The following is a 56,313-nucleotide window of genomic DNA, read 5'->3' as shown; positions in this document are numbered from 1 at the left end:
AGGGTGACCGCGACGGCGGCGACCCGCCAGTGCCGGACGAGTGCGGCGGCGGCCCGGGCGGTGTCCCTCAGGGAGTTCCCGTTGCGCTCCAGGTCGGCGAAGGCGCGTGCCTCCGACCGGGCCGGGGTGGCCAGCCGGGTGCCCGGCGCCGGCGGTCCGCCGCGCGGATGCGGGTCCCAGACCAGCGGTGGCCGTTCGGCGAGGACGTCCCGTAGGGAGTCCGCCGCGCCCCGCCCGTAGTCGGAGACCAGCACGGCGCAGGCCGAGCGGAGCATCTCGCGCGCCTCGTCCGTGGCTTCGTGGACGCGGCCCGCGCCCCGGTCGAGGCGGACCACCGGGCTGTCCTGCGCCAGGACGCGGGTCTTCTCCGGCAGCGCTCCGGTCAGCGGAAGCTCGATCAGCTTCATCTCGGGCGCGAGGAGTTGACGCAGTTCCTCGCTGGCCGGGTCGTCGCCGAGACCGGTGATCAGGGTGACCTCGCGGCCGTCGCGCGCGGCGAGGTACGCGGTGAGCGCGGCGCCGCCCGGCCGCGTCCGCTGCGCGCAGTCGGCGACGACGGGCACGGGCGCGTCGGGGGCGAGGCGCTCGGCGGTGCCGGTCAGGTCGCGGTCCAGCAGCGCGTCGCCGACCACCACGAGGGGGGTTCTGCCGGGCATGTCAGCTCCCTTTCCGTTCCAGGACGGCGTCGAATGCCGCGCACACCATGTGCACCGCGACCAGGTGGAGTTCCTGGACGGTCGCGGCTGAGCCGGCATTCACGCACAGGGCCTCGTCGCTGCCCGTCAGCAGCGGATTCGGAGCCGGTCCGGTCAGCGCCCACACGTGCAGCCCGGCCGCGCGGCCCGCGTCGGCGGCCGACAGCAGGTTGGCGCCGACGCCACTGGTGGACAGCAGCATCAGCACGTCGCCGGGGCGGCCGTGGGCGCGCACCTGGCGGGCGAAGACCGCGTCGAGGCCGTAGTCGTTGGCGATGGCCGTCGTGCTGGAGGTGTCGGCGTGCAGGGCGATCGCCGAGAAGGCGGGCCGGTCGTCGCGGTAGCGGCCGACGAGTTCGGCGGTCAGGTGCTGGGCCTGGGCCGCGCTGCCGCCGTTGCCCGCCGCGAGCATCCGGCCGCCGCCGCCGAGCACGGCGGCGAGATGCTCGCCCCACCGTTCGGTGATGTGGGCGGAGGCCCTGAACGCTTCGAGGGCGTGGAGGAGTTCGTCGCAGTGCCCGGCGACCGGGGATGCCTCTGTGCTCATCACGCCACCTCCGACGGGGTCTCGTCACATGCCGTGACGCGTTGGTACACCTCTTCGACGCCGTCGGCGACGCGCTGCCAGGTGTAGCGGGCCAGCGCGCGTTCGCGGCCGGCCACGCCCATGCGGCGCCGCAGCCGGTCGTCGGCCAGCAGGGCGCCGACCGTCTCGGCGGTGGCCTCTGGGTCGCCCACCGCCACCAGGCGGCCGGTCACCCCGTCCGCGACGCTGTCCCGGTGGCCGCCGACGTCCGTGGCGACGACGGGCACGCCGCAGGCCATCGCCTCCAGCGGCACGATGCCGAACGGCTCGTACGTGGGTGTGCACAGCACGGCGTCAGCGCTGCCGATCAGCGCGGGCATCCGTGCCGGGTCCGTGGCGCCGAGGAGCCGCACCCGGTCGGCGACGCCGAGCCGGTCGGCCAGGTCCAGCAGTCGCCGGGCCTCCGGTTCGGCGCCCAGCAGTTCGGGCGGGGGCCCGCCGGCCACCACGAGTTCTGTGTCGGGTATCCGGGTGAGGGCGCGGATGGCCTGGTCGTAGCCCTTGCGGCGGACGAGTCGCCCGCAGGCCAGCAGCCGGTGCGGCTCCTGGCGTGCCGGGGTGTCCGCGGCCGGCACTCCGGGCCGGAAGTGGTTCACGTCCACTCCGCACGGCACCACGGACACGCGTCGGGGCGGGATGCCCATGTCGGCCAGTTCGAGCACCTCGTCGGTGCAGGTGGCCAGAACCCGGGCGCAGCCGCGGCCGAGCTGCCGCTCCACGCCCAGGCGTTCGCCAGGACTGGTGTCCTCGTGGCCCTGGTGGCGCCGCTTGACGGTGCCGAGGGCGTGGAAGGTCTGCACGACGGGGAGGCCGTGGGGCCGGGCGCCGGTACGGGCGGCCAGTCCGGACATCCAGAAGTGGGCGTGCACGGCGTCCGGCGGCCCACTCTCCCAGACCCGCGCCAGGTACGCGCCGAAGGCCGGCATGTGAGGGAACAGCTCGTCCTTGGGAATCGGTTTCGGTGGTCCGGCCGGCACGTGCTCCACCATGGCGCCGCCGGGAAGGGCCACGCGGTCGGGCAGTCCGGTGGTGTCGCGCCGGGTGTAGACGGTGACGTCGTGGCCCCGGCGTGCCAGCTCCTCACTGAGCCGGGCCACGTACACGTTCTGACCACCGGCGTCGACTCCGCCGAGCGCCGCGAGCGGGCTGGCGTGTTCGGAGACCATGGCGATCCTCATCGGGCCACCTCCTTCAGCAGCCGCTCCCGGTCGACGCCGGGAGCGGCGGCCGGGTCGCGGACACGGCGTTGATGCCACGGATGCGCATGGAGGGTCGCCCCGTCCCGGTGATGGTGGGGCTCGCCCAAGGGCTTCGCGAGTGCCGTGGATGCTGCAGTATCAAATACTTGGAGACAGCTAGGCAGGAAATGGCATCATTTTACACCTTTCGCTAACTATCGAGCACTTAGGGTCATCACACGCAGAGAGTGCGCGAAGGCTGACTGCCGACACCGAAGAATGCCCGGGCCGCCCGGCTCGTTCGCAGATGGGAGCAGGGGCAGGCCGACAGGGCCCGGGCGTGAGCGTGGGCACGGCACGGCAGGCGCGGCCGTCGCCGCCGCGGCCATAGGTGTTGAAGATGCGGACGACGGCCGCGTCGGTGCGGGCCGACAGCGGAAGCCCGGGCCCTCTCCCCCGCCTGACCTCGGCCACCGGGAGCGGTAACCCTTCCGCCGTGCCGGAGTGGTCCACGGCGCGAACCTGGCTACGCGGATCGAACCCACGGTGCCGGGCATCCGGAGCGGATGGGTGTCTTCCTCGCGCTGGCTTCCGCGGCCTGTTACGGCATCGTCGACTTCGCCGGCGGACTGCTGTCCCGCCGGGTCCACTTTGCCGTGGTCACGTTCCTCGGACAGGCTGGCGGCCTGCTGCTCGCGCTCACGGCTGCTCTCCTCATACCTGCGGAAACAGTCCGGCCCGCGGATGTGATGTGGGGAGCGCTGTCCGGTGCCGGCAGCGCCATGGCTATGCATTTCCTCAATCGCGGGCTGAGCCGTGGCGCCATGAGCGTCGTCATACCCGTGAGCGCTGTCACCGGGGTGGCCCTGTCCGTGCTGTGCGGCGTGGGTCTTCTGGGCGACAGGCCCACTCCACTGGCCTGGCTGGGCATCGGCGTCACGGTGCCCGCACTGTGGCTGGTCGCCTCCGGCGGCACGGGCCACGTGGGCCGGAAACACGCCGGCCAGGTGCCGGTGGACGGCCTGATCGCGAGTCTGGGGGTGGCCGTGCAGTACATCGGACTCGCCCAGGCGGATCCGGCGAGTGGTATCTGGCCGGTGGCCGCCGGTCGCCTCGCCGCGGTCCTCCTTCTACTGCCGAGCACCTGGCGGCACACAGCCGAATTCCGCCGGCCCGCCCGGTTATCGGGCTTGGCAGTACTCATCGGAGCGGGAGCAGCCCTCGGCCTCATCCTCTATCTCTGGGCCACCCAACAGCAGATGCTGGCCATCGCTGTTGTCCTGGCTTCCCTGTACCCGGCAGTCCCGACGGTCCTCGGAATCACGGTGCTGCACGAAAAGGTCACCCGGGCACAGACGATCGGCCTGATGAGCGCGGCCGCCGCCGTCATCTTGCTCAGCCTGGGGTGAGCAGTCGGTTCGTCCAGGGGAACAGGGTGTGCACGTCGCAGCGGGCTTCCCTGGCCTCGGGCCAGGTACTCGGGCAGTGGCCACCAGAAGTCCCGGCCGCCGAGCTGATGTCCTCACGCGTGGAGCGTGAGCGGCCTTCCCTGCGGCCCGTCGGCCCCCTCCAATCGGGTGGCGTGCGCCCTCTGGGGAGTGTTTCGCCGCTCCTGGGTACTCGCCGACCGTTCTGCCCGGGGACAGAGAAGTCGGCGGCTTTGCGGGACGGGCCGTGTGAGGCAGGTGGCGGCGGAGGAGGGGTTTGTGGAGCGGACGCGTTGCGGGCCCGGCCGGGTGGACGACGGGTGAGCGCGGCCCGAAGGAGGCCCGCATCGGCCTCGCAGGCGACGCCTGCGAACACCCGGGTCCGTCGGCCCGGGGAGCGCCTCGCGGATGCCGCGGACAGGCGGCTGCCCGCACTCGACGGCGGCGGGCGGATGTTGCGTAAGGCGTTCCCCGATCACTGGTCGTTCCTCCTGGGCGAGATCGCGCTCTACAGCCTGATCGTCCTGGTGCTCACGGGGGTCTGGCTGACGCTCTTCTTCCACCCGGAGATGAGGGAGGTGGTGTACCAGGGGCGTTACGTGCCACTGCGTGGCGTACGCATGTCGGCGGCCTTCGACTCCACCTTGCAGATCAGCTTCGACGTGCGCGGCGGACTCCTGGTCCGGCAGGCGCACCACTGGGCGGCGCTCGTCTTCGTCGCCGCGATCGGCCTGCATCTGCTGCGAATCTTCTTCACCGGCGCCTTCCGCAGGCCCCGGGAGGTGAACTGGGTCATCGGCGTCACGCTGTTCGTGCTCGCTCTCGCCGAGGGCTTCGCGGGCTACTCGCTTCCCGACGACCTGCTGTCCGGCACAGGGCTGCGCATCGCGCAGGGCATCATGCTGTCGATCCCGGTCGTGGGCACGTACGTGAGCATGTTCGTCTTCGGAGCCGAGTTCCCCGGCGAGGACATCGTCCCGCGGCTGTACAGCATGCATGTCCTGCTGTTGCCCGGAGCGTTGATCGCCCTGGTCACGGTGCATCTGATCCTCGTGTTCCACCTGAAGCACACCCAGTGGCGAGGTCCCGGACGGTCGCACCGCAATGCCGTCGGCAAGCCGCTGTTTCCGCACTTCATGGCCTCCTCCGGTGGCCTGTTCTTCATGGTCTTCGGCGTCCTGGCGCTGCTCGGTGGTCTCGCCCAGATCAACCCGGTGTGGGTGTACGGGCCCTACCGGCCGGATCAGGCGTCGACCGGTTCCCAGCCCGACTGGTACGTCGGTTTCCTGGAGGGCGCGCTGCGTCTCGTGCCCCCGTGGGAGACGACCCTCGCCGGGCACACCCTCATGTGGAACGTGCTGATCCCCGCGGTGGTCCTGCCCGCGCTGCTGTTCTTCGTGCTGTACCTGTACCCCTTCGCCGAGCAGCGGTTGACCGGGGAATGGCACCAGGAGCAGCACCTGTGCGACCGGCCGCGGGAACGCCCCGTCCGTACCGGCCTCGGTGTCGCGGGTATCACCTTCTACGGCATCCTGTTGCTGGCCGGCGGCAACGATGTGGTGGCGCAGACCTTCCGGATCTCGCTCGACGCTCTGACATGGGTGCTGCGTATCGCCCTCGTGGCGGCACCGATCCTCGCCTTCCTCCTTACGCGCCGGTTCTGCCAGGCCCTGCTGGACGCCGAACGCGTTCGTTTCGAGGAGGGGGAGGAGACCGGTGAGGTGCGACAGACCCTGGAAGGCGGATACGAGAGCGGACACCGGCCCGTCGACACATTCAGGCCCGGGGCCCCCAGGACCCCGATCAGCCCTGCCGACGGGCGTACTGGAACACCATCCCCACAACACCCCGAGCCAGCACGCCGAAACCGATGAGGAAGAGCCACAGCCCGTAGACCACCCCCATGGACGAGATCGCGAAGCCGAGCGCGGTGACGAACGGCCAGGGGCTCTTCGGCGGGAAGAAACCCAAAGGCCCGGCGGCGTCGGCCACTTCCGCATCCGTGCGGTCCTGCGGACGCCGCCCATTGCGCCGGTACTGCACGGCGCAGAAGAAGCTCACCACGGCTCCCATCAGGAAAGCGACCACCAGGGCAGCCGTCCCGGCGGGATCGCCCGACCACCAGCCGTAGAGCGCGGCCGCACCCGCGAAGAACGCGGCCACGCCACCAAAGAGGAACGCCTCGACCTTCATCGCACCCCCTCCTCTTTCGCCCGCTGGAGGATGTCGGGATGGTGCAGGTCGAACGCGGGCGACTCCGACCGCACGCGGGGCAGCGCGACGAAGTTGTGGCGCGGCGGCGGACAGGACGTCGCCCACTCCAGCCCGCGTCCGTAACCCCAGGGATCGTCCTCGGTCACCCGTTTCCCGTACCGGGCCGTGTGCCAGACGTTGTAGAGGAACGGCAGTGTGGAGACGCCGAGCAGGAACGCGCCCACGGACGACAAGGTATTGAGGAGCGTGAAGCCGTCCGCCGGAAGGTAGTCGGCGTACCGACGCGGCATGCCTTCCTCGCCGAGCCAGTGCTGCACCAGGAACGTCAGGTGGAAGGCCGGGAACAGCAGCCAGAAGTGCACCTTGCCGAGCCGCTCGTCGAGCATCTTCCCCGTGAACTTGGGCCACCAGAAGTAGAACCCGGCGAACATCGCGAAAACCACGGTGCCGAACAGCACATAGTGCAGGTGCGCCACGATGAAGTACGAGTCGGTGAGGTGGAAGTCGAGCGGCGGCGAGGCGATGAGCACCCCGCTCAGGCCGCCGAGCAGGAACGACACCAGGAAGCCCAGCGCCCACAGCATGGGCGTCTCGAACGAGATCGACCCCTTGACCATTGTGCCGATCCACGCGAAGAACTTGATCCCGGTGGGCACCGCGATCAGAAACGACATCAGGGAGAAGAACGGCAGCAGCACCGCACCGGTGGCGAACATGTGGTGCGCCCACACCACCGACGACAGCATGGTGATCGCGATCGTCGCCCCGATCAGCGGCAGATACCCGAACAGCGGCTTGCGCGAGAACACCGGCAGGATCTCCGAAATGATCCCGAAGAACGGCAGCGCGACGATGTAGACCTCCGGATGGCCGAAGAACCAGAACAGGTGCTGCCACAGCAGAGCGCCCCCGTTCGCCGGGTCGAAGATGTGCGCGCCGAACTTGCGGTCCGCCTCCAGGGCGAGCAGCGCGGCCGTCAGCACCGGGAACGCCGGCAGTACCAGGATCGATGTGAAGAGGATGTTCCACGTGAAGATCGGCATCCGGAACATCGTCATCCCGGGAGCACGCAGACACAGAATGGTCGTGATGAAGTTGACTGCGCCCAGCGTCGTCGACACACCCGTCACCACCAGACCCATCACCCACAGATCGCCGCCCACGCCGGGAGAGTGATACGCGCTGTTCAACGGCGCATAGGCGAACCAGCCGAACGCCGCCGCGCCGCCGGGCACCACGAAGCCCGACACGACCATCAGTCCGCCGAAGAGATACATCCAGTACGACAGAGCGTTCAGGCGGGGGAAGGCGACGTCCGGGGCGCCGATCTGCAGGGGCATCACCGCGTTCGCGAATCCCGCGAACATCGGGGTCGCGAAGAGCAGCATCATGATCGTGCCGTGAATCGTGAAGAGCTGGTTGTAGGTGTGCTCGTTCACGAACTGCAACCCCGGTCGGGCGAGTTCGGCCCGCATCGCCAGCGCCAGCAGACCACCGCACAGGAAGAAGGAGAAAGCTGTGACCATGTAGAGACGGCCGATCTCCTTGTGATCCGTCGTCGTGACCCAGCGCAGCAGGATATGGCCCAGCGAGTTCTGGGAAGCGGTCTGAGACCCGGCTTGGTCGGCACGTTCAGAGAGCTCGGTCATCGTCCTCCTCGACGGGGTCTCTCCGGACCGGAGGCCTCCCAGAGCCATGCCACAGAGCGGGGAGGCGGCATGCGAGTGTCCTTGCAGCGCGCTGGGAAACTCGCCGGACAGCCGTATGCGGGACGCTATCGGCGAGACGCCGGGAAAGCCGGCTGCGCCGCGCCCGCGGTCCGCCGTCAGGAAGACCCGCCCGGGTAAGGCGCACGCTGGAGACGCCTCGGCAAGCAGTGAACACCGGCCGGCTCCGTTCGGTGATCGAGGACGGGTCGACGCCGGTGCGCCGCAGTTCCCGGTCGATCTCGTCTCTGGCGCGGGGTGGCTGAGGGGTAGCCGTGGAAGTCCAGCACGACGGGAGTGTCCTGGCCGACAGGTCGGTGAAGTCCCCCTCGTCGAGGCCGTGCGGATGACGCTCGGTGGTACGAGAGCGCACAGATCTACGACGTTGACCTGTCCTGGTGCTCCGGAACCATCCGGCAGCCTCTGTTTCTCCGAGGCCAGGCCGGGTACCCCGGCTCCACGGCGCCCACGCCCGGCCTTGACGGTCGGCGGCAGTCCGGCTTCTGTGAGGGGAACACCGTGCCCGAAGAGAGTCTCGGCCCGGTCCTGGTGGCCGACGCGGGATCGTCGAGTCTGCACCTGACCGTCTTCGACGACGACCACCACGTCCTCGCCCGGCACGACAGCGACTCGGCGCCCGATGACGACGTGCCCGACATTCTGCGGCAGCTGCTGCGCAAGGCGCCGTCACCCGTGGCCGTGGGCCATCGCGTGGTCCACGGCGGCTCCGCACTGCCCGGCCACGCTCTGGTGAACCACGGCGTCCGTGAACAACTGCGCCAGGTCGCCGACCTGGCGCCGCTGCACGTCCCGCCGGCCCTCACCGTCCTGGACGCCGCCCGGAAACTGCTGCCCGACATCCCCCACGCCGCCTGTTTCGACACCGTCTTCCACGCCCACCTGCCCGCCGCCGCAAGCGAGTACGCGGTGCCCACCGTCTGGCGGGAAGAGTACGGACTGCGCCGCTACGGGTTCCATGGGCTGTCCTACGCCTGGGCGCTCGACCGGACGGCGGAGCTTTTCGGCCGACGCCCCGAACAGCTCCACGTAGTGATCGCCCACCTCGGCGGCGGCTGCTCGGCCTGCGCGGTGCGCGACGGACGCAGTGTGGACACGACGATGGGCTTCACCCCTCTGGAGGGGCTGGTGATGAGTCACCGCAGCGGCAGCGTGGATCCCGGCGCCCTGACGTGGCTGCAGACCCGGCACCACCTCTCCCCCGAGGACATCGACGACGCGCTCAACCACCGGGGCGGCCTGCTCGCCCTCTCCGGTACCTCGGACGACACCCGCGACCTCGTGCGCAGCCGGGCCGCGGGAGACGAACGCGCGGCCCTCGCCCTGGCCGTCTTCGCCCATCACTGCCGCCGCGGCATCGCAGCGATGGCCGCGTCCCTGGACCGCCTCGACGCCGTCGTCTTCACCGGAGAGATCGGCGAGGACCAGCCGGAGGTACGCGAGGAGGTGTGCGGCCGGCTCACCGCCCTCGGGCTGACCGGCGGCCTGCGCATCCCCGACACCGGTCGCCCGGCGGTCGTCAGCGGTCCGGGCGCCGCGGTGCCCGTCGTCGTCGTACCCACCGGAGAAGCCCAGCAAGTCGACTACGAAACACGAGTCCTCCTGCGCAGCCGGTGAGACGCACGTCCCGCGCCTTCCGTTCCGCCTCTTCCGGCCCATGTCTGCCGCCTGGGGCCAAGATCCGACCGGCAGCATGCCGGTGCCGACAGCGAATGGGGCCTGCCGGCCGGAAGCGAGGCTTCGGCCGACGGCGCCGAAGTTGCGGCCGAGGCACAGCAACCCCGCTCCGGGGCGCCGGCGGGCGACCGCGTCGGCGGTGCCGTCGGTGGAGGCGTCGGCGGTGCCGTCGGTGGAGGCGTCGGTGGAGGCGTCGTCGACGAGGATCTCGGGCCGCTCGGGCAGGTCCCGGAGCTGCGCAGGGTGCGCAGCAGGCTGTTTGGGAGGCGTCGTCCGAGCGTGAGTGATCGGTGGCCACGGCTATGGGCACGGGCTTCACGGGGTTGCCCGCACTGTTTGGGCGCCTCGGGGAAGGAAACCCCGGATACCGGGCGGTGACAGCCGCGGTGACGGAGCGGGCGCCGGCGATGCCCGTCCGGAACGCAATCCGGTCCTTGGACGTCGGCATCGCCAGATCCGGTTCTGCTGGACGACCTCCGAGTCCGTCAAGATCGAACGGAGAACGCCATGAAGGCTGTCGTATGGCACGCGGTGGGCGACATACGCCTGGACGATGTGCCCGAGCCGATCATCAAGGATCCCTACGACGCGATCGTGCGCATCACGACCTCTGCCATCTGCGGCACCGATCTGCACTTCGTCCGCGGCACCATGCCCGGCATGCAGGAAGGGCGGATCCTCGGTCACGAGGCCGTCGGCGTCGTGGAGGAGGTGGGGCCCGGCGTGCGCAACCTCCGACCCGGTGACCGTGTGGTGGTGCCGTCCACCGTGGCGTGCGGGACGTGCAGCTACTGCCGAGCGGGCTACTACGCGCAGTGCGACAACGCCAACCCGGGCGGACCGCGCGCAGGCACGGTGTTCTCGGCGGCCCCGAGGCCGCTGGAGGACTGGACGGACTACAGGCCGAGTACGCCCGTATCCCTTACGCCCACGTCGGCCTGGTACCGCTGCCCGACACCGTCGACGACGCCCAGGCGGTTCTGCTCTCGGACATCTATCCCACCGCGTGGTTCGGGGCGAGGCTGGCCGAGGTCGGTGACGGCGACACTGTGGCGATTCTCGGTGCCGGGCCGGTCGGGCAGGCTGCCGTAGCGTGCGCCCGGCTGCAGGGCGCCGGCCGTGTGATCGTCGTCGACGGGGTGGCCGACCGGCTGACACTGGCGCGCGACCAGCATGCCGAAACGGTCGACTTCAACGCAGAGGATCCGATCGAGGCCGTGCTGGAGCTGACCGGCGGCATCGGTGTCGACCGAGTCATCGAAGCCGTGGGCGTGGACGCGCAGCAACCCGCCCATGGTCCGGCCGCCGATGCGCTTCGGGAACGGGCCGAGCAGTTCGACCACGAACGCCAAGAGGCGGCCCCGGAGCAGAACCCGGACGGGCGGACGTGGGTGCCGGGCGACGCTCCGACGCTGGCGGCCCGGTGGGCTGTGCAGATGGCGGCGAAGGCCGGCACGGTCGGCACCGTCGGCGTCTATCCGCCACAGGTGGAGCACTACCCGTTCGGTGAGGCGTTCATGAAGAACCTCACCCTCAAGCTGGGCAACTGCAACCACCGCCGCTACCTGCCCGGCCTGGTGTCGATGGTCGGGTCGGGCCGGCTCGACCCGAGCCCGCTGATCACCCGCTGGGAGGGCACGACGGACGCCGTCGACGCCTATCGCACCTTCGACCGGCGGGAGACGGGCTGGACGAAGGTGGCGCTCGGTATGGCGGACGACGGATCGGTCGCCCCGGGCCTCGGCGAGGTGGCCGGTACCGGCGCAGCCACCACCGCGGGCACACAGGGACCGGTGGCAACGGACAAGGAAGGCCGGTGACCGGCGGTGACCGCGAAAGCAGAACAGCGGCGGCGCCCCGTCCGCCGCCTGCGGCTCTCCCTGATCGGCACCGGAGTGCTCCCACCGGGTACCTGAGATCTCGTTTTCCGGTACGGCGATGGCGATACCTGAAAGGCACTCATCGTGAGCCAGGAGGACGTATGAACGGGACAGAACGACAGACGGTCGTGGTGACCGGGGCCAGCGCCGGAATCGGACGGGCGACAGCCCGGATGTTCGCCGCCCGCGGAGCCCGGGTGGCACTGCTCGCCCGCGGCAGGGCGGGGCTCGAAGCGGCGGCGACCGAGGTACGGGACGCGGGTGGGCAGGCGTTGCCCCTCGTCACCGACATGGCGGAACCGGACCAGGTCGAGGAGGCGGCCCGCCGCGTCGAGGAGGAGCTGGGCCCCGTCGACATCTGGGTGAACAACGCCTTCACCGCCGCCTTCGGCAAGTTCATGGACGTGACACCGGAGGAGTTCCTCCAGGCGACCAGGTCGACCTACCTGGGCTATGTGCACGGCACCCGGGCCGCCCTCACGCGCATGCTGCCCCGCGACCGGGGCGCCATCGTGCAGGTCGGATCCGCTCTCGCCTACCGGGGCATCCCACTGCAGAGCGCCTACTGCGGCGCCAAACACGCGATCCAGGGCTTCACCGAGTCGGTGCGCTGCGAACTCCTGCACGACGAGTCCGGGGTCCGGATCACGATGGTCCAGATGCCCGCCGTCAACACCCCGCAGTTCACCTGGCTCCGCACGCATCTGCCCCGGCACGCCCAGCCCGTGCCCCCGATCTACCAGCCGGAGATCGCCGCTCGCGCCGTGCTGCGCGCCGCCGACCACCCTCAGCGGCGCGAGTACTGGGTCGGCGCCTCGACCGTGGCGACGCTGCTGGCGAACGCCGTCGTACCGGGACTGCTGGACCGCTACCTCGCACGCACCGGATTCGACGCACAGCAGACCGGCGCCTTTCCACCGACCACGGGGAACGGCAATCTCTTCGAGCCGGCGGACGAGAAGGAGGATCACGGCACGCACGGCGTCTTCGACGACCGGGCGCACGCCTCCAGCCCGCAATTGTGGGCCGGCCGTCACCACGTCGGCCGGGCCGTCGCCGCCGCGGGAGTCGTCGGTGCGGGCTACGCCGTACTGCGCCGATCCTCCAGGCACTGATTTCCGGCCGCCCTTCGGGGCGCCGAGCGCGCCGGCCGATCGCCGGGTAGGGCACTTGGGCGCGGCGAGCGCGCCTCGGCCCTCCCCTGCTGCCGCCTGGGCGGGGCGCCGTGGTGTCGGCGGAACAGCCGGCAACGCCGTGCCGGTTGCGCTTCCGACAGCAGTGGGCGGGCAGTGGCGCTCACCGTCCGGGACGCGGCTGCTGCCTGTGCGTCCAAGGAGGCCGTACGGCTCCGCACGTGCGCTGAACGCTCTGCCCGGTTTGCGTGCGCGTGGCCAGGGATACACGGTCGGAGCATTCCGGTCGTCGCAGGAGAGAGGAACGCCCCATGGGCCATGGCGGAGATGTCATCGCGGAACTGACCACCGATCACCGCGAGGTCGAGGAGCTGTTCGGGCGGATCGAGGCGCTGCCCGCCGGGGACAAGCAGCGCAGGACATACGCCGATCAGGCCGTGATCGAGCTGGTGAGGCACTCGGTCGCCGAGGAGGCGTACCTCTACCCGGCCGTCCGCGCGTTCCTGCCCGACGGCGACACGATCGCCGACAGGGAGATCGAGGACCACGCCGAGGCCGAGCGGACCATGAAGGAACTCGAGGGCGTCGACGCCGACGAACCGGAATTCGACCGGCTCATCGGCGAGTTGATGACAGAGATCCGCTCGCATGTCCGCGACGAGGAGGACAATCTCTTCCCCCAGCTGCGGGCGACGGCCTCCGAGGACGAGCTGATGAAGCTGGGCGACAAGGTCCGCCAAGCGAAGAAGACCGCTCCGACCCGGCCGCATCCGTCGGCCCCGGACACCCCGCCCGCCAACAAGCTGCTGGCGCCCGGCGCGGGCCTCGTGGACCGCGTCAGGGACGCCTTGACGGGACGCGGCAAGGACTGACGGGGCAAGGCGCCCGAGTCGGGCGCGGACGCCGACGCGACGCATCAGTGGCTCCATAGCGGAAGGTTGTTCATGGACCCGGTGGATCTCCCCCTGCCGGTCGTCCGCCGCCCGCCGGCCCGCGACGACGCCGACATCGACGTGGACGCACTCGAACGGGACCTGCGCGCCCGGGTGGACGGCGAGGTCCGTTTCGACAGGGGGACGCGTGCGGCGTATTCGACGGACGGCTCGAACTACCGACAGGTGCCGATCGGGGTCGTCGTCCCGCGGACGGTGGAGGCGGCCGCGGAGGCACTGACGGTGTGCCGGGAGTACGGGGCGCCGGTGCTGTCCCGGGGCGGAGGCACCAGTCTGGCCGGTGAGTGCTGCAACACGGCGGTGGTCCTGGACTGGACGAAGTACTGCGACCGACTGCTGTCCGTGGACCCGGAGAACCGGCGCTGCACGGTCGAGCCGGGCATCGTCCTGGACGACCTGAACCGGCAGCTGGCCGAGTACGGCCTCCAGTACGGTCCCAAGCCGGCCACCCACCCCAACTGCACCATCGGCGGGATGATCGGCAACAACTCGTGCGGGTCGACGGCCCAGGCGTACGGCAAGGTCGTCGACAACCTGCACCGTCTGGAGGTCCTCACCTACGACGGCGTCCGGATGTGGGTGGGGCGGACCGATGACACCGAGCTGGAACGGCTCACCGCGTCCGAGGGGCGGGAGGCGGAGCTGTACCGGGGCCTGGTCGCTCTGCGCGATACATACGCGGACCTCGTGCGGGAGCGTTACCCCGACATCCCGCGGCGGGTCTCCGGCTACAACCTCGACTCGCTGCTGCCCGAACACGGCTTCGACGTCGCTGGTCTGCTGACCGGTTCGGAATCCACCCTGGTCACCGTCCTGCACGCGGAACTGGAACTCGTGCCCGTACCGAAGCACTCCGCCCTGGTCGTGCTGGGCTACCCGGACATCTGCCAGGCCGCCGACCATGTGCCGGCCGTCCTGGAGCACAAGCCGGCCGCCCTGGAAGGCGTGGACCACCAGCTGATCCACTTCCAGGAGGAGAAGCACCTCAATCCCGAGGCCTTGCGTGAGCTGCCCGAAGGCCGGGCCTACCTGATGGTGGAGCTCACCGGTGACACACGCGAGGAAGCGGACGCCAGGGCTCAGGAGCTCATCGACGCCAAGCCCGACGACGTCGACCACACCTGGTACGACGACGAGAAGCACGTGCACGAACTGTGGCTGGTGCGCGAGTCCGGCCTGGGCGCCACCGCACACGTCCCGGGAAAGCCCGACACCTGGGAGGGCTGGGAGGACTCGGCGGTTCCGGTGGACCGCCTCGGCGACTACCTGCGCGATCTGAAGCGGCTCTACGAGGAGTTCGACTACGGACACCCGTCGGTGTACGGGCATTTCGGTCACGGCTGCGTCCACACCCGCATCCCCTTCGGCCTCGAGTCGGAGGAGGGCGTCGCCCGGATGCGGGCGTTCGTCGAACGGGCCGCCGACCTGGTCGTCTCCTACGGCGGATCGCTGTCCGGCGAGCACGGCGACGGCCAGTCGCGGGGCGAGCTGCTGGTGAAGATGTTCGGACCCGAACTGATCGAGGCGTTCGAACGCCTGAAGGGGCTCTTCGACCCCGGCAACCGCATGAACCCCGGCAAGATCGTCCTGCCCTACCGCCTGGACGAGAACCTGCGCCTGGGCCCGGACTACCTCCCGTGGGAGCCGGACACCGTCTTCTCCTTCCCCCACGACGACGGCAAGTTCAGCCGCGCCGCCGCACGGTGCGTCGGGGTGGGCAAGTGCCGCTCCTCGGAGGGCGGGGTGATGTGCCCCAGCTACCGCGCCACCCGCGAGGAGGAGCACTCCACCCGGGGGCGGGCGCGACTGCTGTTCGAGATGGTCCGGGGCGGCGGCGACACGCCGGTCACGGACGGCTGGCGGTCGAAGGAGGTGCACGACGCGCTCGACCTGTGCCTGGCCTGCAAGGGGTGCCGGACGGACTGCCCGGTCAACGTCGACATGGCCACCTACAAGGCCGAGTTCCTGCACCACCACTACGCGGGCCGGTTGCGGCCTCTCGCGCACTATTCGATGGGCTGGCTGCCGGCGGTGGCCCGGGTGATGGCACTCGCGCCCCGCACCGTCAACGCGCTGGCTTCCGTGCCGTGGCTGGCGAGCGTGGCCAAGACGCTCGGTGGTGTCGCGGCCGAGCGGGACCTGCCCGTCTTCGCCGAGCAGCGGTTCACCGACTGGTGGCGCGAGCGGGGCGGTCCGCGCGGCGAAGGGCGCCGTGGAGAGGTCGTCGTGTGGCCCGACACCTTCACCGACCACGTCCACCCCGCGATCGGCAAGGCCGCCGTGGAGGTCCTGGAAGCGGCGGGCTTCACGGTCAAAGTGCCGAAGGCGGCGGTGTGCTGCGGACTGACCTGGATCTCCACCGGGCAACTGGGCATCGCCCAGCGGGTCCTCGGCCACACGATCGACGTCCTGCGCGAAGACCTGCGCCGGGGCACACCCGTGGTCGGCCTCGAACCGAGCTGTACGGCCGTCTTCCGCGCGGACGCGGCCGAACTGCTGCCCAAGGACCCGGACGTGGCGCGCCTGCGCGAGCAGACCCGCACCCTGGCGGAACTCCTCGTCGAACGCGCCGATGACTGGCAGCCGCCGCGTGTCGACGCCCGCGCGGTGGTCCAGCGGCACTGCCACCAGTACGCGATCATGGGCTTCGACGCCGACCGGAAGATCCTCGAACGTGCCGGGGTCGACGCCGACGTACTGGACGCCGGCTGCTGCGGACTGGCCGGAAACTTCGGCTTCGAGAAGGGCCACTACGAAGTTTCGATGGCCTGCGCCGAGGCCGGGCTTTTGCCCGCCGTGCGGGAGGCGGACGACGCGACACTGGTTCTCGCGGACGGCTTCAGCTGCCGCACACAGGTCGACCAGGCCGACACCGGACGCACCCCCTTGCACCTGGCGGACGTACTGGCGGCGGCCCTCCGTGGCCGGGATGCCACGCCGGAACGCCCCTCGTCGCCGGGGCTGCGCGCCCTGCTGCCCCTGGGAGCGGTCGGCGCGGCCGCTGCGACGCTGGCCGTGCTGGTCGGGGCCCGGCGCTCCCGTCTCGTGCGCAGCGGAAGCGATGTGGCCCGTCGTTGAACCGGGTCGCGGCGAGCCGCTGACGGAGGGACCGGCTGAGCGAGCGCACCCGCGCCCGGGCCTGGCCGTCGGACGGTTTCACCGCCCTGCGGAAGTGACCGAGCCGCAGGCGTCGCCGAAGCGTGCCGAGCACTCCAGCAGCAGGGCGTGGACGAAGCCCTGCGGAAGGTTGCCGCGCAGTTGGCGCTGCGCGACGTCGTACTCCTCGGCGAACAGCCCCGCGGGCCCGCATGCCGAACGGGTGCGTTCGAACCACCGCACCGCCTCGGTCTCCAAGCCTTGCGCATGAGCGGCCAGCGCCATCGTGAAGCCGCACAGCAAGAACGCGCCCTCCGCGTCCCCCAGCGGCTCATCCCCGTGCCGGAACCGGTAGACGTAACCGTCCTCTGCCAGCCTGCGCACCACCTGGGAGCGGGTGAGCGCGAAGCTTCGGTCGTCGCGCGGCACGGCTCCGCGGGCCAGCGGCAGCAGAAGGGCCGCTTCGGGACCTGGGTCGTCTGCGGCGCGCTGCCAGTGGCCGTCGGGGTGCAGCCTCGACGACCGTGGCGGTGGCGGCCGACCCGTAGGTCCAGCCGATGCCGGTCACTCCCGCGGCGGCGGCCTCGACCAGGACGAGGGTCGTGGAGTCCCAGGTGAGCGTCGCGTCACCGCTCGGCAGATCCGTGGGGACGCGGTAGACGAAGGCGGACAGGTGTTCCACGGCGGGTCCGTCGGGGAACACCTGAGCCCGTGGTGCCGGGTGGGTCACTTGTTCTCTTCGGTGCCGTCGTGGGGTCCGGCGCCCCGGCGGTCGTCGCGGTGCCTGGTGCCGGGCAGCATCTCCTGGACCTTGGCCTTGAGTCCCTGCTTCACCATGGAAGCCCGGTCGCTGTCGCCGTGCAGGATCGCGGAGGCCGCGGCCTCGATCTGGTCCAGGGAGGCGTGCGGAGGGATCGGCGGGACGGCCGGGTCGGTGCGGAAGTCGATGACGAAGGGACGGTCGGCGGTGAGTGCCCGGTCCCAGGCGGCCTCGACGTGCTCGGGCTTTTCCACCCGTACCCCGTCCAGGCCGATACGCTGGGCGATCTCGGCGTAGGGCAGGTCCGGGATGTGTTGCGACTCCTCGAACTGCGGGGCGCCGGACATGGCCCGCATCTCCCAGGTGACCTGGTTGAGATCCCGGTTGTTCAGCACGGCCACCACCAGCCGCGGGTCGGACCACTCATGGTGGTACTTCGCCGCGGTGACCATCTCCATCATCCCGTTCATCTGCATCGCCCCGTCACCGACCAGGGCGATCGCCGGCCGGTCCGGATGGGCGAACTTCGCGCCGATGGCGTACGGCACACCGGGGCCCATGGTCGCCAGCGTGCCCGACAGCGAGCCCCGCATCCGTCCGCGCAGCCGCAGATGACGGGCGTACCAGTTGGCCGCCGAACCGGAGTCGGCGCTCACGATGACGTCGTCGGGCAGCCTGGCGTCCAGGGCGTGCACGACGTACTCGGGATTGACCGGGTCGGCGTCCACCGCGGCCCGCCGCTGCATGACCTCCCACCAGCGCGAGACGTTGTTCTCGACCTTCTCCCGCCAGGCACGGTCGTCCTTGCGGCGCAGGAGCGGCAGCAGCCGCAGCAGTGTCTCGCGGGCGTCGCCGACCAGATTCACCTCGAACGGGTAGCGCAGGCCGACCATGTGCGGGTCGATGTCGATCTGCACCGCCCGTGCCTGGTCCAGCTCCGGCATGAACTGCGTGTACGGGAAGCTGGAGCCGATCATGAGCAGGGTGTCGCACCCCCGCATCAGCTCGTAGGAGGGGCGGGTGCCCAGCAGGCCGATGGAACCGGTGACATAGGGCAGGTCGTCGGGCAGCACGTCCTTGCCCAGCAGCGCCTTGGCCACTCCGGCGCCCAGCAGGTCCGCCACCTGCTCGACCTCGGCCCGCGCCCCCCGGGCGCCCTGACCGATCAGCACCGCGACCTTCTCGCCGGCGTTCAGCACCTCGGCGGCCCGCTCCACGTCCTCGCCCGCCGGCACCGGCGCGTACCGGCTCAGGCCAAGACTGGAGGGCACCATCTTGAACGCGTGAGCCGGCGCACTGTACTCCAGCTCCTGCACGTCCGCGGGCAGGATGACCGCGGTGACCGTGCGCCTGGCGTACGCGGTGCGCATCGCCCGGTCGATGAGGTTCGGCAGCTGCTCGGGCACCGTCGCCGTCTCGCAGAACTCCGAGGCGACGTCCTTGTACAGACTCTGCAGATCCACCTCCTGCTGGTACGAACCGCCCATGGCGCTGCGATTGGTCTGCCCGAGCAGCGCCACGACCGGGACGTGGTCGAGCTTGGCGTCGTACAGCCCGTTCAGCAGATGGATCGCCCCTGGCCCCGACGTCGCCGCGCACACCCCCACCTTCCCGGAGAACTTGGCGTAGCCCACCGCCTGGAAGGCGGACATCTCCTCGTGCCGCGCCTGCACGAACTTCGGCCTGTTCCCCGCCCGCCCCCACGCCGCCAGCAGCCCGTTGATGCCGTCGCCCGCATAGGCGAAGACATGATCCACGCCCCACTCACGCAGCCGCTGGAGGATGTAGTCGGACACCTTCGTGCTGGCCATGAACGCTCCCTTTCCGGTCCTGCGTACTGTGCGACTGTCCTCGGTGCCCCTGCCCGGGCCGGTCACAGAGGGCGGTAGGCGGGACATTTCCTGGGTAACCGCGCAGGTCTGCGGGAAACGCCACACTCGAGACGTTGCTCTCTCGGCTCATGGCAAGCACGCTGTCCGCCCCCACCGGGGCCGACCCCGCCATGGACGCCATCGGTGTGAGGGGTACCCGCGCTCCGCGCGGGGCAGCCGGCCAGCGGCCATTGGTGTGGTCATGGGTGACACCACGTGGTCGACCGCGTGCGCATCGCCGCCGCGCAGAAAACCCGTCCCGCACGTTCTCCAACTGGTCGGCATCGACGCCCTGATCACCCGCCGCCCCGCCCTCGAGCAGGCACTCGAACCCTGACCGCCCTACCCGGGCCGGCCCGGGGCATCCTCCTGGCGCGAGTACCGCTGCACGGCCGCGTCCAGCTCCTCGCCCACCGGCTCCGGCAGCGGCTCTTGTCCCAGCGCCCACCCGACCACCGCTTTTGCCACCGTGTGCAGCTTGATGTTGGTGTGCTGGGAGACCTCGCGCAGCACCTCGAACCCGGCGCCCGGCGCAATCCCGTGGACCGCGATGAGGATACCGATGGCCTGGTCGACGACCGCGTGGGAGCCGACCGCCTGCCGCAGCTGAGCGATCTCCTGTTGCAGCTGTTCCAGCGTGGCCCCCCACATGCCGTCGGGCAGGCACCGCTGGTCGCGGGAAGTCGTCATCACCAGTCTCCATAAAGGAGCGGGTATCACGTACGCCTGCCCCCAACCACCGTTGTAAGAAACCCAGGTGCGATGTGGAGATCACATAGAACCGGGATTCTTCGCCGTCAGGCCGGCGAAGAGCCCGAGAGGCTGACTGCCCGTCCCTTACCCGGTCGAGTCGCCCTCGCGTGGGCACCCATACCTGTCTCCCGCCCGGTGGCCATCGCAAGGCGGGCGCTGATGCCGTTGAAGGCAGGTGCCGATTGCCGCTGTGGGAATACGTACACGGCATCAGCCCGCATAAGAAGGTGTGGCATTCACCCTTCGCGCACGAAAGACGAAATGAGCCGTCCACTGATGACGTCCGCCGTCCCGCAGCACGCCCACGTCAGGACGCGATGGCCGATACCGTCACGGCGGCCGCGGCCGGGACGTCGTGGGAAGGGCCGCCGGCCTGGGGAGGCAGACACTGCTCTTCCCCACCCCTCGGGTCGTCGGCTTGACGACGATCGCGTTGAACAGGATCGCGGGGACGGCTGACCTCCCCGGGACCCGCGGTATCCGAGGCGAAGTCAGATTTCTCCGGCCCCTGGCGGTCGCCATCCCGCAAGAGCCACCATCGGACGCACTGGTCGGAGGGGCGTCAGACCGCTGGCTCGGGAAGTTCGCCGGGCCGGACGGGCACGATCTCGACGCGAGTGCAGCCGGTCTCCTTCAGCGCCTTCCGGCGGCGCTTTGCGGCGGGTTTGTCGTACCTGCCGGCGGATGCCTGCGGGACGCCGTCGCGGTCGGTCCAGACCAGAGCGTAGTGGTGCGTCGCGGTAGTCATAGAGTCATCCTCCCTGGCAGTACCAGTCCGTCAGCGCGTCGTACGGGCCGTTCATCGTCCGTTCGATCCAGCAGCTTCACACGGGTCGGCGAATCACGAAAGAGCACCCCTGTATCCGCCCGGCGCGCCGACGCGCCCCGTAAGGCGGGGTGATGCAGGGCGATGGCGCGTTCGCCAAACGGGATCGACAACCCCCGGGCCGCCCGAAATCCGGCGCCCACAAGCTGAGCTGCGTGGGCCGCCGTCCGCCCATGCCGCGATCATCCGCTGGGTGCTCGTCCGGGGCTGATCAGGCACGGTTCCCCTTGCTGCTGCGATCGCCGCTCGGCGCCCTGCGGTGAGTTGCACTCGTTCAGCTCGCCGCAGTCCATTGGTGACGTGTTGTGGGAGGGTGGAGGTGATGGACCAGCCTGGTTCCGTCGCTCTGAGGCTTCGTTGACCCGTCGCCCTTCGTTGGGCGGGCCGGGGCATGCGGCTCGTGCCTGCGCGGCTTTGAACGCCGGACTCGTGCACGGCCTCCCGGCCGTGTTTCCGGACTTCCTGGCCGACGGCCAGGGCATCCAGGGCTGTCGCCCCAGCGTGGGGAGGCCCGATGAAGCCGTACGCCGTTCACCTCCAGCTCCACGGCACGCTTGCCGTGGTGACTCTCTGTGTTTCGAGACCCAATGCGGTGCGTCGTCATTCTCCTCAGCTTGCCGATGCGCTCGCAGCGCTTCCGGAGCGGACTCTCGTTCTCGTTCTCGATCTCGACCATGCCGACGGGCTGGCAGCCGACGCGCTGGTGGCGGTGCGGGACTGGGCCCGTGCACATGCTGTGTTCCTTGCCGTTCTGGATTCTCTGGCCCGGCCGGGCGCCTTCTCGCTCTGTGCCGTGGCGGCGGAAGCGGACCACGGGCCGGAGGCGGGTCTGCGGGCGTTCCGGCGCGGCATGGAAGAGCGAGAGATCCTGCAGTGGGCTCTGGGCATACGACATGCCCGCCATGACGCCCATCCCTGCGCGGGCCTGTGACTGCCGGTGCTCTGTGAAGGCCCGCGAGCAGCCGGGTGCCGTTTGCGGGCATGGGCAGGACACCGTGGTGAGAGGATGGGGAGATGAGCTGTCTCGGGAGGTGAAGCGCGGTGGATCCTGTTCCTCCTGATGACGGACAGTCCTGGCCCAGTGCGGCCGAGACCCGGACCCCTTCGGAGGCGCTCTCGGGTGCGGTGACGGGTGTGGAGGGCCGGGAAGTGCCCGCTGTGCTGGGCCGAGCCTGCATCGACGCGCTGGACATCACCGGCGCTTCCGTCTCCCTCGCCGGGGCGGGCGACGCCCAGGCGCTGTGGTGGTCCTCCGACGAACGGGCCGGTCAGCTGGCAGAGGCCCAGTACACGCTGGCTGACGGCCCGTGCCGCACGGCGTTCGAGCAGGCGGCACCGGCGCTGGCCTCGGACCTCACCGAAGGTCGGGATGCCCTGCGGTGGCCGGTCTTCGCCCAACAGGCCGTCGCGCTCGGGGTGAAGGCCGTGTTCTGCCTGCCCCTGGGCGCAAACGGACTCGCCATCGGAACCCTCGACCTCTACCGAGACACCCCTGGCCCCCTGTCGCAGCGGGATCTGTCCTTCGCGTTCCCCGCAGCGGAAGCGATCACCACAGCGCTGCTCGCGCTCCATGCCCAGGTGGGCGCGCACCACGGCTGGCCTGGGGAATGGCTGGACACCATGGAGACCGACCACGAGGAGGTCCACCACGCAACTGGAATGATCATGGTGCATCTCGGGAGTAGTCCAGAGGATGCGCTGGCCCGCCTGAGGGCCCACGCCTTCGGACACGGACAGACCGTGACCGAGACTGCTCGCGACGTCATCGCCGGGAGGATCAGGTTCCATGATTAGGCCCCGCCGGACGGCAGGACCGGAGCTGGGAAAGGTTGACACCGGCATGAACCGCGAACAGCAACTCAACGAGGCGTTCGTGAGCCTCACGGACCTCACCGCCGACGACGTCGACCCCTTGGTCCTGCTCCGCCGCCTGGTGGACCACAGCGTCCGGCTCACCAGCGTCGACGCGGCCGGCGTGATGCTCGCCAACGCGCACGGCCAGCTCCGCCCCTTCTGCGCGACCTCGGACCTGGTAGCGGTCACCGAGATGTTCCAGGGCCAGATCGCACAGGGACCGTGCATCGACGCCTACACCACGTGCGCACCGGTCCACGCCGACGATCTCGCCGACTACACGCAACGTTGGCCGGCCTTCATCCCCTTGGCCACGGCCGCCGGATTCCATGGCGCCCACGCGCTGCCCCTGCGCGTCCGCGACCAGCAGGTCGGAGCCCTCAATCTGCTCGCACACGCACCCACTTCCCTCACCGACTCCGACAGCCGGCTCCTGCAAGCCCTGGCGGACGTCGCCACCACCGCGGTGATCACCTGGACCGCCGGCCCGCTGCGCCCCCTCGACATCGTCACCCGCACCCAGGCCGCCCTCTCCAAAAAGGCCGTCCTGGACATCGCGTCAGGCATGCTCGCCGCCACCGCCGACATCACCCCGGTCCAAGCGGTCACGCACCTGATTCGTTACGCGGCCGTCCTCGGCGAACGCCCCACCGAGATCGCCGAACAGCTCGTACGGCGCGCCATCACCCCGCTAACCGTCTTGCAGAACGCTTCCTGAGGCGGGCCTGCCCGCCGGGTCAGGCCCGCCCGGGAGCGCGTCGCCTTGACCCGTGCCAGCGGTGCCGGTCGTCCAGAGACGGCGGATTCCGCCGGCATCCGGAGCGGCTGTGACGCAGAAGGCCACCAACGGGGCGGAAGATCAGTAGCTTCCTGGTACGGCGCCGACGGCCTTCACCGGTCCCCGTGAGGTGGAGAAGTCCGCCCTCTGCGGGGTCCTGTTCGCCGTCCCCGCCCCCACTCACCGGGCGCTCAGCTCTTCTTGGCGGCGAGCGCGCGCTGCAGCTGCTGCTTGTTCATGTTCGAACGTCCGTCGATGCCGCGCTGCTTGGCCTCGTTGTACAGCTGGTCGTAGGTCGGGCCCTGTGGGCCTTTGCCCGATCGCTGACCGCCGCGCTTGCCGGAGGACATGTCCTTCGTCGAACTGCGGCTGGAGGACTCCGACTCACGTCTGTGATCAACCGCCGGCCGATGCGGCACCTGGCACCCGGCACCCGGGCCTCCGGCTCCCGGCTCCCGGCTCCCGGCTCCCGGCTCCCGGCTCCCGGCTCCCGGCTCCCGGCTCCCGGCTCCCGGCTCCCGGCAGAGACCATCCTGATGGCCCGCTGTACATCCCAGTCTCTCTTCGGCTTTCGACAGCATAGTGTCGGATATGTGAGTGATGACAGCAATGGTGCACCTGGGGACGAGGCATCCTTGGACCAGGTGCTCAGTGGCACGGTGCAACGTACGGGGGCTCTGGCAGCGGGCGTGTACTTGCTGCCGCCGGCCGAGTCGGTGTTGTGCCTGACGGCGGTGTGCGGGATCCCGGTGGTGGTGGCGGCGCCGTGGCGGCGGGTGGCGGTATCGGCTGCGGGCCCGCTGTCGGAAGCGGTGCGGGAGGACCGCCTCGTGTGGGTGGGCCGGCAGGAGGACATGGCCCGCCTGTATCCGAGCGCCGCAGCCGGGCTGCCCTACCAGTTCGCCCTGGCCTTCGCCCCCCTGCACGGTGCCCGCCGGTGGGGGGTACTGGTGCTGGCGTGGCCCAAGAACCACCCGCCCTCGCTGACCCGTCGAGAACGCGGGCACATCCTGTCCAGCGCAAGCCGCATCACCCAAGTGCTGGACCAAGCGCCTGCCCCCTGGCCCATTCCCGATCAGCCGCGTGCCGTGCCCCTGCGCCGGCCTGACCCGGACCCGGCACAGACCGGGCTCGCCGCCGCCGACCTGCTCCAGCGGATGCCTGTCGGCGCCATCGGCTTCGACCTGCAAGGCCGCATCACCTACCTCAACGACGCCGCCGCCCGGCTGCTCGGCCGCAGGTCGGACCGCCTCCTGGGCACCTTGCCGTGGCAGTCCGTGCCCTGGCTCGACGACCCGGTCCACGAAGACCACTACCGCACCGCGGTCTTCACCCGCGAACCCGTCGCCTACACCGCGCTGAGCCCGCCCGACCACTGGCTCGACATCCGGCTCTACCCCGACGACAGCGGCATCAGCGCCCTCATCTCCCCCCACTTCGACCATGAGTCGGCGGACGCACCGCCGCCCCGCGTCACCCCGGCCCTGGGCGCCTCACCCGAGGGAGCCGGCACGGGGCGGATCCACCAACTGATCCACCTGGCGGCCGCCCTGAGCCAGACCGTCACCGTGACCGACGTCATCAACTTGGTGGCCGACCAGATCCTGCCCGCCTTCAGCGCCCAGGGCATGGTCATCTCCGCCGCCGACGCCGGGCGCCTGAGGATCACCGGGCACCGGGGCTACGACCCGCGCAACATCGCCCGCCTGGACGGCCTCCCCCTGGACACCGGTCTCACCCCTGTCGGCCATGTCCTGCAAAGCGGCATCCCGGCCTTCTTCGCCGACCCCTTCGAAATGGCCCGCGCCCACCCGCGGGCATCGGAGCTCAGCGGCAAACAGGCCTGGGCGTTCCTGCCCCTGCTGGTCGCCGACCGCCGCGTCGGATGCTGCATCCTGTCCTACGACCGCCCGCACCCCTTCAGCGCGAGCGACCGCGCCGTCCTCGTGTCACTGGCCGGGCTCATCGCCCAGGCCATGGACCGCGCGCTCCTGTACGACGCCAAGCACGACCTCGCCCATGGTCTGCAGCAGACCCTCCTGCCGGTGACCCTCCCCCAGGTACCCGGCCTTGCCGTCGCCGCCCGCTACCTGCCGACCGCCCATGGCATGGACATCGGTGGCGACTTCTACGACCTGATCCGCCTCAGCGACAGCACCGCCGCCGCCGTCATCGGGGACGTACAAGGACACAACATCAACGCCGCAGCCCTCATGGGCCAGGTCCGCACAGCCGTCCACGCCACCGCCGGTGCGGCCCCCGGCGAAGTCCTGGCCCGCACCAACCGCGTCCTGATGGATCTCGAAACCGACCTGTTCGTCTCCTGCCTCTACATCCACATCGACCTCTCCGAGCGACGCCTGCACCTGGCCAGCGCAGGACATCCGCCCCCGCTTCTGCGCAGTCCCGCGCCCACACCGCACACCATCGCGCTCGAGGTGGAACCAGGCCCCCTGCTCGGCATCGGCATGGGAACCGAGGACGACTACCCGGTCACCACCGCTCCCATGCCCGCGGGATCACTCCTCGCCCTCTACACCGACGGCCTCGTAGAAACCCCCGACACCGACATCACCGACTCCATCACGGCCCTCGCCGACCACCTCACCAGCAACGGCGACCAGTCCCTCGACGACCTGGCCGACAGCCTCCTCCACCACGCCGGCCTCCACCACACCCGCACCGACGACATCGCCCTGCTCCTCTTGCGCGTCCGGTAGGCGACCGCCGAGGAGCCCCTCGCCCTGCGGCGGGATGGTTGTGCCCTTCAGTCATGACGGGTCTTCGTTCTCCCGATGCTCATGGCACACCCGGCCGTACGGAAGAACCTCATCGAGCAGTACGAGACCCTGCGCGTCCTGCACGCCAAGAACGGCAGCGAGGAGGCCCGCCGGCGGATGGACGACGTCGCCTACACCCTGCATCAGTGGGTGCGGCGGGGTGGCGGAGGGGCTGGACGACGTACGCGATACGGCGGCCGTGTTCGACATCCACAGCGGAGCGGGTCGGCTGCCGGTTCGGGCCCTGACCATCGTGCCGGTCGTCGGCCCGGCGCAGAGGAACCCGGTCACGGTCCGCGCCGCGATATGGCCCTTCGCCGGTGCGCGTGCGATGTCCTGACTGCTACCAGGTGTCGCCGAAGGTCCGTCGGTAGGCGCCAGGTGTGGTGCCGAGATGCGCCCGGAAACGGCGGCGCAGGTTGACCGCTGAGGCGAGTCCGACCCGGGTGGCGATGCGTCGCTATCTCGGCCGGCCGCGGGAGACGGCCCGGGTCGTCGTCGACGGCTGGTTGCACACGGGCGATGTGGGCCACCTCGACGCCGAGGGTTACCTGACCCTGGTGGGGCGCTCGAAGGACATGATCATCCGAGGTGGGGAGAACATCTACCCCAAGGAGATCGAGGACGTGCTGGCGGGCGATCCGTCCGTGCTCGAGGCCGCCGTGATCGGCGTACCGGACGACAAGTGGGGAGAGGTGGTCGTCGCCTACGTCCAGCCACGACCGGGCGTGGCCGTCGATCCGAAGACGCTCGAAGCGCTCTGCGCGCGCAGCCTCACCGGCTACAAGCGTCCGACCGCGTTCTTCGTGGTGGAAGCCATCGCGAAGAACGCGGTCGGGAAGATCGACAAGGCCTCGTTGAGGGCGGCTCATGCGACGGCCTCTGCCGGTTCCTGATCAACCCGGATGACGCCACGGCCGCGTCGAAAACCGGCCCGTAGCCCCTCGCCACTCACAGGAAGTCCAGTCCCGCGCCAGGCGCGGGACCGGGGTGGAGAGCGACGCGTCCCCTGGTCAGGCGCCGGTCGGGCACAACCCTCTGACTGTGTGGGCGTGAGGAGGCGGGCAGTCGGGAGGTCTCTGACATCATGGGGCCCGGACGCGTGACCACCGGGAGGCGCCATGACACGGGGACCAGGGCGAGGCGGGATTTCCACCGCGCCGCGCAGCATGGACGTGGCCCGGCTGGCAGGCGTCTCGCAGAAGACCGTGTCCAGGGTCTTCAACAACGAGGCCTACGTCTCCACGGACGTGCGCAGACGCGTTCTCGCAGCCGCCGAGGAACTCGGCTACCGGCGCAACAACGCGGCTCGCGCCCTGGCCTCGGGCCGCACACGTTCCATCGGCGTGGTGACGCTGGGTACCGCCCTGTACGGACCCGCGTCGTTGCTCATGGGCGTCGAGCGAGCCGTCCGGGACACGGGATACGCGCTTCGTGTGGTCAACACCGTGGAAGGCGACCCGACGGGCATCGCCGGAGCCGTGGACTCGCTCCTGGACCAGGGTGTGGACGGCATCGTCATCTCCGAGCCCATCGACGAGAGCGGGAACGGGGGCGGGCCGGAAGTCTCCGTGCACGTCGACGTGCCGGTCCTCGTCTGCGGCGCGCCACCGCCGTTCGCCGCGCCCAACGTGCTGGCTGCGGGGGTCGGCGCCGACCTGATGGCGCGCACGGTCACCGAGCACCTGCTCGACCTGGGACATCTCACCGTCCATCACCTCGCCGGTCCGCAGCGGTGGTACGCCGCCCGGGACCGTCTCGACGGATGGCGGGCGGCGCTGGCGGCTCACGACCGGGGCGAGCCACCGCTGGTCGAGGGCGACTGGTCGGCCGCCTCCGGCTACGCCGCGGGCCGTGAACTGGCCTCCGACCCCGACGTGACAGCGGTCTTCGCAGCAAACGACGACATGGCCATCGGCCTGATCCGCGCACTGACGGAGGCCGGCCGACGCGTTCCGGACGACGTGAGCGTCGTGGGTTTCGACGACATTCCGGTCGCCGCCTATGTGACACCTCCCCTGACGACGGTGCGCCAGCCGTTCGACGCGGTGGCCCAGGACGGCCTCAAACGTCTCGTGCACGCCATCGAGAACCCGCAAGCCGACCCCCTGGCGGCGAGTGAACCTCCGGTCGACCTGATCGTCCGCGCCTCGACCGCGCCTCCGCCGAGAGGCTTTGGCGCTTCCGCTCACCGCTGATCGGCATCGGTCTCGGCCTGAGCAGCGGAACTCCTGACCAGGCGCGTGATCGAGGCGAGTACTCCCGGCGAGCCCGGCCGGCCGGCGGGAGCCGTCGCGTCTGTCCGGGCAGGTTCCGTGTCACCCGGAGGCGGCCATCCCGGGGTTGCCGTAGTAGGCGTCCGGGCCGTGTTTGCGGGTGTAGTGCCGGTCCAGCAGGTGCCGCGGTGGCGGCCCCGTGGGGGCCAGGGCCAGCGTTCGGATGGCGATGTCGGCGACGGCTTCACAGATGATGGCGCGTTCGAGGGATTGGCGGGCGGTGCTCCCCCAGGTGAAGGGGCCATGGTTGGCGACGAGGGCGGCGGGGACCTCGACGGCCCTCTGGTCGTCGCCCTCCAGCATGTCCACGATGACGCGCCCGGTGTTGTACTCGTAGTCCTTGGCGCATTGCTCGACGGTGAGGTCGGGGGTGCAGGGGACGGGGCCGTTGAAGGTGTCGGCATGGGTGGTGCCCAGGACGGGTATCTCCCGGCGTGCTTGGGCGAACGCGACGGCATGGGTGGAGTGGGTGTGGGCGACCCCGCCGATGGACGGGAACGCGAGGTACAGACAGCGGTGGGTCTCGGTGTCGGTGGAGGGACGCAGGTCTCCGTCGACGACGGCGCCGTCCGCCAGGCGCACGGTCACCAGGTGGTCGAGGCTGAGGTCCTCGTAGGGGACTCCGGAGGGCTTGATGACGAAGACCCCCGCCTCCCGGTCTGTCCCGCTCACGTTGCCCCAGGTCAGGGTGGCGAGGCCGACCCGGGGGATGGCCAGGTTGGCGTCCAGTACCTCTTGGCGCAGGCCCTCGCGGACAGCGACAGTCATCGATCGTCTCCTTGAGCGTGGTTCATGGCTGTCACAGGGCCTGGGCGAGGCGGTGGTAGGCGGCGTTCCAGCGGATCTCCTTGGCGAACTGTCCGGACGAGGTGTTCTCGTCGATGGTGAGCAGTTCGACGCCGGTCATCGCCGCGTAGTCGGTCAGCGTCTCCATGTCGACGGCGGAGCTGAGGACGGTGTGGTGCGGGGCACCGGCGAGCAGCCAGCTCTCGGCGGACTCGGCCAGGGAGGGGTGGGGCTCCCATACGGCTCGGGCCACGGGCAGGCGGCGCAGGGGTTCGCTGGGCGCGACGACGTCGACGGTGTTGGCGGTCAGGCGGAAGCGGTCGCCGAGGTCGGAGAGGCCGACGACCACCGCGGGACCGGGGGCCGCGTTGAAGACCAGGCGGACGGGGTCTTCGCGGCCGCCGATGGACAGGGGGTGGATCTCGCAGCTGGGGCGGTCGGCGGCCACCGAGGGGCAGACCTCCAGCATGTGGGCGCCGAGGATGCGGGGGGTGCCCGGGCCGAGGTGGTAGGTGTAGTCCTCCATGAAGGTGGTGCCACCGGGCTGCCCGACGGCCATGACCTTCATCGTGCGCAGCAGGGCCGAGGTTTTCCAGTCGCCCTCGCCGCCGAAGCCGTAGCCGTCGGCCATCAGCCGCTGAACGGCCAGGCCGGGCAGTTGGCGAAGTCCGCCCAGGTCCTCGAAGTTGGTGGTGAAGGCGGTGAAGCCGCCCTCGGTGAGGAAGGAACGCAGGCCCAGTTCCAGGCGGGCCGCGTACAGGAGGGAGTCGTGGTGTATCGCGCCGGGCCGCAGCGCCGGGACCACGTCGTACAGCTCGCTGTAGGCGGCTGCGAGTTCGACGGCCTCCTTGTCCTCGACGGCGTCCACGACTGCGACCAGGTCGTTGACTCCGTAGGTGTTCACGGAGTAGCCGAACCGCAGCTGGGCCTCGACCTTGTCGCCCTCGGTCACGGCGACGTCGCGCATGTTGTCGCCGAACCGCGCCAGGCGCAGGGTACGTGAGGCGTGGCGGCCGGCCGCGGCCCGGGACCAGGCCGCGACGCGCCCGATGACCCGCGGGTCGGTGGCGTGACCGGCCACGATCTTGCGCTGAACGCCGAGCCGCGCCTCGATGTGTGCGAACTCGCGGTCACCGTGGGCGGCCTGGTTGAGGTTCATGAAATGCATGTCGATGCTCGACCAGGGCAGCGACAGGTTGTACTGGGTGTGCAGATGGAGCACCGGGCGGTCCAGCGTGCTGAGCCCGGCGATCCACATCTTCGCCGGGGAGAAGGTGTGCATCCACACGATCACCCCCACACATGCGTCGGACGCGGTGGCCTCCAGGCACAGCCGCCGGATCGACTCAGCGTCGGTGAGGACCGGCTTCCACACGACCCGCAGGGGAATCTGCGGGGCGGCGTCGAGGCGGTCGGCGATCTGCTGGGACTGCTGGGCGACCTGCTGGAGGGTGTCCTCGCCGTACATGGCTTGGCTGCCGGTGAGAAACCAGATCTCCTGGCCGGCGTGGGTGGTGGCTGGTGTCGTCATGACAGGGTTCCTTTTCGGGCTTGGGTGCGCGTGCATCGCTCAGGCGGACGCTTCTGCGCGGATGCGGCGCAGGCGGTGCATGACCTCGTTGGCCCCCCGGCCGAAGTAGTCGTGCAGGAGCCGGTACTCGGCGTAGAGGCGGTCGTAGGCCGCGGCGCGTTCGGGGTCCGGCAGGTAGGCCCCGCGGTGGACCTGGCCCATGGCGTGGGCCGCGGCCCGGATGTCGGGGTACGCTCCGGCGGCGACCGCGGCGTGCATCGCGGCGCCGAGTGCGGGGCCCTGCGCGGAGCCGATGACTCCGAGCGGGCGGCGGGTGACGTCGGCGTAGATCTGCATCAGCAGCGCGTTCTTGGTCAGGCCTCCGGCGATGATGAGTTCCGCCACCGGCACGTCGGATGCCTCGAAGGCGTCGATGATGGTGCGGGTGCCGAAGGCGGTGGCCTCCAGCAGCGCGCGGTAGATGTCTTCGGGCCGGGTGGAGAGGGTCAGTCCGACCAGCACCCCGCTGAGGTCGTGGTCGACCAGGACGGAGCGGTTGCCGCTGTGCCAGTCCAGGGCGATCAGACCGTGCTCGCCGACCTGCTGTTCGGCCGCGAGGACGGTCAGGTGTTCGTGCGCGTCGCGTCCCAGGGCTGCGGCCTCGTCGGCGTACGACGCGGGGACGTTGTTGCGCACGAACCAGCCGAAGATGTCGCCGACACCGCTCTGCCCGGCCTCGTATCCCCACAGGCCCGGCAGGATGCCGCCGTCCACGACCCCGCACATGCCCGGCACCGTGGCCTGCTGGTCGGAGCTCATCACATGGCAGGTCGAGGTGCCCATGATGGCGACCATCTGTCCCGGGTCCACGGCTCCCGCCGCGGGCGCCGTCACATGGGCGTCGACATTGCCCACGCACACGGTGATGCCCTCGGGCAGCCCCGTCCAGGCTGCGGCCTCGGCCGTCAACGTCCCGGCCTGCGCGCCCAGTTCGCCGATCGGCTGGTCCAGCTTGTCGCTCACGAAGCCGGCGAAGTCCGGATTCAGCGCCGCGAGGTAGTCGCGGGAGGGGTAGGCGCCGTCCTGGAGCTGGCCCTTGTAACCGGCGGTGCAGGCGTTGCGGACGTAGGTGCCGCACAGCCTCCAGACGATCCAGTCCGCGGCCTCCACCCACCGCTCGGTCCGGCGGTAGACCTCCGGATCCTCCTCCAAGACCTGTAGCGCCTTGGCGAACTCCCACTCCGACGAGATCTTCCCGCCGTACCGCGTCAGCCACCCTTCCTTCCGCTCGGCGGCGAGCGCGTTGATGCGGTCGGCGTGGCTCTGTGCGGCGTGGTGGCGCCACAGCTTCGGGTAGGCATGCGGGCGGCCGACGAGGTCGGGCAGTTCGCACAGGGGTGTGGCGTCGGCGAGGACCGGCAGGACCGTGCAGGCGGTGAAGTCCGTGCCGACACCGATCACCTGCTCCGGCCGCACTCCGGCACGGGACAGCGCCTGCGGCACGGCGTGGCGCAGGACGTCGAGGTAGTCCGACGGCACCTGCAGGGCCCAGTCGGGCGGCAGCCTGGTGCCGTCGGGCAGTTCCCGGTCCAGGACCGCGTGGGCGTAGGGGTGCTCCGCGGTACCCAGCTCCGCTCCGTCCCGGACGCGGACCACCACGGCCCGCCCGGACAGCGTGCCGAAGTCGACTCCGACGACACAGGATTCGAGGATTGCACGGTCATCGCGCTCTGTGTTCACAACCAGCCATCCTTGTTGATGAGGAGAACGTGCTGACGGACCATCGGGACTCGATGTTCGATGTGTCGGCCCGCGTTCGATCACGCGAATGAAGGTGAGGGGCCTGGCATGGGATGCCAGACCCCGGTAGCAGGGTGTCTACTGGACGAGTTCCCAGTCCTGTGAGCCGTCCGTGAGCGCGGTCTGCAGGGTCAGCTGCGCCCCGGCAGTCGCACCGGTCAGGTAGAGGCTGGTGTTCTTGACGGACTGGAGCTTGTAGAACCCGTCGGCGGTCTTGACGAGGTTCCAGCTGCCGGTGTCGCTGTTGTCGACCCACTGGCCGATCTTCTGTCCGGCCGTGGCGTTGCCGGTCCAGATGGCCGCCGCGCGGCCGCCCGACTTGTTCAGCAGGCTCACGCCGCTCGTCGGCTCGGTGGTCACGTGCCAGTACTGGGTGTCCGCGTTGCCCGCCGAGCCCGGGGCCTCGAGCCGGACGTCGGGCACGTCTCCATTGCCGATGTTCGCGTCGTTGGTCTTGTTCCCGGTGCCGATCACTTGGTCGGTCTTGCGGTTGACCACCTGGTAGTAGGCACCGTCCGAGTGGCCGAGGTCGACCTCGGCGTAGGCGATCGTGGAGGTGCCCTGGTTGTTGAGGATCGCGATACGGCCGGTGCCGTCGACGTACTGGAGGTTGCGGCTGTAACCCGCCGGTGAGGTCGTCTGGTACTCCTTCCATGTGCTGTCGCTGCGTCCGCTGTCGTTGACCCAGACGTTGCCGCTGCCGGCCGCGTTGTAGACCAGGCGCCCGCCGGGAAGCCTGATGAGGACCGGGCTGCCGCCCACGGCCAGGGCGTGTGAGCCGGCATCGAGCGGCAGGGTGTTGACGCCCGTACCCGTGGCGGAGCCTGTGTAGAACTTCCTCGGATCGTCGGCGAGCACGTACCTGGTGTTGGCTCCTCCGCCCCAGTACTCGAAGGTCAGCAGCCATTTGCCGTCGGTCGTGCGGACGACGTTCGCCATCCCCGGCCGCCCGCCGCCGATCTCCGTCTTGCCGCCGCCCATGCTCTGGGTCAGTCCCGCGACGTCGACCACGGGGGCGCTCCACGAGGCGCTGCGGCCGTCCCAGGTCTTGTGGGCGAGGATCTGGCCCTGCGAGTCCGTGGCGGTGTCGTTCGCGGGGTCGAGCGTCGGGACGCCGGTGGTCGCGTTGAAGCCGGTGTAGTCGTTCTCGTCGGAGTAGTAGCAGACGAGCTGGCCCTTGTAGACCATCAGGTACGGCTCCCAGATGGGGTCCACCTGGTGGTTGGTGTTCGCGTTGGCGATGTTCTGTCCGACCGCGCCGGCGCTGCCGCCCTGCCAGCCGCCGGTCGCGACGACGTTCTCGACCTTCCACGTCGCACCGTCGTCGGTGCTGGAGTAAAGGGCGATCGCCAGATCCTTGCGGTCGCCGTCGTTGGTCGGCGTCCAGTTCGGGTCGGCCGCCTTGTGCTCCTTGTAGTAGTAGTCGTCGCCGGACACGACGCTCGCGAGCAGCAGCGTGCCCTGCTTCAGGTTCCCGACGTCCTGCGGAAGGACGTACAGGTAGGGGTTGGTCCAGTTGCTGGTGTACTTCGCGTACTGGGGGTCGCTGGAGAGATACGCCGGAGCCTTGACCTCCGACAGGGACTGCCACGTCGTTCCGTGGTCGTCGCTCTTGTAGACCGGGAGGGTCTGCTTGTCGGCGCTCCCGGTCGCCGTCACGACCGTGGACTTCTCGAACGACGCGACCAGACGTCCGCTCGGCAGCTCAGCCGACTTCGGGTAGATCGCGCAGTTGCCCCGGCCCTTGAGGCACGGCTCGCTGCCGAGCTGGTACAGGATCCCGCCCGTCGGGTCGTACGCCTGCGCGTTGACCATGGGTATCGCGAGGATCGCGGATGTCGCGGTGAAGATACCGAAAGCTCGTCCAAGCCTTCTTCGTGGCATTGCCCCTCCTCAGGGGATGGATCAGGAACGGTTGGTTGCTTCGGGGGCCGGCGCGCTGTCGGCGTCGGTGGAGACGAGGACGCGTACGTCCCAGGGGCCGAGGTCCAGCGCCGAGCCCGAGAAGATGGAGGTGCCCGTCAGGGCATCGGAGAGGTCCGCCGGGGCGAGGACGCTCGCGGGCTCCCAGCTCCAGTTGTGGACGATGTGCACGCGGCGGCCGTCGGGTGCGGTGCCGGTCGTCGCGGTGACGGAGGCCGGGAGGTCCCGCCAGGCGTGACGCGCGGGCGGGGTCAGCCACTCGGCCAGCGTCCGGGCGAGGTCGCGGCCCGGCACCGTGCCGACGCAGGTGATGCGGCCCGCGCCGTGGCGCCGCGTGGTGACGGCGGGCCAGCGGCCGAAGTGCGGGTGGTCGTACGTGACGAGGACCTCGGCGTCGGTGACGGTCAGGCCGTCGGCCCAGCGGGTCGCCGTCGCACCCTCGGGGAGGTCGAGCGGGCCCCCGGGCGCCGACCTTACGGGGATTTCCCCGACCAGGTTGCTGAACTCGTCGTACCGGACGCCCGCGACGTCGGTCAGGCGGCCGGGGGCCGCTTCGTGGCGGGCCCGGGCCTCGTGGTCGGCGTAGCCGGTGCGCGGGCCCAGGACGAGGTGGCCGCCGGCCTGGGCGTAGGCCGCGAGCCAGTCGAGCATGGTGTCGGCCGCGAGGTACAGGGCCGGTACCACGAGGACGGGGTGGCGCTGTACGGCTTCTTGGGGTGTCGTTGCCTCTCTGTCGCCGTGCGGGTCGTGCAGCTGGCGGGCGTGGACGATGCGGACCTGGCGGCCGGCGTCGAAGGCGCCGCGGTAGAAGGGGTCGAAGAAGCGGTGGTAGGCGGCCGGGTCGGGTTCGCCGTCCGGCTTGGCCAGTGGGGGGTATTTCTGCATCAGCCACTTGCTCGGCGTCGAGTAGACCATGGTGATGTCGGCGTCCGGTTCGAGTCCGGCGACGAGTTCTCCCGCCGTCTCGAACTCGGCGCCCAGGCGGGCGAGTTCGGCGTAGGCGCGGCCTGGTTGTCCGGTGTGCGGGAGGACGCCGCCCCAGTAGGTCTCGGCGCCGAAGTGCAGGGTGTTCCAGTGCCAGTACTCGATCATGCGGGCGCCGCGGGCGACGAGGGCCCAGGCGGCCTGGCGCCACTGGCCGTCGTAGGCGGGGCGGTTGTCCCACGGGAAGCCGATGGAGTTGGCGTTGGTCTCGGTGACGAGGAAGGGCTCCTGGCGGGAGGAGTACATCCAGTCGGCGCTCTGGTACAGCGCCCACACGCCGGTGCTCTTCCACTTCTGTTCGTGGTCGTCGGGGGTGGGGTCGGGCAGGAGCAGGCCGTCCTGCATGGCGTAGTAGGGGTTGCCGGAGGCGATGTCGAGGCGGTCGGTCAGCTCGTCGTCCTCGACGCCTTGGCGGGTGTAGGAGATGCAGGTGGTGACGAAGTGCCGGGGGTGGGCGTATTCGCGGACGATGTCGGCCTGCCAGCCGATGAACTCGCTGACCTGGCGTGCCTGGAAGGCCCGCCAGGCGACGTCGTACTGGGGCTGTTCGTTGCCGTCCGGCGTCCACAGGTCGGCCCAGGTCGACAGGCGGTGCGACCAGTAGACCAGGCCCCACTCGCGGTTCAGGGTCTCGACGTTCTCGTACTTGTCGCGCAGGTGGTCCACGAAGCGCTGGAAGACACCGTGGTTGTGCAGGAGGTGCAGGCCCGGTTCGTTGTCCACCTGGAAGCCGATCACCGCGGGGTGGTCTGCGTAGCGGGCGACGATCTTGCGGATGACCCGCTCGGCGTGGAAGCGGAAGGCGGGGTGGGTGAAGTCGACCTCCTGGCGGGCGCCCCAGCCGATGCGTTCACCGGTGCGCCGCTCGCCCGTGATCTCCGGGTACTGGCGGGCGAGCCACAGGGGCGCTGCGTACGTCGGGGTGCCCAGCACGACGCGGATGCCGCGCTCGTGGGCGCCGTCCAGGACGGGCTGGAGCCAGTCGAGGTCGAACCGGCCGTTCTGCGGTTCCCAGGTCGACCACACCGACTCACCGACCCGGATCACGCTGACATGCGCGTCGGCCATCAGGTCCAGGTCGGTCTTGAGGCGTTCGTCTGGCTGTATATGAGGGTCGTATGCGGGCGTGTACTCGTGGTAGTACGCGGCGCCGAAGAGGACGCGGGCAGGCAGAGCGGCCATGAAGAAGAACCTCCGAAGGAACAGGGAGTGGGGGATGCGTGCTACTGCTTGACGCCGCCGGCGGCCAGGCCGCTCTGCCAGTACCGCTGGAGCATCAGGAAGGCGACGACGAGCGGGATGATCGAGATGAGGGAGCCGGTCACGACGAGTGCGAGCATGTCGCTGCTCGAGCCGGCCCCGCCGTTCTGTGCCTGCGCGGCCCAGGAGGACAGTCCGACCGTCACGGGGTAGAGGTCGGGGTCGTTGAGCATGATCAGCGGCAGGAAGTAGTTGTTCCAGGTGGCCACCAGGGTGAACAGCAGGACCGTCACCAGACCGGGGCCCAGCAGCCGCAGCACGATCCGGAAGAAGATCCGCGCCTCGCCGGCCCCGTCGATGCGGGCGGCCTCCAGGAGGCTGTCGGGGACGGCGTCCTGGGCGTAGACACGCATGAGGTAGAGGCCGAAGGGGTTGACCAGGGAGGGCAGGATGATCGCCCAGGGGGTGTTGACCAGGCCCGCCTTGGCGAAGAGCAGGTAGGTGGGGATGGCCAGCGCGGTGGTGGGGACCATGACGGCGCCGAGCACCAGGTTGAAGGCGGCCCGCTCGCCGCGGAAGCGGAACTTCGCGAAGCCGTACCCGCCCGCGGCCGCCAGCAGCGCGGCCCCGACCGCGCTGACACCCGCGTAGAGCACGGTGTTGACCAGCCAGCGCAGGAAGACCCCGTCGTCCTGGGCGAAGGTCTCCTTGACGTTCGTCAGCAGCTGCGGGGCGTGCGAGAACCACAGGCCGAAAGTGTTGAACAAATCCTGGGTGCTCTTCGTCGAGGCGATCAGCAGCCAGCACAGGGGCAGCAGAAAATAGGCCAGAGCGGCCAGCATGGCGATGGTCAGCGGGGTGCTGCGGCGGGCCGAGGGGGAGCGGCGCCGGGTCGGGGGCGCGGCGGGGGCCGGGTGCGCCGGCGATGCGGCGCTCGCCGTCGAAACGGTGGTCGTCACGAGGTCCTCCTGCGGTTCGCGGTGAGCAGGACGGCGTAGGAGGCGATCACGATGACCAGGCCCAGGAGGAAGGACACCGTGGCCGCGTAGTTGACCTGCTGGCCGGTGAAGGCGAGCGTGTAGGCGTAGAGGTTGGCGGTGTAGGAGCTGCTGATCACGTCCGGGGCGATGCTCATCAGCAGCTTCGGCTCGTTGAACAGCTGGAAGCTGCCGATCACCGAGAACAGCAGGGTGAGCATCAGCGCCGGGCGCAGGGCCGGCAGTTTGATCGACCGGGCGATCCGCCAGGCGCCGGCCCCGTCCATCGCGGCGGCCTCGTACAGCTCCTCGGGAATCGTGCGCAGGGCGGCATACAGGATGATCATGTTGTAGCCGACGAACTCCCAGGTCACGATGTTCGCCAGGCTCCCGAGCATCCAGCCCTCGCTGAGGAAGTCCGGCACCGGCAGGCTCAGGTCCCGGCTGAGCTGCGCGAAGGGACCGAAGTCCGGCCCGTACAGATAGCCCCACATGAGCGCGGCGACCACGCTCGGGACCGCGTACGGGACGAAGATGCCCAGCCGGATCACACGGGCCAGCCGCAGCAGCCCACTGTCCAGAGCCAGCGCGAAGGCCAGCGCCAGCAGCAGCATCACCGGCACCTGGACCACGAAGAACAGCGCGACCCGCCCGATGCCGTGCAGGAACTGCGGATCACCAAGCGCCTGGGCGTAGTTGTCGAGCCCCACGAACGCCGTGCCACCGATCAGACGCTCCTGGAACAGACTCAGATAGGCGGCATACCCGAGCGGCGCGACGAAGAGCAACAGGAACAGCACCATGAACGGCGCGACGAACAGCGGCCCCGCCGACCGGCGGCGGCGCATGCCACCGCGCCGGGGGCCGGTGGGCCCGTCTCGGCGCCGGCCCTTGGGGGAGGCCGCGGTTGTGGCAGTCATCATCGAGCCTTTCTGAGGGGTGGGATGGTGCTTGCGGGTGGCCCCGTGCCGATGCACGGGGCCCGACGAGCCGTCAGGTCGTGTAAACCGTGAAGCCCTGCGTCTTCGCGTACGTGGTGAGCCGCGACTGCCAGGTGCCGAGCGCGCGAACGGTGTCGGACTTGTCGGCGAGGGACTTGCCGACGGTCTCCGTCCAGTCGGTCGCCGCCTGGTCGAGGAACGGCGGCCACTGGAACGTCGTGTTGACCGTGGGGCCGATGTCGGCGAACACCTGGTTGACCTTCTGGCCGCCGTAGAACGGGGATTCCTGGCCGACGAAAGACGCGTCCGCGAGCAGGGCCTTGGTGGCGGGGAAGAAGAACTGCTCGGTGGCGAACATCTTCGCGCTGGCGGGGTCGGTGTTGAGGAACTGCGCGAACATCGCCGCCGCGACGGGGTTCTTGGTGGAGCGGATGACGGCGGTCGTGGACCCGCCCCAGTTGCCGGAACTGGGCTTGGCGGCGTCCCACTGCGGCAGCGGGGCCGCCCGCCACTTGCCCGCGGTGGACTTGGCGGAGCCGGAGAGGAAGACCGGCCCCCAGGCGGCGGTGAGCCAGGTCGCGTACTTGCCCTTGTTGAGCCCGGCGTACCAGGAGTCGGTGAAGTCCGGCTCGACCCCGATGACTCCCTCCTTGGCGAGGGTCCCCCAGTACTCGCCGACCCTCCTGGAAATGGTGTCGTCGACGCTGATGGTGATGTCGCTCTTGCCGGACATCAAGTAGGGCTTCGCGTTCGCCTGCCAGAGCAGTCCGTGCCAGGCCGCGGCCTGGTTCGCGGCGAGGTTCGTGAGGTAGACGTCGGGGTCGGCCTTGTGGAGCTTGCGGGCCGCCGCGGCGAACTCGTCCCAGGTCTTCGGCACGTCGATGCCGTGCTCGTCGAAGATGTCCTGCCGGTACAGCATGCCCATCGGGCCGGTGTCCTGCGGGATCGCCCAGACCTCGCCCTTGCTGCCGCTGACCTGGCTCCAGGTCCAGTCGACGAACCGGTCCTCCAGCGCGGACGCCCCGTACGGTTGCAGGTCGAGCAGGCTGTTGGTGATGGTGAAGGTCGGGATGGCCTGGTACTCGATCTGCACCATGTCCGGTGCGCCGCTGCCTGCCTTCAGGGCCGTACGCAGCTTGGTGTACTGGGGGGTTCCCTGGCCCGCGTTGACCACCTTGATCTTGATGGCCGGGTACTTCGCCTCGAAGAGCGCGACCTCCTTGTCGATGTTCGGGACCCAGGTCCAGAACGTCAGCTCGGTCGGCGTCTTCATCGCCTTGTCGATGTCGGCCTGGCTGACCGACTTGGCGGAGGTGCCGCCGCTCGTGTCGTCTCCGCCGCAGGCGGACAGCGTGGTCGCCAGCGTCAGGGCCCCGGTCGCGGCGAGGAAGCCACGACGGTTCAGGTGGGCCGAGGAGGGGGCTGTGAAGAATCTGGACATGGTGAACTCCGCAGAGGTGCCTAGAGGATCCGCGCGCTGGGCGGCGGCGTGCTGATGGGATGCCAGAGGTGGGTTCAGGCGTGAGGAACGGACCGACGGGGGCGAATGTGCTTCTCGCGGAACGGGGCCGAGCACGTCACGCTCGTTGACCGAAGGGGGGCTCGCGCCGGTGAGGGCATGAGACGGGGCGGAGGCCTGGTCGGTGATCGGCTCAAGGGGAGGCGCCCAGGCCGCGGCGCTGGTGAGTGGATGGTGCGACGACCATGTACAGAGGGGTCGGCTCGCGCCCTCGAGTGCGGGTGTGGAAGCAGGTGGCGTGGTCGACGAACTGCTGGTGGACGCCCTCCCCTCGTGGTCGGGGAACGGGGTTGTCGGGGACTCAGACCGTGGCGCGCCGGGATTCCGGGGTCGTCCGGTACGGCGGGGGTGCGGTCGATGCACGGACGACCAGGTCGACCGGCGGGTCCTGCTCCGGGATCGGGTCCGCGTCCGGGTTCTCGATGGCGTGCACGAGCCGCTTGAGGCCGTCCTGCGCCGTCGCCTCGAACGGCTGTCTCACCGTCGTCAGAGGAGGAGACACGTAGGCGGCGACCGGGACGTCGTCGAGACCGACGACACTGACGTCCTCCGGTATGCGCCGGCCTGCGTCGAGCAGCGCGCGCATCAGACCGATGGCCATGTCGTCGTTGGCGGCGAAGACGGCCGTCACGCTGTCGTCGACGGCCAGCCGGCGACCGGCCGCGTAGCCGGAGGCGGCCGACCAGTCGCCCGCGATGACAGGCGGTTCTCGTCTGCCGTGCGCGGCCAGCGTCGCTCGCCATCCTTCCAGGCGGTCCCTGGCGGCGTACCAGCGTTGGGGACCGGCGAGGTGGTGGACGGTCGTGTGTCCCAGCTCGAGCAGGTGCTCCGTGACGGCTCGCGCCAGGTGGTGGGAGACGAGCCCCGCGGTCACCACCCGGGAGGCGGCGAACGGCGGCGGTGCGCCGAGGATCAGGACCGGCACGTCGACGCGGACGGAGAGGTCCGCACCGTTCTCCTCGTCGATCGGCTCGGAGATGACGATGCCGTCCACACCCTGCTCGAGGAGCGAGTCGACGGCACCGGCAACGCCCGAGGCATCGCCCTCCATCGTGTTGACCACGCGGAGCGCGTAGCCGGTGTCCCGGACGGTGCGCTCGACGCCCATCAGCAGTGACGCGGGACCGTACAGCGCCGTTCCGAGCGTCACCACCCCGATGGACCGGGTCCGCCCCGACGCCAGAGCCCGGGCGGCGTGATTCAGCCGGTAACCGAGTTCTTCGGCGGCTTCCAGGACACGTCGGCGCACGCCGTCGGAGACGTACTGCTCACCGTTCATGACCCGGGATACCGTCTTCTGTGAGACGCCCGCCAGCTGCGCCACATCAAGGCTGCGTGGTGGGGTGCCTGTGCTGCGGCTTGTCAGTCGTGCCATGGGTGTCTCCCGATCTCGGGCAGCCGGCGGCTTGGCTGATTCTCGTCTGACTGCGCTGCCATGACTGCGCAGACATATCTACGCAGTGGAACGAGGCACGTCAAGGGTTCGCACAACATTCCCGGAATCGGGGCGCGCTGTCGGAGCGGGCCGGTCGGCGTGCGACGCTCTGCCGGGTCCAGGGCGTCCGCCGACAGTGCTGAGCGTGCTCGCGAGACCAGTTGCTAGCATCCGGCAGCGTGAACGACAGTGTGTACGTGGGCAACGCGGGCAAGGATGCGCCACTGGACCGGGGATGGCTTCTCGGTCATTTCAAGGACGTCGGCGATCCGCGTCACAGCGACGCCGTAGAGATCAAATGGGGCGTCCACCCCCGCGGTGACGAGCGATCGCAGTGGGTGCGGGGCGAGGAACGCACAGCTCTCCTGGTTCTTGTCAGTGGCCGCTTCCGCGTCGAACTACCCGGCCGCAGCGTACTTCTCGAAGAACAGGGGGATTACGTCGTGTGGGGGCGAGGAGTCGACCACTCGTGGTTCGCGGAGGAAGAGTCGGTGGTACTGACGGTTCGGTGGCCGTCCGTGGCCGGCTATGCGGTGGCCGACAACGGTCAGGAGCGCCTCCACGCCGAGCACGAAGACTGATCGGCGAGTCCCGGAGGTGGGGCGGGTGGGACTCGAACCGCAGCCGGCCAGGCCGATGCGGCGCGGAAAATGTTGGACCGGGCCGAAGTGTCAGGGGCGCAGCTCGTCTGCATTCCCGCCGGTCAGGACGGAGGCGAGCGCGGGATGACCCGTCTGCCGGTCCGCGGCCGGCGCTTCCAGGTAGACCACCGCCCCCATCAACTGGTGGCGGAAGCGGATACGACCGTCCGAGCGTGTGGTGAGCAGGCCCGAGTGCATCGCCTCGCCCCACGCGACCACGTCGAGGCCGAGCACAAGTCCGGCCCGGGCACATGGTGTTCGCGTCGCTACGGTCGTCAGCGGCGATGAGCGGCAGCGCGGTACGGCCGGGTGCGGACAACCTCTGGGTCCGTGCGCGGAAGGCGCGGCGCAGGCGAGGCCCGACAGCGACCTTGATACCGGCAAGAGGGTGCGCCGACATGTCGTCGGTCCCCCCTGGTGATCGCCTTCGACTACCGCGGCGTCGGCGCGTCGGAGGGCAGGCCTGCGGACTCGGTAGCCGCGATGGCGCGTGACGCCATCGACTTCATCCGGGCGCTGGGCTTCGATCAGGTCGATCTCCTGGGCTTCTCCCTGGGCGGCATGGTCGCGCAGGCGATGGCACTGGAGGAGCCGCAACTCTTCCACGAGGAGTTCGTCGCCGAAGCCCTGAGCTTCCTCGAATCCTGAACGCACAGGACATTCACCCGTCCCGAAGCGCCGTCCAGTCGACCCGGCCGCAGACCCGGCCGTTCGCCCTGACCGACCGTCCGGCCGGGCAACTTGCTTGCATCGCCCAGCAGTGGCACCCATCCGCGCAGAGCGCTTGCGGTCACCGACCCACCTCATTAGTATTATGGTCGTACTTCAAAGGCTGAGCCCCGCTTCCGAAGGCTCAGGTCTCTCCCCCGGCCCGACCAGCTGCTCTGCGGCTCACCGGAAACACCGACTTCACCAGGAACTCCCATGGACCTCTCCACCAGCACCGCCCTTGTCACCGGAGCCAACCGAGGCTTCGGCCGCGCACTCGCCGCCGAACTGCTCGCCCGCGGCGCCACCGTCTACGCCGGCGCCCGCAACCCCGCCCAGGTCGACCTGCCCGGCGCCAAGCCGATCGCGCTCGACATCACCGACCCCGCCTCTGTCGCGGCCGCCGCCGCGGCCACCGGCGACGTGACCATCCTGGTCAACAACGCCGGGTCCTCCACCGGTGCCGACCTGCTCACCGACAACCTGGACGACATACGCCTGGAGATGGACACCCACTACTTCGGCACCCTCTCCGTGGTCCGCGCCTTCGCACCCCAGATCGCGGCCAACGGCGGCGGGTCCATCCTGAACATCCTCTCCGGCCTGTCCTGGGTCAGCTTCCCGCGATTCGGTGCCTACTGCGCCGCCAAGTCCGCCGAGTGGTCGCTCACCAACGCCCTGCGCCTGCAACTCGCCGACCAGCACATCCGCGTGGCCGGCCTGCATGTCGGCTACATGGACACCGACATGGTCCGCACCGTCGACGCGGCCAAGTCCGACCCGGCCGACATCGCGCGGATCGGCGTCGACGGCATCGCCGCCGGCGCCTACGAGATCCTCGCGGACGACGCCGCCCGGCAGGCGCAGGCCGCCCTGGCCGGAGGCGTCTCCGTGCTCTACCCGCAGCTCCCCTGAGGGCCGGCCGTCCAGCAATCCGCACCCAGCCCGCCGGATTTTTGGTCGCACGCCATGCCGTCGCCCGCCGGCATCCCCGTCCATCGACCCTTCGCCGAGTACCTCTGCCCAGGGAACGCCATGAAACTGCAACGCAAGCAACCGGTTCGGGGCGGCAGCGCCGTCTGGGCCGTGGTCATCACCAGCGCGGCCGGGTTCATCACCGCGCTCGACAACCTGATCGTCACCACCGCTCTGCCCTCCATCCGCGAGGACCTCGGCGGCGGACTGGAACATCCGCCAGTACCGGCCGCCAGCAGTCGGAGGTCTGCGGCCAGCCGTGGAGCAGAACGAGCAGCGGTCCGGCCCCCGCTCGGACGTAGTGCAGACGGACCCCGTCCACCTGCGTCACCCCGGTCGTCGCTGTCGGCCGTTCCATGAATGCGCCTCCTCGCGTTGTCGTGTCCCTCGCCCTTCCTGAATGCTCAGGTCGGCAGCGTTCGTCCGCCGAGCGAGGCCCGTTGCCAGGTGGGAGTGCGGTCCTTGTCGACCAGGGCCGCGCGGACGCCCTCCAGGAAGTCCGGCGTGCGGATGGTCGTGCGGGTGAGGGCGAGTTCCGCGGCAAGGCACTCGCGCAACGTGTGCTGCCTGCCCCGGGTCAGCAGGGCATGAGTGAGCTCCAGGCTCTGCGGCGAGGCGGACTCCAGGGCGGCCAGCGCGGCTGCCGCCCAGGGGGTGTCGAGGTGGCGCAGGCGCTTCTCGATCTCGCCGAGGGTCGGCGCGCCGAATGCCCGGTCCACGTCCCCGCGTATCCGTGCCAGCCCGCTCTCCGCCACCGGGGAGCGGCCGGCCAGGCGGTTCAGGACCACGTCCACGGGGTCGCCGGGGCTGTCGGCCAGCGCATCCTCGACCGCGTCGAGCCCGTCCGCGGGGACGAAGTGCGTGGCCAGCCCCGTGTACAGGGCGTCGGCCGCGTCGAGCCGGTGCCCGGTCAGGCCCAGGTACATGCCGATCGCGCCGGGCAGCCTCGGCAGAAAGTAGCTGGCCCCGACGTCCGGGAAGAACCCGATCCCTGTCTCGGGCATCGCCAGCACCGCGCGCTCGGTGACGACGCGGAAGCCGCCGTGGACGGACAGGCCGAGACCGCCGCCCATGCACAGACCGTCGATGAGCGACACGACCGGGACGGGATACTCGGCGATCCGGGCGTTGAGCCGGTACTCGCAGGCGAAGAACCGCTCACTGGCCTCGGCATCCCCGGCGAGGCTGTGCTCGCGGATCGTGCGGATGTCTCCACCGGCACAGAACGCCTTCGCGCCGGTACTGGCGAGGACCACCGCGGAAAGCGGTGTGTGCTCCCACTCGGCGAGCACACCGTCGATGGCGACGACCATGCCTGTCGTCAGGGCGTTGAGCGCCTTGGGCCGGTTCAGCAGGATCCGGCCGACGCCCCGGTGGACATCGGCGAGGATTTCGGCCGCAGCGGTGTCAGTCATGGGTCAGCACCTCGTGGTCCGCACGGACCCGACTGTCGTGGCCATCATGGTTCCTGTTCCTTGCTCGCCGGTGTCAGGCGTAGATCTGCGCGTAGAGATCCTGGATCTCGTCCACGGTGGGTACGGCGGGGTTGTTGGCGGGGGATCCGGACGCGAGCGCCTGTTGGGCCATGAGGGGCGCCAGGCGCAGCCACTCGTCCTCATCGATGCCGTGGTCTCTGGGGGTGGGCACCTCAAGATCCTGACACAGGACGCGGAGCGCCTCCACGAACTTCTCGGCGGCGGTGGCATCGCTGTCGTCGTCGGTGGCGGCTCCGAGGGCGCGGGCGCAGTCGGCGTACCGGCTCTCGGCGGCAGGCACGGAGAACGCGGTCACCGCGGGGAAGAGCATCGCGTTCGACAGACCGTGGGCGACGTGGAAGTGAGCGCCGATCGGGCGGCTCATGCCGTGCACCAGCGCCACGCTGGAGTTGGAGAAGGCGATGCCCGCCTGCGTCGCGGCGAGCATCATCGCCTCGCGTGCCTCGATGTCCGCCCCGTCGGCGTAGACGCGGCGAAGGTGGCGGCCGATGGTCCGGATCGCGTTCAGGGCGAGGCCGTCGGAGAACGGGTTGGCCTTGCGGCTCACGTACGCCTCGACGGCATGGGTGAGCGCGTCGACGCCGGTGTCGGCGGTCAGCCGGGGCGGCATCGACAGAGTCAGTTCGAAGTCGACGACGGCGGCGACCGGCAGGAACGCCGGCCCCGGACAGAGCATCTTCTCGTCGGTGGCGCTGTCGGTGATGACGGTGAACTGGGTGGCCTCCGAACCGCTGCCGGCGGTCGTCGGAACCGCGATCACCGGAAGCGCCGGACCGCCCACGGCACCGCCGCCGACGCGCAGGATCCGCGGGCGCTGCTCCACTTCCACTTCGGCGGATCCGTCACCGCCTCCATGCACTCCGACCGCAAGGCCGCCGGCCACATCGCGAAGGCGGCCGGGGCCCGCTCCCTCGTCGTGGACTTCCGCCTGGCGCCCGAGCACCCCTACCCGGCGCAGCTCGACGACGCCGAGACGGCCTACCGGTGGCTGCTCTCGCAGGGCTACGAGCCGCGGAACATCGGCAGCACCGGCCACTCGATCGGCGGAACCCTCGCGGTGATGCTCCCGCTGCGTCTGCTCGCCAAGGGCGAGGCGACCCCGGGCGCGATCGTCAGCGTCTCACCGTGGACCGACCTCACCATCCAGAACGCGTCGGTGGACGCGAACGAGGACAACGACAAGATGCTCAGCAGGAGCACCCTCGAGCTGTTCCGAGGGGCCTGGCTGCAGGACCCCCGAGTGGACTTCGCCGACCCGCGGATCAGCCTCGCGAACGCCGACCTGACCGGCCTGCCGCCCACGACCGTCCACTACGGCGAGTACGAGACCCTCGCCGACGACGGCGCCCAGCTCGGCCGCCGCCTCGCGGACTTCAAGGTCACCACCGAGGTCCACCCGATGCCCGAAGGTCAGCACTCGTTCGTCCTGGGCGCGGGACGCGTACCCGAGGTGGACCGGGCGATCCGGCAGATGGGCCAATGGCTCCGTAAGCACCTCGGCGCGTGAACAGAAGCCACAGCTGACGGCGGGGTCTGTCGGCCCGGCCGCCGCACCACCGCGATGCCGGTGACCGGTCCGCCGGACTCAGGCATCCTGCTCGACCAGGTCGGACGGGCATACGGTACTGGTGTCCGACACCGTTCCGCACGCAGCCCCACCACCGTCCCTCGATGCCACAAAGGAGTGCGCGATGGGAACGTACGACGATGTGTTCCGCGCCAGTACCGAGGACCCGGAGCGCTTCTGGCTGAAGGCGGCGGAGGGCATCGACTGGGATGTCGCTCCGCACCGCGCCCTGGACCGCTCGGGCGCACCGTTCTACCGCTGGTTTCCCGACGGACGGCTCAACGTGTGTTTCAACGCGCTCGACCGCCACGTGGAAGCCGGGCGGGGCGAACAGCCCGCGCTCGTCCATGACTCCCCCGTGACCGACACCCACCGCACCTACACCTACGCGCAGCTGAGGAACGAGGTGTCGGCCTTCGCCGGAGCGCTCGTCCAGCTCGGCGTGGGGCACGGCGACCGGGTCGTGATCTACATGCCGATGGTTCCCGAGGCCGCGATCGCGATGCTGGCCTGCGCACGCATCGGCGCGGTCCACTCGGTCGTCTTCGGCGGGTTCGCCCCGCGCGAACTCGCCCTCCGCATCGACGACGCCGCTCCCAAGGTGATCGTCTCCGCCTCCTGCGGCATCGAGGGCAAGCGTGTCATCGCCTACAAGCCGCTGCTCGACCGGGCGATCGAACTCGCGGGCCACAAGCCGCAGAAGCGGGTCATCCTGCAACGCCCGCAGGCAGTGGCCGAGTTGGGGCCCGACGATCTCGACTGGGCCGACGTGGTCGCCGCCGCACCACCGGCCGACTGCGTTCCCGTCGCCGCCACCGACCCTCTCTACATCCTCTACACGTCCGGAACTACCGGAAAACCCAAGGGAGTCGTACGCGACTGCGGCGGCCACGCGGTCGCCCTGCACTGGTCGATGGGCGCCGTGTACGACGTGGGACCGGGCGAGACGATGTTCACCGGCTCCGACGTCGGCTGGGTCGTCGGGCACTCGTACATCGTCTACGCGCCCCTGCTGGCCGGCGCGACGACGGTCCTGTACGAGGGCAAGCCGGTCGGCACCCCGGACGCGGGCCAGTTCTGGCGGGTCGCCGCCGACTACCGGGTCAAGACCATGTTCACCGCCCCCACCGCCTTCCGGGCGATCAGGAAGGAGGATCCGAAGGGAACACTCACCGCGGGTTACGATCTCTCCCACCTGCGCTATCTCTTCCTGGCCGGTGAGCGCCTCGACCCCGAGACGTATCACTGGGCGAGCGACCTGCTGGGCGTCCCGGTGATCGACCACTGGTGGCAGACCGAGACCGGCTGGCCCATCGTCGCCAACCCCGTCGGCATCGAAGCCGCTCCCCTCAAGCCCGGCTCCCCCACCCGCCCGCTCCCGGGCTGGGACGTCCGCGTCCTCGACCCCTCGGGCGAGCCCGTACCCGCGGGCGTCGACGGCGCGATCGTGGTGAAGCTCCCCCTGCCGCCCGGCGCGCTCCTCACCCTCTGGAAGGACGACGACCGCTTCGTCGCCTCCTACCTCTCCGCCTACGACGGCTACTACCTCACCGGCGACAGCGGCCACATCGACGACGACGGCTACGTCTTCGTCATGGGCCGCACCGACGACGTCATCAACGTGGCCGGTCACCGGCTGTCCACCGGCAGCATGGAAGAGGCCCTGGCCGCCCACCCCGACGTCGCCGAATGCGCCGTCATCGGCGTAGCCGACGAACTCAAGGGCCAGATCCCGCGCGGCTTCGTCGTCCTGAAAGCCGGCACCGACCGCGAAGCAGGCGAGGTCGAGGCCGAACTCGTCCAGCTCGTACGGACACGCATCGGCGCCGTCGCCTCACTCAAGGACGTCACGGTCGTGGCCGCCCTGCCCAAGACCCGCTCGGGAAAGATCCTGCGCAAGACCATGCGCGGCATCGCCGACGGCCACGACGAACCCATCCCCTCGACCGTGGACGACCCAGGCGTCATCGAGACGCTGCGCCCTGTACTCCGCCGTACCGGTCACACCCCGTGACCGACAGCCCCTCCGGCCGACGGAGGACGAGCGCGTCCGTCGGACTCCGCACGGCACGGCCCGTCGGCCGGGGAGCGGGAGCGGGGAGCGGGGGCGGTCCGCCCAGGCCCAGGGGTGGGCCTGCCGACAAGTCCGGGAAGACGACCGCGCGCGGTGTGGAGGCGTCGTCGTCGACGGCAGGGGAGAGGTCGCCACCGCCGTGGCCGAAGAGATCGGCGCGGGCCGCACCGGCATCCGGATCTCCCCCGGCAATCCGTTCCAGATCAACGACCTCGCGGAAAGCGACCCCCGACGAGCTCCAATACGCGCCGGCGCACCCCTCGACACCCCGCACTCCGGCGTTCTGCGCCGAGGCTCAAGGGAGTCCGGCATCACCGCACTGACGTCACCGTCCTCGTGGGACAGGGAGAAGGGATGAGAGGTGGATCCGCGCAGGGCAAGGCGATTCACCCGTCGAAGCTGAGGGTCACACCTGCGGGGCGGGCACCGGGAAGAGCATGCAGCTGCTGGTGGCGTGAGCGAGGAGTCGGTCCTTCACGTCGACCAACTGAGCCTGGGCCAGGGCCGTTTGACGCCCCTTGCTGACGACGGTGCCGATGGCGCGCACCGTGCCCGTGTCCGCGGTGATCCGTCGCAGGAACTTCACCGTCAGGTCGAGCGAGGTGTACGCCATGCCCTGCGGAAGGGTGGACTGGACGGCGCAGCCCGCCGCCGAGTCGAGCAGGGTGGCGAAGATGCCGCCGTGCACGCTGCCGATCGGGTTGTAGTGCTCCTCCCCCGGTGTCAGCGAGAAGACCGCCCTGCCGGGCTCCACCTCGTCCAGGGTGAAGTCGATGGCGTAGTTGATGGGCGGCCCCGGCAGCCGTCCCTCCTGCAGCTCGCGCAGGAAGTCGATGCCGGCCATGCGTCCGGCGGCTTCCGCCAGGATCGCGGGATCTTCCCATTGATACGTACGTGTTCGTCCCACGAGCGAGCACCTTCCCTCTGACTTTTACGAGTGAAGCTAGCTTCTGCCTCCGCTGACTGTCAATGGCGAAGCCAGGCGCTTACGATGGCGGGATGGAGTGGCTTGAGGCGAGCACGGAGAACTGCCCCGTCCAACGCACGCTCGACGTGATCGGAGAGAAATGGACACTGCTGATCCTGCGTGACGCCGTCAACGGAGTCCGCCGCTTCGACGACTTCCACCGCCACATCGGCCTGTCGGAAGCCGTCCTCAGCGACCGCCTCCGCAAACTGACCGCGGCCGGCGTCCTCAAGACCGTCCCCTACCAGGAGCCCGGCGCCCGCTCCCGCAACGAATACCGCCTGACCCGCAAGGGCTGGGACCTGTGGCCCGTCCTGATGGCCCTCACCCAGTGGGGCGAGGCACACACCCTTGGCCCCGAGGGCCCCCTCCTGGACGTCCGCCACACCGACTGCGACGCCCCCGTCCGCGTCGTCGTCCAGTGCTCCACGGAACACACCCCCCTCACCCCCCGTGAAGTCACCGCCCGGCTCGGAACAGGCGCCCGCCCCCGGACATGAGCCATCGTCCTCACGATCGCAGGCCGGGCGGCCATGGAACATCGCCTCTCCAGCAGGGCTGCCCTCGCCTCGGCTCGACCGCATCACGATCGGGCCGCAGGCGGAGAAGGCGCCGACCAACTGCAGGCACAGAACGCGAGCATCGTCGCGCAGGCGGCACCCGGCCGAGCCGGACTCGAGCAGACGCCGACCGGCGACTCGCCGACGAGCTCCTCAAGCAGGGCGTCCACAACGCGCTCGCACTCCTGGGCGTCGAGCGTGAGCACCTCCAAGTTCTCGCTTTCACGAGGCTTGGCCCCTCCCCCACCACACGGAAAGATGTCAGCGCCTGGACCCGCGACAGTGCAACCCCGTAAGGCTCTGCTGGCCGAGCCAAGGACCGGGCGCTTCTCCCTGAATGAGCAACCCCCGTCCAAGTGCGGACGGGGGTACGGAGACGACCAGGGCAATCCGGTATCCGGTCTCCAGCGGTTCCATGACCTGGGCCATGGCGCCGGCATGAGTGCGGCACAGCACCGCATCGGGCCGAGCGGACAGGGCGCGCCGTTGCTACACCCGGCGAACAATCAGGTCGGCACCTGACTCGTTGATGTGGCGGCGAGGTCACTCCTGCGCCGACGCCGTCTTGAGGCGCCGCAACGCCCGCGTGAATGCGTCGGTCTGTTCCCCCAGGGCTCCGAAGAACCCGGCGTCGCATGCCTCGACCGCGACCACGGCGCGGTTCGCCAACACGCGCCCCTCCTGTGTCACAGCGAGCGCCCGTGCCCGGCCGTCCTCCGGGTGCGGGCGACGCTCGACCAAGCCACGGCCTTCCAGGACACGCAGAACCTGGGACGTCATCATGGGGTCCGACGCGGCGTGGTCGGCGAGCGCCTTTTGCGTCACCGGCCCCTCGGATCCCAGCCAGGTCAGGGCCGCGAGGAGCACGAATTGGACGTGGGTGAGCCCGTAGGGCTTGAGGGTGAGGCGGATGGCCGCCTGCCATCGGTTGGTGACCTGCCACAGGAGCAGGCCAGGGCTCTCCTCGGCGTGGGTGAACCCGGTGTCCAGCTCGCGCGGGGTCATGAAGCGACCATGGCCGAACGGATCTGACGGAAATCATCTTCGGTCAACTCGACCAGTCCGCGCCGCAGTTGGTGGCCCCAGTTCGCCATGGAGGTCAGGGCCAGGGAGCCGCCGAACCGGCGGACGGGCACTTCCGCCGCATGCTCCACATAACGGGCCCGTCGGCGCCACGGCTGGAAGCCGCCTTCGTCGGCCTGCCAGATCTCGCCATCGGTGATCTCGCCGATCGCGGTGAACGCCTGGAGCGACTCACCGTCTCGCAGGCTCGTGCGCGGCGAATAGTAGATCAGCCAGTCGCCGGGGCTCAGTCGGTCCAGACCAGGGCGCTTGCCGTGGCCCAGTTGGACTATGCCCGCCTTCGTGCCGCGGTGCACGTGGTCGCGGCTGACGACGCCCAGCCAGTACTTCACGCGAGGCTCCTCGTGGAGGAAGCCTCGGTCACAGCCCTCAGGCTCTCCAGGTCTTGCTGCAACGTGGCCTTGATGCCCTTGCCGAGGATCAGATTCCAGAGGTGGGACAGCGGCCCGGCCAAGGTGACGGTGACCTGAACCTTCGTGCCGCCGTCCGGGGTTCCCTCCACGAAGTGGCTGAACGTCATACGTGCTCCGACGAGCCTGGAGACGTCCACGAATCGGTCGTCCGCGAGCTCGGCGATGACGAACTTCGTCTTGGGGCCACCCTTGGGCTTCAGGACTCCGGTCGAACCGGCCTTGAAGGGGCCGTCGAGGCGGACCCACTCAGTGTCAGCGTTCCATTCCGGCCAGGTCGCCATGTCGGCCCAGCGGGCAAAGAAGGCGGAAGGGGCAGCGGTCGAAGCGATCTGGGCGGTACCGATGGTCATCATGCAAGTAGTATGCGCGCTTATTAATTGGGCGTCAATCCTGTTGAGACATGGCTGCGACTGCCGCCCCAGCCCGATTGATCTTCCCGGTGGCATGGCCGCCGAAATGGGCGGATACACACAACAGTGAGGCCGTCGCTGACCCACAGATCCGGCGACGGGGAGGCGGCTACGCCGACCCTGGATTCGCCCAGTCGGCTGATTCCCGTGGCTTTCACGCCCGGGCCGGGCTGGAGGGTGAAGGCTCCCAGGTGAACCTCCGCACGTCGGCGTCGGCGGTGTCGGCGGTTCCCCCGCAGGCTCCAAGATTGCGAACCCGCGGGATGGATCCCCGATCCGGCCTCGGACCTCAGCCCAAACCCTGATCATCCGAAGGGCAACCTCGGTGGCCCGTCCGGGCGGCAGACCACCGCGAACGACCTCGACCCCGATGGCGCAGAATTGCGATCATGACATCGCCATGAGCCACTCGTCACATGATCAGACATGCGATGCGTACGTTCTGCGCCGCCGCCCTCGTGGCCGCTCCCCTCGCGCTGACCGCCACGCCTGCACAAGCCCTGACGTCATGTACGGTCAACGGCCGTCCCGTGTCCGGTACGACCGTCAGCGGTACTGCCGGCTCCGACAACATCAGCTGCGGCGCCCTCGCCGTGGGCGATAGCGTCAACGGCTTGGGTGGGAGCGACTACATCGTCATCAGGGGCATCGTTGCCGGCACCGTCGACGGCGGCGCCGGTGGCGACTCCATCACGGCCAACGCCGGCACCACGGCGACCGGCAGGATCCTCGGCAGCGCCGACGGCGACTTCATCGCCGTCGGCCCGAACGCCGGCACTGTCGACGGCGGACTCGGGTCGGACTTCTGCCGAGTCGCTTCCGGTAACGCCCCCATCAACTGCTGACCGGCAGCGTCTGTGAGATGAGCGCGGCGACGCCGCTCGCCGGTGATCCGCTTCCCGCCACGTCAACCCGGCGGTCCGGTCAGATCTGGTTCGTCCCGCCGTCGACGCGGAGATCGGCGCCGTAGACGAAGCTCGGTTTCCTGTCGGCCGGTGATGAACACGTGCGCCGGCGACGACTCAAGAGGGTTGCTGCGAGTCGCGGTACGCGCTCCACCGCCCGTCCGAGCCGACGAATATTCAGCTACCCAGCGGTGAGCTTCTGCTTCCAGACCCGTCCCGCGAGGCGCTTGATCCGCAGGCTCGGCAGCAGGCGACGGGCGCCTCCTTGGTGAGGAAGTGCATCATGTCGATCAGCATGCGTCGAGCGTCCGAAATCGGGACGGCCAGCTCATCCCGCTGGTTGTAGTGGGCGTGCAGGCGAATCCGATCGTCGGAGTTGCGCTCAGCACGACGTAGCGAGGAAAACTCGGCCCGATGTGTGACCAGGCACCGGGTGTCATCTGTGACCAGGCTCTGTGTGTCATCGCGGACGGGCTCGAGGCAATCCGTTCGCGTGGCGTCTTCCCGGCCCCCTACGGTCTGCGCATGACCAGGACCACGCCGGCCAGACCGGTATCAGTGGAGGCCCTCTTCCCTCAACTGGCCGCCCACCGGGGCCGGACGACCCGGCTGCACCCCAGGCCGGGCCGGCCCGGCATGCGCGACAGCCATGTCGGCGGGCCGATCCTGTGGCCGCAGGACGAACCGTGGCCGGTCTGCCGCGAACCGCACCAGCGCGAGACCGAGGGGTACGCGCCGGACGAGGTCCGCAGCGCCCGCGCCGCAGGCGCGTGGCCGCGGAGCCGCCCGTGGCCCGGCGCCGGAACGCCTGGGCACGACGGACCGGTGCCGTTCGTGGGACTCGCCCAGCTCTTCCGGCGGGATGTCCCGGGCCTGGCTGCCGGACCTGACGGCGCGGACCTGGTGCAGCTCTTTCGCTGCCCGTTCACCCACGGTCCCTACCTGGAGCGCCGCTACTGCCTGCGGTGGCGACGGGCCGAGGAGACAGAGCGCGCACAACGCTTCCTCGCCGCCCCGCCCGAGGTACCCCTGCGATGGGAGCACGAACTCCCTGAGCCGTGTGTCCTGCACCCGGAAGAGGTGGACACCTATCCCTGGGCGGAGGACGACACGCTGCCGGCCCCGCTGATCGCCCTCATCGACGCCTGGGACGACGCCCAGGCGGCCGAACACGGCACCGACGCCCCCAGCTACCAGGCCGACCTTTCAATCCCGCCCGGATGGCGGGTCGGTGGCTTTCCCGGCTGGGCGTCGACGGGCCCGATGGCCATCGGCTGCGCGTCCTGCGCCACCCCGATGCGGCTGCTGCTGACCGCCGGGAGCGACGAGATGGATGCCGCCTCGCACAGCTGGATGCCGCTGGAGGACCGCGACCCGTCCCTGCAAGGGAAGGCCTCGATCAAGCACGGTCCGTCCCTTGCCCAACCCACTCGGCTGCGCTTCGGCCGGGACCGGGACCTGCACGTTTTCACCTGCCCGGCCGACCCCGCGCACCCGCCCCAATGGGTGCTCTCCTAGGGCGCTTCAAGAGGAGAATCCGCGCGGTGTTCATGTCGGCACGCGTGACGAGGGCTGACTGTCCAAGGAGGAGCAGATGGTCGACCGGCCACGCCGGCACTGGAGAATCACCGTCGCCTGGACGAAGGTCGGCTTCTGGACCATGACCACGGCGACGAACGCCCGCCTCCGGAGCGTCGGCCGCGGGCAGGGAGCAGGCCGTCAGGTGAGCGCGCACCTCCTTCAGCGGGTGCGGGGCCTCCAGGACACCGCCGATGCGCCGCAACGCGCTCGCCCCCACGCGGGCCGCGGCCAGCCCTAAAATCCCTCGCCCCCCGATCATCAGCTCAACTATGATCATTCCGACTGACCATCAGTAACTGTTTGGGGGAAATATGAACACTTCCATTCGTAAGCGCGCCGTGACAGTCCTTGCCGCTGCCGCTCTCGTGACGGGCACCGCATTGACGATGGGCGCGGGTTCCGCTTCGGCGGCCCCGAGCGCCACGTTCTCTGTCGGTTCGCTGCAGAGCGACGGCTCTCGCACCATCACCATCAAGTCCGGCGGCACCACCGCCGGCACTGTCAAGTGGACGGCCAACGGGGACACGCTGACTGCGGCCGACTCCAAGGCGGACAGCTACGGCATTTCCGGCTACGTGACTGCCGACCCGTATCTCATCGCGGACACGGCGGGGCACGCGTCTCCGTACACGGCCACCGCGCACCGGGATCTGACCGAGGACAAGTCCTACACGTTCTGGGCCTGCATCGGAAGCAACAGTGCAGGGCTGCTCTGCTCCGACGTCTACAAAGTCACTTCGTAAGCACCCCTGACGAAGCGGGCGACCGGAGCATCGTGGGCAGCCCTCACGACTGCTTCAGGGGCGGTGCGAATGCGTGGAGTTCCCGATCGATAACGCCATGCGAATTCCTCGGTCGACCGGGTGACTGGTTGCCCCATTGCGCGGATCCCGGGCCTTCGGCCGGACAGGCGCGCGCCCTGCGCCGATGCGGTGCCGAGAAGAGTCTCGGCACCGCATCCGCCGTTCGATCGCTGTGGCTTGCCACTCCGGGATGACGCTGAACCGCTTGTTCGTGCTGGTGCTGTCGCTCCACTGGCCGAGAGCGGACCCGGTCGTCGGGTCACGGCGCTCGTCGAGGTCGCCGAAGGCTGCCGGCGCGTGGCTGGTTCCGTCCCACAGCTTCCCCGACGCCGTGTCCGCCGGTGCGGACACCAGCCGCAGCCGGACCAGTTGGCCGGCGGCGGTGCGGACCGGGATCAAGAGCTTCTGGCAGAACACGGCAACTGACCCGAGCTGGTGGGTCGTTCAGGCACTGGCCCGGTCGCGCAGCTGGGAGTGACGCAGCGCTTCGTTGAGGCGTTGGGCTTCTTCGAGCTGGTCTTCGAGGATGATGATGCGGCAGGCGGCCTCGATGGGGGTCCCCTGGTCGACGAGTTCGCGGGCGCGGGCGGCGAT

49 protein-coding genes and 7 pseudogenes (1 of these 56 only partly in view) are annotated in these 56,313 nt (G+C 69.9%); 28 read left to right on the top strand and 28 right to left on the bottom strand.

Annotated elements, in window-relative coordinates:
* The 3 genes in view from rfaE2 to ACIPFH_RS41810 are tightly spaced (at most 1 nt apart) and all read right to left on the bottom strand, a layout consistent with a single transcriptional unit that may run on beyond the window.
* Positions 1-656: the beginning of a D-glycero-beta-D-manno-heptose 1-phosphate adenylyltransferase gene (gene rfaE2 / locus ACIPFH_RS41820; RefSeq protein ID WP_401835152.1), read on the bottom strand. The gene continues 724 nt to the left of window position 1, outside the view; only the first 656 of its 1,380 coding nucleotides appear in the window; its start codon is at positions 654-656; the stop codon falls past the left edge of the window.
* Between the two features lies 1 nt (position 657).
* Entirely contained in the window at positions 658-1,242 is a 585-nt protein-coding gene (locus tag ACIPFH_RS41815) for an SIS domain-containing protein (protein ID WP_401835151.1), read from the bottom strand.
* Positions 1,242-2,459, bottom strand: coding sequence for a glycosyltransferase (locus ACIPFH_RS41810; RefSeq protein ID WP_401835149.1), 1,218 nt, complete (start codon positions 2,457-2,459; stop codon positions 1,242-1,244). The genes ACIPFH_RS41815 and ACIPFH_RS41810 overlap by 1 nt, the downstream gene beginning before the upstream one ends.
* A 566-nt stretch (positions 2,460-3,025) precedes the next feature.
* On the opposite strand from ACIPFH_RS41810, the gene ACIPFH_RS41805 reads away from it, so the two are divergent.
* Both ACIPFH_RS41805 and ACIPFH_RS41800 read left to right on the top strand, forming a co-directional pair.
* Positions 3,026-3,868, top strand: coding sequence for an EamA family transporter (locus ACIPFH_RS41805; protein ID WP_401835147.1), 843 nt, complete (start codon positions 3,026-3,028; stop codon positions 3,866-3,868).
* A 470-nt stretch (positions 3,869-4,338) separates the two neighbouring features.
* On the top strand, positions 4,339-5,760 hold the full coding sequence (locus tag ACIPFH_RS41800; RefSeq protein WP_401835144.1) for a cytochrome bc complex cytochrome b subunit: 1,422 nt from the start codon (positions 4,339-4,341) through the stop codon (positions 5,758-5,760).
* Here the strand turns inward: ACIPFH_RS41800 and ACIPFH_RS41795 are convergent.
* Together ACIPFH_RS41795 and ctaD are read right to left on the bottom strand one after the other, a co-directional pair.
* Positions 5,690-6,079 carry a cytochrome c oxidase subunit 4 gene (locus tag ACIPFH_RS41795; protein ID WP_401835142.1) on the bottom strand — a complete coding sequence of 130 codons (390 nt, stop codon included), beginning with the start codon at positions 6,077-6,079 and terminating at the stop codon, positions 5,690-5,692. The genes ACIPFH_RS41800 and ACIPFH_RS41795 overlap by 71 nt on opposite strands.
* A complete protein-coding gene (gene ctaD, locus ACIPFH_RS41790) occupies positions 6,076-7,749 on the bottom strand; it encodes a cytochrome c oxidase subunit I (protein ID WP_401835141.1) in 1,674 nt (557 codons plus the stop codon). Before ctaD ends, ACIPFH_RS41795 begins: the two co-directional genes overlap by 4 nt.
* A 576-nt stretch (positions 7,750-8,325) precedes the next feature.
* Here ctaD and ACIPFH_RS41785 point away from each other — a divergent pair.
* The 6 genes and pseudogenes from ACIPFH_RS41785 to ACIPFH_RS41760 all read left to right on the top strand — a co-directional run bounded on the left by ACIPFH_RS41785 (position 8,326) and on the right by ACIPFH_RS41760 (position 16,545).
* Positions 8,326-9,441: an acetate/propionate family kinase gene (locus ACIPFH_RS41785; RefSeq protein WP_401835138.1), complete on the top strand. Its 1,116-nt coding sequence runs from the start codon at positions 8,326-8,328 to the stop codon at positions 9,439-9,441.
* A gap of 567 nt (positions 9,442-10,008) precedes the next feature.
* Positions 10,009-10,293: pseudogene (locus ACIPFH_RS41780) on the top strand (alcohol dehydrogenase catalytic domain-containing protein); the annotation flags it as partial.
* Positions 10,294-10,316: 23 nt separating this feature from the next.
* On the top strand, positions 10,317-11,321 hold the full coding sequence (locus tag ACIPFH_RS41775; protein WP_401835135.1) for a zinc-binding dehydrogenase: 1,005 nt from the start codon (positions 10,317-10,319) through the stop codon (positions 11,319-11,321).
* A gap of 161 nt (positions 11,322-11,482) precedes the next feature.
* The gene (locus ACIPFH_RS41770; protein WP_401835133.1) at positions 11,483-12,496 is read left to right on the top strand and encodes an SDR family oxidoreductase; all 1,014 of its coding nucleotides are present in this window, start codon (positions 11,483-11,485) and stop codon (positions 12,494-12,496) included.
* 329 nt (positions 12,497-12,825) lie between these two features.
* Positions 12,826-13,386: a hemerythrin domain-containing protein gene (locus ACIPFH_RS41765; protein WP_401835131.1), complete on the top strand. Its 561-nt coding sequence runs from the start codon at positions 12,826-12,828 to the stop codon at positions 13,384-13,386.
* A gap of 72 nt (positions 13,387-13,458) precedes the next feature.
* Positions 13,459-16,545 (top strand): FAD-binding and (Fe-S)-binding domain-containing protein, encoded by a 3,087-nt coding sequence (locus ACIPFH_RS41760; RefSeq protein ID WP_401835129.1) that lies wholly within the window; start codon positions 13,459-13,461, stop codon positions 16,543-16,545.
* A 78-nt stretch (positions 16,546-16,623) separates the two neighbouring features.
* Here ACIPFH_RS41760 and ACIPFH_RS41755 read toward each other — a convergent pair.
* Both ACIPFH_RS41755 and ACIPFH_RS41750 read right to left on the bottom strand, forming a co-directional pair.
* Positions 16,624-17,076: pseudogene (locus tag ACIPFH_RS41755) on the bottom strand (glycoside hydrolase family 15 protein); the annotation flags it as partial.
* Between the two features lie 213 nt (positions 17,077-17,289).
* Positions 17,290-19,134: a thiamine pyrophosphate-requiring protein gene (locus ACIPFH_RS41750; protein WP_401835126.1), complete on the bottom strand. Its 1,845-nt coding sequence runs from the start codon at positions 19,132-19,134 to the stop codon at positions 17,290-17,292.
* A 262-nt stretch (positions 19,135-19,396) separates the two neighbouring features.
* Here ACIPFH_RS41750 and ACIPFH_RS41745 point away from each other — a divergent pair, with 262 nt between their 5' ends.
* Positions 19,397-19,531, top strand: coding sequence for a hypothetical protein (locus ACIPFH_RS41745; RefSeq protein ID WP_401835123.1), 135 nt, complete (start codon positions 19,397-19,399; stop codon positions 19,529-19,531).
* A 5-nt stretch (positions 19,532-19,536) separates the two neighbouring features.
* On the opposite strand, the gene ACIPFH_RS41740 is transcribed toward ACIPFH_RS41745, so the two are convergent.
* Both ACIPFH_RS41740 and ACIPFH_RS41735 read right to left on the bottom strand, forming a co-directional pair.
* Complete coding sequence (locus tag ACIPFH_RS41740; RefSeq protein WP_401835121.1) at positions 19,537-19,884, bottom strand: ANTAR domain-containing protein; 348 nt, start codon at positions 19,882-19,884, stop codon at positions 19,537-19,539.
* Positions 19,885-20,509: 625 nt separating this feature from the next.
* Positions 20,510-20,695: a hypothetical protein gene (locus ACIPFH_RS41735; protein ID WP_359127454.1), complete on the bottom strand. Its 186-nt coding sequence runs from the start codon at positions 20,693-20,695 to the stop codon at positions 20,510-20,512.
* Positions 20,696-21,287: 592 nt separating this feature from the next.
* Between ACIPFH_RS41735 and ACIPFH_RS41730 the strand changes: the two genes are divergently transcribed.
* The 3 genes from ACIPFH_RS41730 (at position 21,288) to ACIPFH_RS41720 (ending at position 23,345) form a co-directional block, all read left to right on the top strand.
* Positions 21,288-21,704 (top strand): hypothetical protein, encoded by a 417-nt coding sequence (locus ACIPFH_RS41730; RefSeq protein WP_401835118.1) that lies wholly within the window; start codon positions 21,288-21,290, stop codon positions 21,702-21,704.
* A 218-nt stretch (positions 21,705-21,922) separates the two neighbouring features.
* Positions 21,923-22,567 (top strand): GAF and ANTAR domain-containing protein, encoded by a 645-nt coding sequence (locus ACIPFH_RS41725; RefSeq protein WP_401835115.1) that lies wholly within the window; start codon positions 21,923-21,925, stop codon positions 22,565-22,567.
* Positions 22,568-22,613: 46 nt separating this feature from the next.
* Positions 22,614-23,345, top strand: a complete 732-nt coding sequence (locus ACIPFH_RS41720; protein ID WP_401835113.1) for a GAF and ANTAR domain-containing protein — start codon at positions 22,614-22,616, stop codon at positions 23,343-23,345.
* Between the two features lie 251 nt (positions 23,346-23,596).
* Here ACIPFH_RS41720 and ACIPFH_RS41715 read toward each other — a convergent pair.
* Positions 23,597-23,791: pseudogene (locus ACIPFH_RS41715) on the bottom strand (plasmid stabilization protein); the annotation flags it as partial.
* Between the two features lie 150 nt (positions 23,792-23,941).
* On the opposite strand from ACIPFH_RS41715, the gene ACIPFH_RS41710 reads away from it, so the two are divergent.
* From ACIPFH_RS41710 to ACIPFH_RS41700, 3 genes and pseudogenes are all read left to right on the top strand, one after another.
* Positions 23,942-26,125 (top strand): SpoIIE family protein phosphatase, encoded by a 2,184-nt coding sequence (locus ACIPFH_RS41710; RefSeq protein ID WP_401835110.1) that lies wholly within the window; start codon positions 23,942-23,944, stop codon positions 26,123-26,125.
* 75 nt (positions 26,126-26,200) lie between these two features.
* Positions 26,201-26,326: pseudogene (locus ACIPFH_RS41705) on the top strand (DUF5133 domain-containing protein); the annotation flags it as partial.
* 19 nt (positions 26,327-26,345) lie between these two features.
* Positions 26,346-26,525 carry a hypothetical protein gene (locus tag ACIPFH_RS41700; RefSeq protein WP_401835202.1) on the top strand — a complete coding sequence of 60 codons (180 nt, stop codon included), beginning with the start codon at positions 26,346-26,348 and terminating at the stop codon, positions 26,523-26,525.
* 3 nt (positions 26,526-26,528) lie between these two features.
* On the opposite strand, the pseudogene ACIPFH_RS41695 reads toward ACIPFH_RS41700, so the two are convergent.
* Positions 26,529-26,639 (bottom strand): annotated as a pseudogene (locus ACIPFH_RS41695) (AraC family transcriptional regulator); the annotation flags it as partial.
* On the opposite strand from ACIPFH_RS41695, the gene ACIPFH_RS41690 reads away from it, so the two are divergent.
* Positions 26,638-27,081 (top strand): class I adenylate-forming enzyme family protein, encoded by a 444-nt coding sequence (locus ACIPFH_RS41690; RefSeq protein WP_401835108.1) that lies wholly within the window; start codon positions 26,638-26,640, stop codon positions 27,079-27,081. The pseudogene ACIPFH_RS41695 and the gene ACIPFH_RS41690 sit on opposite strands and share 2 nt — an antisense overlap.
* A 273-nt stretch (positions 27,082-27,354) precedes the next feature.
* Entirely contained in the window at positions 27,355-28,383 is a 1,029-nt protein-coding gene (locus ACIPFH_RS41685) for a LacI family DNA-binding transcriptional regulator (protein ID WP_401835199.1), read from the top strand.
* A 120-nt stretch (positions 28,384-28,503) separates the two neighbouring features.
* Here the strand turns inward: ACIPFH_RS41685 and araD are convergent, their stop codons facing one another.
* The 9 genes from araD to ACIPFH_RS41640 all read right to left on the bottom strand — a co-directional run bounded on the left by araD (position 28,504) and on the right by ACIPFH_RS41640 (position 41,476).
* Positions 28,504-29,229, bottom strand: a complete 726-nt coding sequence (gene araD, locus ACIPFH_RS41680; RefSeq protein WP_401835105.1) for an L-ribulose-5-phosphate 4-epimerase AraD — start codon at positions 29,227-29,229, stop codon at positions 28,504-28,506.
* Between the two features lie 31 nt (positions 29,230-29,260).
* Positions 29,261-30,778: an L-arabinose isomerase gene (araA, locus tag ACIPFH_RS41675; RefSeq protein WP_401835103.1), complete on the bottom strand. Its 1,518-nt coding sequence runs from the start codon at positions 30,776-30,778 to the stop codon at positions 29,261-29,263.
* Positions 30,779-30,817: 39 nt separating this feature from the next.
* Positions 30,818-32,497 (bottom strand): ribulokinase, encoded by a 1,680-nt coding sequence (araB, locus tag ACIPFH_RS41670; RefSeq protein ID WP_401835100.1) that lies wholly within the window; start codon positions 32,495-32,497, stop codon positions 30,818-30,820.
* A 138-nt stretch (positions 32,498-32,635) separates the two neighbouring features.
* Positions 32,636-34,441, bottom strand: a complete 1,806-nt coding sequence (locus tag ACIPFH_RS41665) for an RICIN domain-containing protein (protein WP_401835097.1) — start codon at positions 34,439-34,441, stop codon at positions 32,636-32,638.
* Between the two features lie 21 nt (positions 34,442-34,462).
* On the bottom strand, positions 34,463-36,646 hold the full coding sequence (locus ACIPFH_RS41660) for a beta-galactosidase (RefSeq protein ID WP_401835095.1): 2,184 nt from the start codon (positions 36,644-36,646) through the stop codon (positions 34,463-34,465).
* Positions 36,647-36,687: 41 nt separating this feature from the next.
* Complete coding sequence (locus ACIPFH_RS41655) at positions 36,688-37,623, bottom strand: carbohydrate ABC transporter permease (protein ID WP_401835092.1); 936 nt, start codon at positions 37,621-37,623, stop codon at positions 36,688-36,690.
* Positions 37,620-38,564: a carbohydrate ABC transporter permease gene (locus tag ACIPFH_RS41650; protein WP_401835090.1), complete on the bottom strand. Its 945-nt coding sequence runs from the start codon at positions 38,562-38,564 to the stop codon at positions 37,620-37,622. The genes ACIPFH_RS41655 and ACIPFH_RS41650 overlap by 4 nt, the downstream gene beginning before the upstream one ends.
* A gap of 70 nt (positions 38,565-38,634) precedes the next feature.
* Positions 38,635-40,023, bottom strand: a complete 1,389-nt coding sequence (locus ACIPFH_RS41645) for an ABC transporter substrate-binding protein (protein WP_401835087.1) — start codon at positions 40,021-40,023, stop codon at positions 38,635-38,637.
* A gap of 379 nt (positions 40,024-40,402) precedes the next feature.
* On the bottom strand, positions 40,403-41,476 hold the full coding sequence (locus tag ACIPFH_RS41640; RefSeq protein WP_401835084.1) for a LacI family DNA-binding transcriptional regulator: 1,074 nt from the start codon (positions 41,474-41,476) through the stop codon (positions 40,403-40,405).
* Between the two features lie 239 nt (positions 41,477-41,715).
* Between ACIPFH_RS41640 and ACIPFH_RS41635 the strand changes: the two genes are divergently transcribed.
* The gene (locus ACIPFH_RS41635) at positions 41,716-42,117 is read left to right on the top strand and encodes a signal peptidase I (protein WP_401835082.1); all 402 of its coding nucleotides are present in this window, start codon (positions 41,716-41,718) and stop codon (positions 42,115-42,117) included.
* A 90-nt stretch (positions 42,118-42,207) separates the two neighbouring features.
* Here the strand turns inward: ACIPFH_RS41635 and ACIPFH_RS41630 are convergent, their stop codons facing one another.
* A complete protein-coding gene (locus tag ACIPFH_RS41630) occupies positions 42,208-42,411 on the bottom strand; it encodes a hypothetical protein (RefSeq protein WP_401835081.1) in 204 nt (67 codons plus the stop codon).
* Between the two features lie 183 nt (positions 42,412-42,594).
* Here ACIPFH_RS41630 and ACIPFH_RS41625 point away from each other — a divergent pair, with 183 nt between their 5' ends.
* The 3 genes and pseudogenes from ACIPFH_RS41625 to ACIPFH_RS41615 all read left to right on the top strand — a co-directional run.
* Entirely contained in the window at positions 42,595-42,825 is a 231-nt protein-coding gene (locus ACIPFH_RS41625; protein ID WP_401835079.1) for an alpha/beta fold hydrolase, read from the top strand.
* Between the two features lie 276 nt (positions 42,826-43,101).
* A complete protein-coding gene (locus ACIPFH_RS41620; RefSeq protein ID WP_401835076.1) occupies positions 43,102-43,800 on the top strand; it encodes an SDR family oxidoreductase in 699 nt (232 codons plus the stop codon).
* A gap of 120 nt (positions 43,801-43,920) precedes the next feature.
* A pseudogene (locus tag ACIPFH_RS41615) lies at positions 43,921-44,070 on the top strand (MFS transporter); the annotation flags it as partial.
* 194 nt (positions 44,071-44,264) lie between these two features.
* On the opposite strand, the gene ACIPFH_RS41610 reads toward ACIPFH_RS41615, so the two are convergent.
* Positions 44,265-45,275 carry an enoyl-CoA hydratase/isomerase family protein gene (locus ACIPFH_RS41610; protein ID WP_401835073.1) on the bottom strand — a complete coding sequence of 337 codons (1,011 nt, stop codon included), beginning with the start codon at positions 45,273-45,275 and terminating at the stop codon, positions 44,265-44,267.
* 73 nt (positions 45,276-45,348) lie between these two features.
* Positions 45,349-46,215, bottom strand: coding sequence for an iron-containing alcohol dehydrogenase (locus ACIPFH_RS41605; protein ID WP_401835071.1), 867 nt, complete (start codon positions 46,213-46,215; stop codon positions 45,349-45,351).
* Between ACIPFH_RS41605 and ACIPFH_RS41600 the strand changes: the two genes are divergently transcribed.
* Positions 46,210-46,863: an alpha/beta hydrolase gene (locus ACIPFH_RS41600; RefSeq protein ID WP_401835068.1), complete on the top strand. Its 654-nt coding sequence runs from the start codon at positions 46,210-46,212 to the stop codon at positions 46,861-46,863. The two genes, ACIPFH_RS41605 and ACIPFH_RS41600, sit on opposite strands and share 6 nt — an antisense overlap.
* 184 nt (positions 46,864-47,047) lie before the next feature.
* Positions 47,048-48,937: a propionyl-CoA synthetase gene (locus ACIPFH_RS41595; protein WP_401835067.1), complete on the top strand. Its 1,890-nt coding sequence runs from the start codon at positions 47,048-47,050 to the stop codon at positions 48,935-48,937.
* 466 nt (positions 48,938-49,403) lie between these two features.
* On the opposite strand, the gene ACIPFH_RS41590 is transcribed toward ACIPFH_RS41595, so the two are convergent.
* A complete protein-coding gene (locus ACIPFH_RS41590; RefSeq protein WP_401835064.1) occupies positions 49,404-49,904 on the bottom strand; it encodes a PaaI family thioesterase in 501 nt (166 codons plus the stop codon).
* A gap of 92 nt (positions 49,905-49,996) precedes the next feature.
* On the opposite strand from ACIPFH_RS41590, the gene ACIPFH_RS41585 reads away from it, so the two are divergent.
* A complete protein-coding gene (locus tag ACIPFH_RS41585; RefSeq protein WP_401835061.1) occupies positions 49,997-50,464 on the top strand; it encodes a winged helix-turn-helix transcriptional regulator in 468 nt (155 codons plus the stop codon).
* 603 nt (positions 50,465-51,067) lie between these two features.
* On the opposite strand, the gene ACIPFH_RS41580 is transcribed toward ACIPFH_RS41585, so the two are convergent.
* Genes ACIPFH_RS41580 through ACIPFH_RS41570 form a run of 3 tightly spaced genes read right to left on the bottom strand, consistent with a single transcriptional unit; the run spans position 51,068 to position 52,373 of the window.
* On the bottom strand, positions 51,068-51,529 hold the full coding sequence (locus ACIPFH_RS41580) for a MarR family transcriptional regulator (RefSeq protein ID WP_359130395.1): 462 nt from the start codon (positions 51,527-51,529) through the stop codon (positions 51,068-51,070).
* On the bottom strand, positions 51,526-51,939 hold the full coding sequence (locus ACIPFH_RS41575) for an EVE domain-containing protein (RefSeq protein WP_401835059.1): 414 nt from the start codon (positions 51,937-51,939) through the stop codon (positions 51,526-51,528). The genes ACIPFH_RS41580 and ACIPFH_RS41575 overlap by 4 nt, the downstream gene beginning before the upstream one ends.
* Positions 51,936-52,373, bottom strand: a complete 438-nt coding sequence (locus ACIPFH_RS41570; RefSeq protein WP_401835056.1) for an SRPBCC family protein — start codon at positions 52,371-52,373, stop codon at positions 51,936-51,938. Before ACIPFH_RS41570 ends, ACIPFH_RS41575 begins: the two co-directional genes overlap by 4 nt.
* A gap of 488 nt (positions 52,374-52,861) precedes the next feature.
* On the opposite strand from ACIPFH_RS41570, the gene ACIPFH_RS41565 reads away from it, so the two are divergent.
* The 4 genes from ACIPFH_RS41565 (at position 52,862) to ACIPFH_RS41550 (ending at position 55,659) form a co-directional block, all read left to right on the top strand.
* Entirely contained in the window at positions 52,862-53,275 is a 414-nt protein-coding gene (locus ACIPFH_RS41565; RefSeq protein ID WP_401835053.1) for a hypothetical protein, read from the top strand.
* Positions 53,276-53,860: 585 nt separating this feature from the next.
* Positions 53,861-54,853: a hypothetical protein gene (locus ACIPFH_RS41560; protein ID WP_401835052.1), complete on the top strand. Its 993-nt coding sequence runs from the start codon at positions 53,861-53,863 to the stop codon at positions 54,851-54,853.
* 76 nt (positions 54,854-54,929) lie between these two features.
* On the top strand, positions 54,930-55,154 hold the full coding sequence (locus tag ACIPFH_RS41555; protein ID WP_401835050.1) for a hypothetical protein: 225 nt from the start codon (positions 54,930-54,932) through the stop codon (positions 55,152-55,154).
* A 73-nt stretch (positions 55,155-55,227) separates the two neighbouring features.
* On the top strand, positions 55,228-55,659 hold the full coding sequence (locus tag ACIPFH_RS41550; RefSeq protein ID WP_401835049.1) for a hypothetical protein: 432 nt from the start codon (positions 55,228-55,230) through the stop codon (positions 55,657-55,659).
* A 504-nt stretch (positions 55,660-56,163) separates the two neighbouring features.
* Here the strand turns inward: ACIPFH_RS41550 and ACIPFH_RS41545 are convergent.
* Positions 56,164-56,313: pseudogene (locus tag ACIPFH_RS41545) on the bottom strand (MerR family transcriptional regulator); the annotation flags it as partial.

This window comes from Streptomyces sp. NPDC088157, from assembly GCF_044741545.1.
GTDB lineage: Bacteria > Actinomycetota > Actinomycetes > Streptomycetales > Streptomycetaceae > Streptomyces.
Note: the sequence above shows the minus strand (reverse complement) of the source record. Positions and strands in the feature narration are given on the sequence as shown.

Coding starts and splice junctions, on each gene's coding strand:
- ACIPFH_RS41815 (WP_401835151.1), bottom strand. CDS start 1,242: ATGAGCACAGAGGCATCCCCGGTCGCCGGGCACTGCGACGAACTCCTC.
- ACIPFH_RS41800 (WP_401835144.1), top strand. CDS start 4,339: ATGTTGCGTAAGGCGTTCCCCGATCACTGGTCGTTCCTCCTGGGCGAG.
- ACIPFH_RS41650 (WP_401835090.1), bottom strand. CDS start 38,564: ATGATGACTGCCACAACCGCGGCCTCCCCCAAGGGCCGGCGCCGAGAC.
- ACIPFH_RS41760 (WP_401835129.1), top strand. CDS start 13,459: ATGGACCCGGTGGATCTCCCCCTGCCGGTCGTCCGCCGCCCGCCGGCC.
- ACIPFH_RS41585 (WP_401835061.1), top strand. CDS start 49,997: ATGGAGTGGCTTGAGGCGAGCACGGAGAACTGCCCCGTCCAACGCACG.
- ACIPFH_RS41620 (WP_401835076.1), top strand. CDS start 43,102: ATGGACCTCTCCACCAGCACCGCCCTTGTCACCGGAGCCAACCGAGGC.
- ACIPFH_RS41810 (WP_401835149.1), bottom strand. CDS start 2,459: ATGAGGATCGCCATGGTCTCCGAACACGCCAGCCCGCTCGCGGCGCTC.
- ACIPFH_RS41665 (WP_401835097.1), bottom strand. CDS start 34,441: ATGCCACGAAGAAGGCTTGGACGAGCTTTCGGTATCTTCACCGCGACA.
- ACIPFH_RS41710 (WP_401835110.1), top strand. CDS start 23,942: ATGGCCCGCTGTACATCCCAGTCTCTCTTCGGCTTTCGACAGCATAGT.
- araD (WP_401835105.1), bottom strand. CDS start 29,229: ATGACTGTCGCTGTCCGCGAGGGCCTGCGCCAAGAGGTACTGGACGCC.
- ACIPFH_RS41735 (WP_359127454.1), bottom strand. CDS start 20,695: ATGACTACCGCGACGCACCACTACGCTCTGGTCTGGACCGACCGCGAC.
- ACIPFH_RS41745 (WP_401835123.1), top strand. CDS start 19,397: ATGGGTGACACCACGTGGTCGACCGCGTGCGCATCGCCGCCGCGCAGA.
- ACIPFH_RS41795 (WP_401835142.1), bottom strand. CDS start 6,079: ATGAAGGTCGAGGCGTTCCTCTTTGGTGGCGTGGCCGCGTTCTTCGCG.
- ACIPFH_RS41805 (WP_401835147.1), top strand. CDS start 3,026: ATGGGTGTCTTCCTCGCGCTGGCTTCCGCGGCCTGTTACGGCATCGTC.
- ACIPFH_RS41580 (WP_359130395.1), bottom strand. CDS start 51,529: ATGACCCCGCGCGAGCTGGACACCGGGTTCACCCACGCCGAGGAGAGC.
- ACIPFH_RS41740 (WP_401835121.1), bottom strand. CDS start 19,884: ATGACGACTTCCCGCGACCAGCGGTGCCTGCCCGACGGCATGTGGGGG.
- ACIPFH_RS41690 (WP_401835108.1), top strand. CDS start 26,638: ATGCGTCGCTATCTCGGCCGGCCGCGGGAGACGGCCCGGGTCGTCGTC.
- ACIPFH_RS41550 (WP_401835049.1), top strand. CDS start 55,228: ATGAACACTTCCATTCGTAAGCGCGCCGTGACAGTCCTTGCCGCTGCC.
- ACIPFH_RS41730 (WP_401835118.1), top strand. CDS start 21,288: ATGAAGCCGTACGCCGTTCACCTCCAGCTCCACGGCACGCTTGCCGTG.
- ACIPFH_RS41610 (WP_401835073.1), bottom strand. CDS start 45,275: ATGACTGACACCGCTGCGGCCGAAATCCTCGCCGATGTCCACCGGGGC.
- ctaD (WP_401835141.1), bottom strand. CDS start 7,749: ATGACCGAGCTCTCTGAACGTGCCGACCAAGCCGGGTCTCAGACCGCT.
- ACIPFH_RS41595 (WP_401835067.1), top strand. CDS start 47,048: ATGGGAACGTACGACGATGTGTTCCGCGCCAGTACCGAGGACCCGGAG.
- ACIPFH_RS41645 (WP_401835087.1), bottom strand. CDS start 40,023: ATGTCCAGATTCTTCACAGCCCCCTCCTCGGCCCACCTGAACCGTCGT.
- ACIPFH_RS41765 (WP_401835131.1), top strand. CDS start 12,826: ATGGGCCATGGCGGAGATGTCATCGCGGAACTGACCACCGATCACCGC.
- ACIPFH_RS41570 (WP_401835056.1), bottom strand. CDS start 52,373: ATGATGACCATCGGTACCGCCCAGATCGCTTCGACCGCTGCCCCTTCC.
- araA (WP_401835103.1), bottom strand. CDS start 30,778: ATGACGACACCAGCCACCACCCACGCCGGCCAGGAGATCTGGTTTCTC.
- ACIPFH_RS41640 (WP_401835084.1), bottom strand. CDS start 41,476: ATGGCACGACTGACAAGCCGCAGCACAGGCACCCCACCACGCAGCCTT.
- ACIPFH_RS41555 (WP_401835050.1), top strand. CDS start 54,930: ATGGTCGACCGGCCACGCCGGCACTGGAGAATCACCGTCGCCTGGACG.
- ACIPFH_RS41750 (WP_401835126.1), bottom strand. CDS start 19,134: ATGGCCAGCACGAAGGTGTCCGACTACATCCTCCAGCGGCTGCGTGAG.
- ACIPFH_RS41660 (WP_401835095.1), bottom strand. CDS start 36,646: ATGGCCGCTCTGCCTGCCCGCGTCCTCTTCGGCGCCGCGTACTACCAC.
- ACIPFH_RS41720 (WP_401835113.1), top strand. CDS start 22,614: ATGAACCGCGAACAGCAACTCAACGAGGCGTTCGTGAGCCTCACGGAC.
- ACIPFH_RS41560 (WP_401835052.1), top strand. CDS start 53,861: ATGACCAGGACCACGCCGGCCAGACCGGTATCAGTGGAGGCCCTCTTC.
- ACIPFH_RS41565 (WP_401835053.1), top strand. CDS start 52,862: ATGCGTACGTTCTGCGCCGCCGCCCTCGTGGCCGCTCCCCTCGCGCTG.
- ACIPFH_RS41600 (WP_401835068.1), top strand. CDS start 46,210: ATGCACTCCGACCGCAAGGCCGCCGGCCACATCGCGAAGGCGGCCGGG.
- ACIPFH_RS41770 (WP_401835133.1), top strand. CDS start 11,483: ATGAACGGGACAGAACGACAGACGGTCGTGGTGACCGGGGCCAGCGCC.
- ACIPFH_RS41685 (WP_401835199.1), top strand. CDS start 27,355: ATGGACGTGGCCCGGCTGGCAGGCGTCTCGCAGAAGACCGTGTCCAGG.